55 protein-coding genes (1 of these 55 only partly in view) are annotated in these 57671 nt (G+C 45.9%); 15 read left to right on the top strand and 40 right to left on the bottom strand.

Annotation, left to right across the window (positions count from 1 at the left end):
* Positions 1-215, top strand: partial view of a beta-galactosidase gene (locus D829_RS0101510; protein ID WP_017687068.1) — the final stretch only. The gene continues 1771 nt to the left of window position 1, outside the view; 215 of the gene's 1986 nt are visible here — the last part of the coding sequence; its start codon lies beyond the left edge, outside the window; its stop codon occupies positions 213-215.
* A gap of 127 nt (positions 216-342) precedes the next feature.
* Here the strand turns inward: D829_RS0101510 and D829_RS32745 are convergent, their stop codons facing one another.
* From D829_RS32745 to D829_RS34220, 4 genes are all read right to left on the bottom strand, one after another.
* Positions 343-1587, bottom strand: a complete 1245-nt coding sequence (locus D829_RS32745; RefSeq protein WP_017687067.1) for a sigma-70 family RNA polymerase sigma factor — start codon at positions 1585-1587, stop codon at positions 343-345.
* A 202-nt stretch (positions 1588-1789) separates the two neighbouring features.
* On the bottom strand, positions 1790-2437 hold the full coding sequence (locus D829_RS30210) for an SMI1/KNR4 family protein (protein ID WP_017687066.1): 648 nt from the start codon (positions 2435-2437) through the stop codon (positions 1790-1792).
* Between the two features lie 19 nt (positions 2438-2456).
* Positions 2457-3146 (bottom strand): hypothetical protein, encoded by a 690-nt coding sequence (locus D829_RS0101495; protein WP_017687065.1) that lies wholly within the window; start codon positions 3144-3146, stop codon positions 2457-2459.
* Positions 3147-3174: 28 nt separating this feature from the next.
* Positions 3175-3300: a hypothetical protein gene (locus D829_RS34220; RefSeq protein ID WP_017687064.1), complete on the bottom strand. Its 126-nt coding sequence runs from the start codon at positions 3298-3300 to the stop codon at positions 3175-3177.
* Positions 3301-3488: 188 nt separating this feature from the next.
* On the opposite strand from D829_RS34220, the gene D829_RS0101485 reads away from it, so the two are divergent.
* Positions 3489-3866, top strand: a complete 378-nt coding sequence (locus D829_RS0101485; protein ID WP_017687063.1) for a PilZ domain-containing protein — start codon at positions 3489-3491, stop codon at positions 3864-3866.
* 140 nt (positions 3867-4006) lie between these two features.
* Here D829_RS0101485 and D829_RS30205 read toward each other — a convergent pair whose 3' ends face one another.
* Both D829_RS30205 and D829_RS0101475 read right to left on the bottom strand, forming a co-directional pair.
* Positions 4007-4939, bottom strand: a complete 933-nt coding sequence (locus D829_RS30205; RefSeq protein WP_017687062.1) for a purine/pyrimidine permease — start codon at positions 4937-4939, stop codon at positions 4007-4009.
* 50 nt (positions 4940-4989) lie between these two features.
* On the bottom strand, positions 4990-5577 hold the full coding sequence (locus tag D829_RS0101475; RefSeq protein WP_017687061.1) for an ankyrin repeat domain-containing protein: 588 nt from the start codon (positions 5575-5577) through the stop codon (positions 4990-4992).
* A gap of 184 nt (positions 5578-5761) precedes the next feature.
* Between D829_RS0101475 and D829_RS0101470 the strand changes: the two genes are divergently transcribed.
* Positions 5762-6649, top strand: a complete 888-nt coding sequence (locus tag D829_RS0101470) for a LysR family transcriptional regulator (protein WP_017687060.1) — start codon at positions 5762-5764, stop codon at positions 6647-6649.
* Positions 6650-6720: 71 nt separating this feature from the next.
* Here the strand turns inward: D829_RS0101470 and D829_RS0101465 are convergent, their stop codons facing one another.
* The 5 genes from D829_RS0101465 to D829_RS0101445 all read right to left on the bottom strand — a co-directional run bounded on the left by D829_RS0101465 (position 6721) and on the right by D829_RS0101445 (position 13502).
* Positions 6721-8631 (bottom strand): beta-glucoside-specific PTS transporter subunit IIABC, encoded by a 1911-nt coding sequence (locus D829_RS0101465; RefSeq protein ID WP_017687059.1) that lies wholly within the window; start codon positions 8629-8631, stop codon positions 6721-6723.
* A 128-nt stretch (positions 8632-8759) separates the two neighbouring features.
* Positions 8760-9611 carry a PRD domain-containing protein gene (locus tag D829_RS0101460; RefSeq protein ID WP_017687058.1) on the bottom strand — a complete coding sequence of 284 codons (852 nt, stop codon included), beginning with the start codon at positions 9609-9611 and terminating at the stop codon, positions 8760-8762.
* A 223-nt stretch (positions 9612-9834) separates the two neighbouring features.
* On the bottom strand, positions 9835-11265 hold the full coding sequence (locus D829_RS0101455; RefSeq protein ID WP_206537057.1) for a glycoside hydrolase family 1 protein: 1431 nt from the start codon (positions 11263-11265) through the stop codon (positions 9835-9837).
* 188 nt (positions 11266-11453) lie between these two features.
* Positions 11454-12911 carry a glycoside hydrolase family 1 protein gene (locus tag D829_RS0101450; protein WP_017687056.1) on the bottom strand — a complete coding sequence of 486 codons (1458 nt, stop codon included), beginning with the start codon at positions 12909-12911 and terminating at the stop codon, positions 11454-11456.
* Positions 12912-13208: 297 nt separating this feature from the next.
* On the bottom strand, positions 13209-13502 hold the full coding sequence (locus D829_RS0101445; RefSeq protein WP_017687055.1) for an MbcA/ParS/Xre antitoxin family protein: 294 nt from the start codon (positions 13500-13502) through the stop codon (positions 13209-13211).
* Positions 13503-13695: 193 nt separating this feature from the next.
* Here D829_RS0101445 and D829_RS0101440 point away from each other — a divergent pair, with 193 nt between their 5' ends.
* Positions 13696-14454 (top strand): LuxR C-terminal-related transcriptional regulator, encoded by a 759-nt coding sequence (locus tag D829_RS0101440; RefSeq protein ID WP_017687054.1) that lies wholly within the window; start codon positions 13696-13698, stop codon positions 14452-14454.
* Between the two features lie 107 nt (positions 14455-14561).
* The gene (locus D829_RS0101435; RefSeq protein WP_017687053.1) at positions 14562-15359 is read left to right on the top strand and encodes a hypothetical protein; all 798 of its coding nucleotides are present in this window, start codon (positions 14562-14564) and stop codon (positions 15357-15359) included.
* A gap of 111 nt (positions 15360-15470) precedes the next feature.
* On the opposite strand, the gene D829_RS0101430 is transcribed toward D829_RS0101435, so the two are convergent.
* Complete coding sequence (locus tag D829_RS0101430; RefSeq protein ID WP_026080948.1) at positions 15471-17222, bottom strand: ABC transporter ATP-binding protein; 1752 nt, start codon at positions 17220-17222, stop codon at positions 15471-15473.
* A gap of 216 nt (positions 17223-17438) precedes the next feature.
* Between D829_RS0101430 and D829_RS0101425 the strand changes: the two genes are divergently transcribed.
* From D829_RS0101425 to D829_RS0101415, 3 genes are all read left to right on the top strand, one after another.
* Positions 17439-18815 (top strand): ABC transporter permease subunit, encoded by a 1377-nt coding sequence (locus tag D829_RS0101425; protein ID WP_193748442.1) that lies wholly within the window; start codon positions 17439-17441, stop codon positions 18813-18815.
* Between the two features lie 36 nt (positions 18816-18851).
* Positions 18852-20363 carry an ABC transporter permease gene (locus D829_RS0101420; protein ID WP_017687050.1) on the top strand — a complete coding sequence of 504 codons (1512 nt, stop codon included), beginning with the start codon at positions 18852-18854 and terminating at the stop codon, positions 20361-20363.
* 73 nt (positions 20364-20436) lie between these two features.
* The gene (locus D829_RS0101415) at positions 20437-22257 is read left to right on the top strand and encodes an ABC transporter substrate-binding protein (protein ID WP_017687049.1); all 1821 of its coding nucleotides are present in this window, start codon (positions 20437-20439) and stop codon (positions 22255-22257) included.
* Between the two features lie 62 nt (positions 22258-22319).
* On the opposite strand, the gene D829_RS0101410 is transcribed toward D829_RS0101415, so the two are convergent.
* From D829_RS0101410 to D829_RS0101395, 3 genes are all read right to left on the bottom strand, one after another.
* Complete coding sequence (locus tag D829_RS0101410; protein ID WP_026080947.1) at positions 22320-22964, bottom strand: sugar O-acetyltransferase; 645 nt, start codon at positions 22962-22964, stop codon at positions 22320-22322.
* 58 nt (positions 22965-23022) lie between these two features.
* Entirely contained in the window at positions 23023-24081 is a 1059-nt protein-coding gene (locus tag D829_RS0101405) for an ROK family protein (protein ID WP_017687047.1), read from the bottom strand.
* A gap of 348 nt (positions 24082-24429) precedes the next feature.
* On the bottom strand, positions 24430-24639 hold the full coding sequence (locus D829_RS0101395; protein WP_152416921.1) for a hypothetical protein: 210 nt from the start codon (positions 24637-24639) through the stop codon (positions 24430-24432).
* Positions 24640-24845: 206 nt separating this feature from the next.
* Here D829_RS0101395 and D829_RS0101390 point away from each other — a divergent pair, with 206 nt between their 5' ends.
* Complete coding sequence (locus D829_RS0101390; RefSeq protein WP_026080945.1) at positions 24846-25046, top strand: hypothetical protein; 201 nt, start codon at positions 24846-24848, stop codon at positions 25044-25046.
* A 106-nt stretch (positions 25047-25152) separates the two neighbouring features.
* Here the strand turns inward: D829_RS0101390 and D829_RS0101385 are convergent, their stop codons facing one another.
* Positions 25153-25890, bottom strand: coding sequence for a cyclase family protein (locus D829_RS0101385; protein ID WP_017687043.1), 738 nt, complete (start codon positions 25888-25890; stop codon positions 25153-25155).
* Positions 25891-26090: 200 nt separating this feature from the next.
* Here D829_RS0101385 and D829_RS0101380 point away from each other — a divergent pair, with 200 nt between their 5' ends.
* Positions 26091-26726: a type 1 glutamine amidotransferase family protein gene (locus D829_RS0101380; protein ID WP_017687042.1), complete on the top strand. Its 636-nt coding sequence runs from the start codon at positions 26091-26093 to the stop codon at positions 26724-26726.
* On the opposite strand, the gene D829_RS0101375 is transcribed toward D829_RS0101380, so the two are convergent.
* Complete coding sequence (locus D829_RS0101375; protein ID WP_026080944.1) at positions 26710-27636, bottom strand: NADP-dependent oxidoreductase; 927 nt, start codon at positions 27634-27636, stop codon at positions 26710-26712. The two genes, D829_RS0101380 and D829_RS0101375, sit on opposite strands and share 17 nt — an antisense overlap.
* Positions 27637-27830: 194 nt before the next feature.
* On the opposite strand from D829_RS0101375, the gene D829_RS0101370 reads away from it, so the two are divergent.
* Entirely contained in the window at positions 27831-28712 is an 882-nt protein-coding gene (locus tag D829_RS0101370) for a PhzF family phenazine biosynthesis protein (RefSeq protein ID WP_346773272.1), read from the top strand.
* 65 nt (positions 28713-28777) lie between these two features.
* On the opposite strand, the gene D829_RS0101365 is transcribed toward D829_RS0101370, so the two are convergent.
* From D829_RS0101365 to D829_RS32285, 5 genes are all read right to left on the bottom strand, one after another.
* Positions 28778-29725 carry an alpha/beta hydrolase gene (locus D829_RS0101365; protein WP_017687039.1) on the bottom strand — a complete coding sequence of 316 codons (948 nt, stop codon included), beginning with the start codon at positions 29723-29725 and terminating at the stop codon, positions 28778-28780.
* Positions 29726-29834: 109 nt separating this feature from the next.
* Positions 29835-30551, bottom strand: coding sequence for an expansin EXLX1 family cellulose-binding protein (locus D829_RS0101360; protein WP_017687038.1), 717 nt, complete (start codon positions 30549-30551; stop codon positions 29835-29837).
* A gap of 338 nt (positions 30552-30889) precedes the next feature.
* Positions 30890-32095: a cation:proton antiporter gene (locus D829_RS0101355; RefSeq protein WP_017687037.1), complete on the bottom strand. Its 1206-nt coding sequence runs from the start codon at positions 32093-32095 to the stop codon at positions 30890-30892.
* 3 nt (positions 32096-32098) lie between these two features.
* Positions 32099-32608, bottom strand: coding sequence for a cation:proton antiporter regulatory subunit (locus tag D829_RS0101350; protein ID WP_085981431.1), 510 nt, complete (start codon positions 32606-32608; stop codon positions 32099-32101).
* Positions 32595-33068, bottom strand: coding sequence for a GreA/GreB family elongation factor (locus D829_RS32285; RefSeq protein ID WP_017687035.1), 474 nt, complete (start codon positions 33066-33068; stop codon positions 32595-32597). The genes D829_RS0101350 and D829_RS32285 overlap by 14 nt, the downstream gene beginning before the upstream one ends.
* A 397-nt stretch (positions 33069-33465) precedes the next feature.
* On the opposite strand from D829_RS32285, the gene gdhA reads away from it, so the two are divergent.
* Together gdhA and D829_RS0101335 are read left to right on the top strand one after the other, a co-directional pair.
* Positions 33466-34842, top strand: coding sequence for an NADP-specific glutamate dehydrogenase (gene gdhA, locus D829_RS0101340; protein WP_026080942.1), 1377 nt, complete (start codon positions 33466-33468; stop codon positions 34840-34842).
* Between the two features lie 155 nt (positions 34843-34997).
* A complete protein-coding gene (locus tag D829_RS0101335) occupies positions 34998-35852 on the top strand; it encodes a pentapeptide repeat-containing protein (RefSeq protein WP_017687033.1) in 855 nt (284 codons plus the stop codon).
* A gap of 158 nt (positions 35853-36010) precedes the next feature.
* On the opposite strand, the gene D829_RS0101330 is transcribed toward D829_RS0101335, so the two are convergent.
* The 5 genes from D829_RS0101330 to D829_RS0101310 form a co-directional block, all read right to left on the bottom strand.
* Entirely contained in the window at positions 36011-36994 is a 984-nt protein-coding gene (locus D829_RS0101330) for a diaminopimelate dehydrogenase (RefSeq protein WP_026080941.1), read from the bottom strand.
* Positions 36995-37196: 202 nt separating this feature from the next.
* A complete protein-coding gene (locus D829_RS0101325) occupies positions 37197-37679 on the bottom strand; it encodes a hypothetical protein (RefSeq protein WP_017687031.1) in 483 nt (160 codons plus the stop codon).
* 32 nt (positions 37680-37711) lie between these two features.
* Positions 37712-37858 (bottom strand): hypothetical protein, encoded by a 147-nt coding sequence (locus D829_RS33605; protein ID WP_017687030.1) that lies wholly within the window; start codon positions 37856-37858, stop codon positions 37712-37714.
* 50 nt (positions 37859-37908) lie between these two features.
* A complete protein-coding gene (locus D829_RS0101315; protein WP_017687029.1) occupies positions 37909-38892 on the bottom strand; it encodes an alpha/beta hydrolase in 984 nt (327 codons plus the stop codon).
* Positions 38893-39126: 234 nt separating this feature from the next.
* Entirely contained in the window at positions 39127-39882 is a 756-nt protein-coding gene (locus D829_RS0101310) for an exodeoxyribonuclease III (protein ID WP_017687028.1), read from the bottom strand.
* A 150-nt stretch (positions 39883-40032) separates the two neighbouring features.
* Between D829_RS0101310 and solA the strand changes: the two genes are divergently transcribed.
* Positions 40033-41166, top strand: a complete 1134-nt coding sequence (gene solA / locus D829_RS0101305) for an N-methyl-L-tryptophan oxidase (RefSeq protein WP_277422752.1) — start codon at positions 40033-40035, stop codon at positions 41164-41166.
* Between the two features lie 130 nt (positions 41167-41296).
* Here the strand turns inward: solA and D829_RS30195 are convergent, their stop codons facing one another.
* The 8 genes from D829_RS30195 to D829_RS0101265 all read right to left on the bottom strand — a co-directional run bounded on the left by D829_RS30195 (position 41297) and on the right by D829_RS0101265 (position 54229).
* Positions 41297-43141 (bottom strand): RICIN domain-containing protein, encoded by a 1845-nt coding sequence (locus tag D829_RS30195; protein WP_017687026.1) that lies wholly within the window; start codon positions 43139-43141, stop codon positions 41297-41299.
* Between the two features lie 41 nt (positions 43142-43182).
* Complete coding sequence (locus D829_RS0101295; RefSeq protein WP_017687025.1) at positions 43183-44532, bottom strand: glycoside hydrolase family 43 protein; 1350 nt, start codon at positions 44530-44532, stop codon at positions 43183-43185.
* A 442-nt stretch (positions 44533-44974) separates the two neighbouring features.
* Positions 44975-48010: a beta-galactosidase gene (locus tag D829_RS0101290; protein WP_017687024.1), complete on the bottom strand. Its 3036-nt coding sequence runs from the start codon at positions 48008-48010 to the stop codon at positions 44975-44977.
* 324 nt (positions 48011-48334) lie between these two features.
* A complete protein-coding gene (locus D829_RS0101285; RefSeq protein WP_017687023.1) occupies positions 48335-49831 on the bottom strand; it encodes a glycoside hydrolase in 1497 nt (498 codons plus the stop codon).
* A 90-nt stretch (positions 49832-49921) separates the two neighbouring features.
* Positions 49922-50767, bottom strand: a complete 846-nt coding sequence (locus D829_RS0101280) for a carbohydrate ABC transporter permease (protein WP_017687022.1) — start codon at positions 50765-50767, stop codon at positions 49922-49924.
* Positions 50760-51647: a sugar ABC transporter permease gene (locus D829_RS0101275; protein WP_017687021.1), complete on the bottom strand. Its 888-nt coding sequence runs from the start codon at positions 51645-51647 to the stop codon at positions 50760-50762. The genes D829_RS0101280 and D829_RS0101275 overlap by 8 nt, the downstream gene beginning before the upstream one ends.
* 101 nt (positions 51648-51748) lie before the next feature.
* Positions 51749-53020, bottom strand: coding sequence for a sugar ABC transporter substrate-binding protein (locus D829_RS0101270; RefSeq protein WP_017687020.1), 1272 nt, complete (start codon positions 53018-53020; stop codon positions 51749-51751).
* 180 nt (positions 53021-53200) lie between these two features.
* Positions 53201-54229: a LacI family DNA-binding transcriptional regulator gene (locus D829_RS0101265; RefSeq protein WP_017687019.1), complete on the bottom strand. Its 1029-nt coding sequence runs from the start codon at positions 54227-54229 to the stop codon at positions 53201-53203.
* Between the two features lie 289 nt (positions 54230-54518).
* Between D829_RS0101265 and D829_RS0101260 the strand changes: the two genes are divergently transcribed.
* Positions 54519-54881, top strand: coding sequence for an iron-sulfur cluster biosynthesis family protein (locus D829_RS0101260; protein ID WP_017687018.1), 363 nt, complete (start codon positions 54519-54521; stop codon positions 54879-54881).
* Positions 54882-55033: 152 nt separating this feature from the next.
* On the opposite strand, the gene D829_RS0101255 is transcribed toward D829_RS0101260, so the two are convergent.
* From D829_RS0101255 to D829_RS33600, 5 genes are all read right to left on the bottom strand, one after another.
* Positions 55034-55459, bottom strand: coding sequence for a hypothetical protein (locus tag D829_RS0101255; RefSeq protein WP_152416920.1), 426 nt, complete (start codon positions 55457-55459; stop codon positions 55034-55036).
* Positions 55460-55562: 103 nt separating this feature from the next.
* Positions 55563-56075: a hypothetical protein gene (locus tag D829_RS32280; RefSeq protein WP_017687016.1), complete on the bottom strand. Its 513-nt coding sequence runs from the start codon at positions 56073-56075 to the stop codon at positions 55563-55565.
* Between the two features lie 243 nt (positions 56076-56318).
* Positions 56319-56963 (bottom strand): hypothetical protein, encoded by a 645-nt coding sequence (locus tag D829_RS0101245; RefSeq protein ID WP_017687015.1) that lies wholly within the window; start codon positions 56961-56963, stop codon positions 56319-56321.
* A gap of 155 nt (positions 56964-57118) precedes the next feature.
* Positions 57119-57436 (bottom strand): hypothetical protein, encoded by a 318-nt coding sequence (locus D829_RS0101240; RefSeq protein WP_017687014.1) that lies wholly within the window; start codon positions 57434-57436, stop codon positions 57119-57121.
* Positions 57437-57457: 21 nt separating this feature from the next.
* A complete protein-coding gene (locus D829_RS33600) occupies positions 57458-57595 on the bottom strand; it encodes a hypothetical protein (protein WP_017687013.1) in 138 nt (45 codons plus the stop codon).
* Positions 57596-57671: the final 76 nt, after the last annotated feature.

The raw sequence follows: 57671 nt of genomic DNA, 5'->3' as shown, positions 1-57671 counted from the left end.
AGGAAAAGGAATTAGCGCCCAAAATCCAGCTGCCGGAAGGTGTCGAGCTGTCGATTCGAACGAAGGGGGAGCAAAACTTCCTGTTTCTGATCAATTTGACGAATGAGCAACGAGAGATTACGCTGGACGTTCCTTATCGCAGCTTGTTGACCAGCGAGAGATTGGATCAAAAGTTGACTCTTCCAGCTCTGGGAGTAGATATTTTAACTGTATAAGATCAGCGGTTTTTCATACCTAAGAAGGGATGTCTTCTCTCAAGGCTTACGACCTTGAGGGACATCCCTTCTCTGCTTTCACTAACATCCACCTAATCTGAATACGAGTATTGCCAGTTAGTTCATCTTATTTGATTTTGATCCCCAGTTCATCATTCTTGGCTTCCTGCAAATCATCATAGACCTTATCTGGTTTACCACTAAGTTTTAACACCATGGACTCCGGATGGTCCAACAGATTGCTACTGAAAGAATACATCATTCCATCTTCCGTTCCACTCCCAAATATCGTGGATAAGTTGGTCTGCTTCCCGTCTTTAGAGGTAGTTACAATCTCGATAGGCCGAACGACCTCACTGATCAACAACTTCGTTTTGTAATCGATCTCATGATCCGGCTCATAAACAAGCCTGACCCGAGTTACAAGAGGAGATACCTCAACTTCGGACAACATGACCTCATAACCTCCAACGGTAAAGGTCCGATTAACGTTGATGATTTCCGTTTTGGGGATAGAGAATTTGGGATCCAGCGCAAAAGAAATATTCATTTTTTTGGAATATTTATATTTCCGTTCCTTTTCCCCTTTTTCTAAATTTTCCACCACATCTGGAACAAAGGAAGAAAGCTGGAACTGAAGATTCACTTGCTCAGGCAGCGGTTTATTTCGATTTAGCTCAATTGTTTTCCGGCCATAAATGGTATGCTTATCCTTTGAAAAATGCATACCTCCTGCATTACCATTGTCAAGCAAGTACCCTGTGGAAGCATCCGTCATCTTCATATTAACAGTCGAATAGATCTCTTGCGAAGCATCCGTTCTGGCGGTATACAATACGGTTATCCTGTTCTCATCAGCCATAACCGCGTTCACGGTAAACTGATATATTCCTGATGTAACCGTCCCTTCCGGTTTGCCGAGGATGGAGGCAATATCCGTCAGTGTCATGTCGTTATAATATTTCAGCAATAATACATGGCGATATTTCGGTTTCACCTTTTGCAAAAGAGATTCCATAGCGATTCGATTATCGTCAACGCTAATCATCCAAGATGCCGGAATGCTGTCCTCCAGATCCTCCTTCGCCAGAGGTGTTGCCCGCTTGCGGCGCCTCTGTTCATCGATGCAGACATAGATCAGAATCCGAATGATCCACGACTTGAACGCCTTCTCATTATTCAGCGTACGACGTTTGATCCAAGCACGGCACGTCATCTCCTGCACAGCTTCCAGCGCATCTTGCCGGTTACGCAGGTAACTGTAGGCAATGGAAATGAGCGTATCTTGATGTTCCATAATGGATTGCACAAATTCCGTCTCGTCTTCGGTCTGTACATAGATCCTCTGGTTCATCTCTGCTTTTGTTTCCACCCCGCATCCCTCCTTCTCTCTCTTTCTGTGGTATAAGACGGGTGAGTGAAGCAAACGGTTTTTAATATTTGTTCATCAAAAAAAGCTCCGCCATCATCATGAGGGAGCTTGATTACCTAGGACTTCCGCCTTCAATCTCTTCCAATCCGGGAGCCTCTTCTATCCACACTTCAAGTGCGCTAGATCTTCACGATAACCTCCTTCAGACTTCGTTTGCTCCTGATTGTTGCTTTTGTTCATGTATTTGATGGATTGAACGATCCAACCACAACTCATACCAGTCCAGAAAATGTAATCGATTCGTATTGCCCCAATACTGATCAGGATAAATTCCATTGCGGTTAGCCCGGTCATCAACCCAGATCTCTCCGTGGGAGGCTCCCTTAACAATCAGATTCATGGAGATGCCACAACCAAAATCACTGATGCGCAGCATGCCTGCCGACCATTTCGGATCAAAATATTCATGTTCCAGCGCTTCCCATTCCTCTTCTTCCTTGCTGTCATCGAACCAGTCATAGTTCCAGTTCCATGCTTCCGTGAATTGGAAAGGGTCCGAGACCGCGTTCAGCTCATCGTCATAATCCAGAACAGCGTATACGCCGTCATCCGGGTTTTCCAGACCATAATAAGGCCCTGCACCACCCGCTCCCATATGAAGAAGCCATACCTTATAGTCCTCCGGCAACTCAATTCGCCATTTCTGTTCAAATTGCGCAATATCCTTCTGCGTCCACACAGACGCCATTTCATATTCATGGTTTTCTGCGCCAAACAGGTCCAGATCCGGGTCCAGACTTCGGAGAGTAATCAACTTTTCACGCATCCGTTCCAGTTGCACATTGTACATGGCCTACTTTCCTCCTTTGTTACTCCATTACGTTCTGTTCCACGGCGTACCCGCGTTGCTGCAACTCACCCAGTGTGGCTGCCACATCTCGCTCAGGACACAACTGCTTGATCAGACTGGCAGTCACCGGTTTTTCTTCATATACTTCAGCTACGGCTTCCAATGGCAGATTCTGCAGGTCGTAGTACCCTTTGGCCCAATCAGCGTAATCTTCCGGGTTCTTTTCCAAATATCCCAGTAAAAATTCTGCGCCACCTCTGGCGTCCGCTTCGTCTTCCTCGGTCATCGCCAGCTGAATCCAGTTACCAACCTTCCATGGCAAGTCGTTCCCTTCCTTCCATAGGCAAAAGGTCACATCCTCCAGATCCAGTGTTTCCTCCTGATCTCGCAGAACAGCCATTAACGTCTCCGGCACTTCATCGTACATGCACGGGTAGATCTCACCATCCTCACGAGCATGCGGACTTAAAGGTGACTCATGATCAAATCCTTTGATCAACATGCCTGAGTTCGTAAACAAGACATGCAGATGATCACCTGCGCCATTATTAATGCTTCCCCATGCCACACCTGGTTGAAGTTCAGCTGCATAATGATGAACGCGTAACCATTCTTCCTCCGAAAAGATAATATCCAAAGCAGCGAGGATTCTCATCCGTTTACGTAGGGCATCTACATTCAGCATCGTTATCTCGTTCCAATCCTGCATATGAATCCCTCCTGTTTGTATATGCACACTAAATCCGGATTAAATCATCCAGCATGTTATTTCCCTGAATACTTGGTGTCATGACAATGGTGATCCGACTGGCTTCTCTGGAGACGATACACGTATCTGTAACCATTTGAAATGTTCCTCTCATATTCACCGGTCCCTTCTGTCTGATTCAGGTCTGACCTCAGAAATATGTTCCATCATTATATCAAGCCTGATACACGTGTAAAAGGAACCCACGGACCATCTCTGCTTTCGCAACTCTTCATTTCTCGCTCCAAATGGTCGATATAAGCATAACTGAATTTTTTTGAACCTGATGGAGGAAGCCAAGCCATGTCAATTAACAATAGAAAAGAACCCTTTCGCTACACATTGAAAGAACCAATCCACTTTGAGATCTATATTCTCAGCATCAACGGGGTCAATGCACCACCGAAACCCATTCAGGCCGAGTTATGCGATATCAGTCGATCCGGCTGTCAGCTGTCATTTCCGCTATCCCTTCCTGTAGAGAATAACGATATTCGGATTGGAATGAATATGCTGCTCTTTGAAGACCCTCTATATATGGAAGGCACTCTCCGCTGGGGTCAAGAAAAAAATACCTCATGGCACTATGGTGTTCAACTCGAAATGCAGGATGGGAACCAGGACCGTCTCTCTAGAGAGATGCGAATGCTTGCAGGACAAGGCAAAATCATCGTGAAATAGCTAAATAGCCTGATAACAAAAAACGAATACAAAAAAACAGCCCAATCAAATTGGACTGTCGCAAGATGACACTCATTATGCCACTTTACTAACTGTCGCTGGTTGTTCCATGTTGGACCAGTTCACGGTTTTTTCAAGAACTAGTGAGATGCAAATAAACCAAAGGGCAGCACACCTACACAGGCTGACAACATCGTGAACAGACCCGTTAGCGCATAGGAATGCCTATACTGACGGCTTGTTGTCTCTGTCTGATATAGTTTCTCAACTGTGCTTAACGTGGTGATCGAATTCGTCATATTCACCAACCCAACGAAAAATGCAGTAATAACAATGCATGGTTCCCACCTAGGTGCTCCCCACGGAAACAGGGTGAGACCTGCTGGAGTCTGATTCGGCTGTCCACCATGTTGTCCAGGAAACAATAAACTATAGGCGATCCAGCCTGCCACAATTCCAATCAAGATCGCGTAGTTCCCCAGTTTCCCCCTACCTTTTAATTGAATCCATGCCACCAAAAATGCAATGACAACGGACAATGCGGCAACAGGCAGATTGAAACGACCAAACTCCGTATATCCAATCATACCTTTGAAAAAGTTCATCGTTAATTGAATCGTCATTAGAAATAACATGGCACTCTTCACCATAGGTGTGAACAGCTTTTGCAGCACTTGCGCTGCTCCCAGCCAACCCAGAATCACCATCGTTAGTCCCGCTAACAGAAAACCTGCAGCTAGTCCACCGCCAATACGCTCCAGACTCATACCGGCCGATGAAGCAGATACCGTCAAACTTAGCGTCAATCCCCACCATAACCCTGACGGACCATCCATAATCGCATATCGATGACCAAATACGGCTTGAAGAATACACACTGCTCCGGTAAGTATGAATGCGTGCTGCATCGACGCAGCTATAGCATCAGGAGACAGATGAAAATGTTGTCCAATGGATAGCGGAACAACAACGGTATTGGTAAACAGGAAGAAAAACCACTGTATACCTGCCAAAATCAGTGAAGATACGTCCTTCATATTCTTTTGTAAAAAATGCTCTTGATGTCTGTTCATTCGTTCGGAATATCCTTTCACTGTTCTGTATTATAAATGTATAACTCTCTTCAGGCTTGGCTTAATAGTCGTTTCATCTCGGCATACCGATGCCGGCTCGCATGTGCAAGCGGTGTAATCCCGTCCCGATCCGCGATCTTTGGATCTGCACCATATTGCAAAAGCAAGGCAACAATCTGCTGGTGACGCGGCCCACCATCTCCCAAAATGACCGCTTCCAGCAAGGCTGTCCACCCCAGGTTGTTGATATGGTTCACATCCACATCACTGCGTGTCAGCAGAAGCTCCACAATGTCCACATGGCCCCGATCCGCTGCTGGGATAAGGGCTGTGCCGCCAAAACGATTCGTTAACCTTGTATCTGCACCTGCTGTAATCGCCAATTCGACCATGTCATACATCCCCTCAGCACTCGCGTATAACAGCAGGTTGTCCAATCGTGCATCCCGAAGATTAATGTCGGCTCCGGCGTCCACTAACATCCTTGCCGTGTCTATCTTGTTACCGTGCACCGCTGCCAGCAGAGGTGTCCGCCCCAATGCATCCCGTTCGTTCAACCGATTACCCTGTTGTGTGATAAATCGAATGACCTCATCGGTATGGCCCGCTTGAGCAGCATCATGTATTGTTCTAACCACGTTGTTTTTTCCTCCAATTCAAGGTCTTTCTCATGCAGTAATATTCATATAGAAACCAAACCCTGTTAGTCAGGTATGCAAATCTAATGTATGGTAACATAAGATCGTAGTATATTAAAAATACATGTTTTGTTGGCTTTCCATACGAATTACATATACATCGCAGGCGAAGGAGAACAACCACTTGGATATCAAACAATGTCGCTATTTCATTGCCATTGCTGAGGAGAAACAGATTACAGCAGCAGCCCGGAGACTTCACATGGCTCAGCCGCCCTTAAGCCAGCAGCTTAAGTTAATGGAAGAAGAGCTTGGTGTGATTCTATTTGAACGCAAAGGGCGCATGATGGAGCTAACGCAGGCGGGTCGCAGCTTCTATGATTATGCGGTCACCTTGACCAAATATATGGAGGAAGCTCTAATGGAGATGCAAAGTTTCCGTCAAGGCATACGGGGCAAACTCGCCATCGGCATCAATACCATATCGGATCGTCTGATCCCGCAAGCACTACAGCAGTTCCGTACCACCCATCCACAGGTTACCTATAAAATCCAACAAAATGAATCTGCGCAATTATGCCGATTGCTGGAAGATGGCAAAGTTGAACTCGCCTGTGTACGCATGCCTGTCCAGACCGAACGTTATGAGGTGTTACACCTGCCACAGGAGCCCCTCTTCTATATTTCTTCAACACCGCTGGATAACCCAACGGAGACGGGAACTTATTTCAAGCAGCTTACAGGTATCCCTCTACTGCTTCCAAGTACAGAAGGACTCGGTATGTTCGAGCTAATTTTGGATAAATTCCGTGAGCATCAGGTCACACCCTCCATCATGGGCGAGTGCTCAGACATTAATATGTTGCTGGAGCTGGTCCGACTCGGCTTCGCCAGTTCCATCGTGCCACATACGGTACTTCAGTTATATCAAGAGCACCCATTCCACGTATATCGCATCCAGGATCAGCATTCCACGGTTGGCTCGGCGCTGGTCTGGCTGCAGAACCGTTACCTGTCCAAGCCTGCACAACACTTTGTGCAATTGGTTCAGGGGATGCTGCCCGTGGTGTAAAAGGCTATAAGCAAAAAAACAGCAGCTTTACCGGATTACATTCCGGTGAAGCTGCTGTTTCATTTTTATGGTTAAGCTTTCGCTGTGAACAACAAGTCTTTTTCTTTGATTGTAGTGCGACCAGCAGACTCAATGGACTCATACTGATGCATATTCGTAATAATGACTGGTGTAATCGTTGTATAACCGGCTTTTTCAATCTCTTCCCGGTCAAACTCCATCAGTACATCACCTACGGCAACCTTCGCACCTGCTTGAACTTTAGGAGAGAAGAATTGACCTTTCAGCTTCACGGTATCAATCCCGATATGAATCAACATCTCTGCGCCTGTATCACTTACCAAACCAATGGCATGTCCACTCTTCGATAATGAGAACACGGTTCCGTTGATCGGAGATACGACGCGACCTTCAGATGGTTGAATTGCGAATCCTTTACCCATAATCTCTTCAGAGAACGCAGGGTCTGGCACTTCACTCAGCGGTTTAACTTCACCTGTGATCGGGCTGAATACTTGCTCATCTTGTGCTTTTGCTTCTTCAGTTACAGTAGCTGCAGAAGTCGTTGCTGCTGATTTTGCAGGCTCAGCTGCTGGTGCAACTGGCTCCGATGCATTTTCTTCTTGGAATCCAAGAATGTACGTAAGTACTGCGGCAGCTACGATGGCAATCAAGCCACCAGCCAAAGCATAGAGCAGTGTGCTAATTGCTGGGCTGATAAATGCTGCTATACTTGGCAGACCCACTAGGCCTGTAAGTACATAGGCTTTAACATTGACGATCCCCATGAATCCACCTGCGACAGCTCCACCGATAAGAGCTGCAATAAATGGTTTTTTGAACTTCATGTTAATACCGTACATCGCTGGTTCCGTAATCCCCATAATAGCCGTAAGACCTGTGGAATAGGCAAGCGATTTGGTTTTGCTATTTCTCGATCTGAGACCTACACCAAATGCTGCACCACCTTGTGCCAAGTTAGCTGCAAACATCAGTGGAATAATAAAATCGTAACCGAGTGTTGTCATTGAACCAACAATGATTGGCAACAGTGCATAGTGCATACCTGTGATGATCAGCAGTGACATCGTACCACCAATCAGGATACTTGCGAAGATGGACATGTTGTCGAACAACCATGAAATACCACCGGACAAACCATTACCAAGAACCGTACCCAATGGACCAACGGTCATCAACGTCAGCGGAACCATAATTAACAGGGTAACCGTTGGAACAATCAGAAGCTTCAGTGAAGCATGTGTAACACGATCAACGGCTTTCTCTACATAAGAAGCAATCCAAATGGCGAGAATGATCGGAATAACCGTAGAAGAATACGTTGCAGCTATGACTGTAATCCCCATGAATGATGAATTGTGACCATCAGCCAGCAATGCTGTAATGGTCGGATGCATAATCCCTGCTGCGAGCGCTGCGGCAATATACATATTACTACCCAGTTTACGTGCAGCACTGATTGCCAGAATGATTGGCAGGAAGTAGAAGGCACCGTCACCGATTGCAGACAAAATGATATAGGTCGAGCTGGTGTCAGACAACCAGCCCAGGGCTACCAGGATGGCCACGATCCCTTTGATCATACCTGCACCCGTAATCGCTGGCAGGATCGGCGTAAATACTCCTGAAATAAAGTCGAACAGCGCACTTATTGGATTTCTCTTTTTCTTTTCTCCAGTTGAAGCACTGGATGATGCACTATCTGCGTTTGGTGATTTGGACATGTTGCCTACAAGTGCGTTGTACACGACAGGTACATCGTTACCGATAATGACCTGGAACTGTCCACCGTTCTCCATGACACCCATAACCCCTGGTGTATTTTTCAGCGTCGCTTTGTCCGCTTTTTGGTTGTCATTCAGGTTAAATCTGAGTCTTGTCATACAGTGTGTGACTTGATCGATATTCTCTTCGCCACCAACAAGCTTCAAAATATCCTTGGACAATTGTTGTTTATCCATTGTGTTTTGCTCCTTTTATGTGTAATGAAGGTTAAAAAAAAACCTAAACACTGAATAATGACAAAGCAGAAAAGCTTATCATTATTCAACGTTTAGGTTTTGCCTTTTTAGCAGTAACAATCCCAACTTTATTCAATTGTTTGTTCATTTCTGACAATTCGTTCAATATGAATGGTCAGATACAGTATTTCTTCCTTGGACAACACCCGATTATAGATCTTACGCGTATAGTCACTGATCCTTACTGCACATGCATGTGCTTGCGGATACTGCTTGCTCACCAAGTCATGAAGCGGATTATCTTCTTCTTTATCTTCAATCGCCGTTCCTTGCAACACACGTTGGGCAAAGAACTTCAGATGAGTTAAAAATCGATAATAACTCAATGAATCTTCATCAAGTTCAATCACAAAGCTACGTCTTACGATGTTAAGTATGTCCTTAACGATGTTCGTAATGCTGATCGTTTCCCTCATCTCACCGTTCATCTGGGCATTAACCAGATGCATTGCAATGAATGCGCATTCGTCTTCGGGTAGCAGGACACCTAATGTTTCCTCAATAATCTGTAGCGCCTTGAGTCCAATGGCATATTCCTTCCGGTACATGCGCTTGATCTCCCAGAACAATGCGTTACGGATCTGCAATCCTTGACGATGTCGATCAATGGCAAAATGAATATGATCCGTCAGTGAAATGTAGATGCTTTCATGCAGCTTCTCACCTAACACCGTCTCGGCATAACGGATAATCTCATCCGAGCACTCGACATATTCAACCGGGATATCAGACAGAAGTGTTTTAAGTTTCTGTGATACTTCCTTACTTTCAAGCGAGAATATTTTTTCGACGAGACTCTCGTCAATCGATTCACCAGTATGCTTTTTGAAGGCAATTCCACGTCCCATAACGACCAGTTCGTTTCCTCCCGGATCAATTACAGTAACTACGTTGTTGTTCAGCACCTTCTCAATTTTCATTTCTTCACATCACCTTGCACCGTCAAAGTAGTAAAAGGCAAAACCAAAGCAGGTCAGAAAATATGCCCCGCCTCTGGTTTTGCCTGATTGAACAGTAACAATCCAGTATTCATTAGCCTTAGGCCCATCTTACCATATAATTATCCATATGACAATGTTTTTGTGAAAGCGGTTAATGTGACATAAGAAGGTGCTTGTACAACCATGCTTGTAGAACTAGTATTTACTCGTTGTTGTTCTTAAGACTTGCGCCATTTGTACTAATAACTTCCTTATACCAATGGAATGATTTTTTCTTGTAACGATCCAATGTTCCTGAACCGTCATTGTTGCGATCTACATAGATGAAACCATAACGTTTCTTCATCTCTGCTGTTGAAGCACTTACTAGGTCAATACAGCCCCATGACGTATAACCCATCACTTCTACGCCATCCTCAAGAGCTTCGCCCACCTGTACCAGATGGTCATTCAAGTATTGAATACGGTAATCATCGTTCACCGTTTTATTGCCATTTTCGTCGGTAATCAGCTCATCGACTGCACCCAGACCATTTTCGACAATAAACAATGGTTTTTGATAACGGTCCCAGTATTTGTTCAAGGTTACGCGCAGTCCTTGCGGATCGATCTGCCAGCCCCACTCACTCGCTTTCAGATAAGGGTTTTGCACACCTGCGAACAGGTTTCCTTTTCCTTCGATACGTTTCTCGGGATCACCTGTCTCACAGATACTTACATAATAACTGAACGAGATAAAGTCTACCGTATGCTTCAGAATTTCAGCATCGCCATCTTCAAACTTGATATTGATATTATTCGCTTTGAAATAACGATTAATGTATTTCGGATAGTAACCACGTGCATGGATATCAGCAAAGATATCATTGCGCTGTTCCGCATGCATCGCTGCAACCACATCATCCGGATTAGGAGTCAACGGGTACGTAGGCATGCTCAGTACCATACAGCCGATTTTGGCTTCAGGCATAATTTCATGACCCAGTTTAACAGCCAGGGCACTGGCCACCAATTCATGATGGATTGCTTGGTACAGATCCTGCTTGGACAGTTCTGCTTTTGGCGTATAAATCCCGCCGCTCATGAATGGCTCCTCCAGAATGGAGTTGATTTCGTTGAACGTCAGCCAGTATTTTACTTTGCCTTTGAAACGGTTGAACAGCACTGTTACATAACGCTCGTAGAACTCGATCATTTTGCGGTTAACCCAGCCATCATACGTTTTGGACAGATGCAGCGGTGTCTCATAGTGAGAGATCGTTACGAGTGGTTCAATACCGTATTTGTGACACTCATCGAACAGGTCATCATAGAATTGCAGACCTTTCTCGTTTGGCTCCAATTCATCGCCTTTAGGGAAGATACGGGACCACGCGATGGATGTACGGAACACTTTGAAGCCCATTTCAGCAAACAGTTTAACATCCTCTTTATAACGGTTATAAAAGTCAATTCCGATCAGTTTCAAGTTATCTTCTGTAGGTGCTTCCGTTCTAGGCGTTGTAATCCCGTGTGGCATTACATCTTGAACAGATAGGCCTTTACCATCTGTATTATAAGCTCCTTCAAGTTGGTTGGCTGCTACTGCGCCGCCCCATAGGAAGTCCTTCGGAAATAGTGTTGTCATGTCAATCATTCCTCTCTAATTAACGTATTTTCATTCTTTGTCTAAATGTATTACTCTATCCTTTGCAGACAGGAAAAAGCGGACAATCTCCAACTAAAAGGGCGGTCAGGAGGAACATCAGATTCCTTCCATGCCAACTTTCGTGTTAGGTTTTGCCCGCTTTTTATGCGGTAACAATCCTGAAAACGAGAGAACTACAGTTGCTCACCATTGCTGGAGATTACGTTTTTGTACCAGTCGAATGAATCTTTCTTGGAACGTTTGAGTGTTCCGTTACCTTCGTCATCCAGATCCACGTAGATGAAACCATAACGTTTGGACATTTCGGAAGTGGACATGCTCACAAGGTCAATCGGGCCCCAGGCTGTGAATCCGATCAGGTCCACGCCGTCTTTGATGGCTTCTTTCATTTGTTCGATGTGTTTTTTCAGGTAATCCACACGATAGGAGTCATGAATAGAACCGTCTTCTTCAACACGGTCATATGCACCCAGACCATTTTCTACGATGAACAATGGTTTCTGATAACGATCCCAGAAGTTGTTCAGCGTTACGCGCAGACCGATCGGATCGATCTCCCAGCCCCAGTCGGACGCTTCCAGATAAGGGTTTTTCACGCCGCCAGTCAGGTTACCTGTTGTTTCTTCCTTGTCTGCGGATGCAGATTTAGTTACGGACATGTAGTAACTGAAGGAGATGAAATCAACGGTATTGTTCAGCAATATCTCATCATCGCCTGCTTCTTTTTGGATCACGATGTCGTTTTCTTCAAAATAACGAGCCATGTAGTTCGGGTATTTACCACGAGCATGCATGTCCGTGAAGAAGAGATTGATCTGATTCTCGTGTTGAGCCAGACGAACATCTACCGGATTACATGTTGCTGCATACGTTTCCATACGAGCAAGCATACAACCCACTTGGGAGCCAGGAATGATCTCATGTGCAAGCTTCGTCACCAATGCACTTGCTACAAATTGATGATGCAGCGCTTGATAAGTTGTTTGCAGCTTGTTGTCCACTTTATCGATCAGAATGCCGCCGCCAGTGTACGGGCTGAACAGCATAACGTTAATTTCATTAAACGTCAGCCAGTATTTTACTTTATTTTTATAACGGTTGAACACCGTTTCTGCATATCGAACATAGTGCTGGATTACTTCACGGCCAGCCCAGCCGTTATATTTTTGCGTCAAGCCAAGCGGTGTCTCATAGTGAGACACTGTAACGAGCGGCTCGATGCCATATTTCAACAATTCGTCGAATACTTCATCGTAGAATTTCAAGCCTGCTTCATTTGGCTCTTGATCATAACCGTTCGGGAAAATACGTGCCCAGTGAATGGACAAACGGAATACTTTGAAGCCCATTTCGGCGAACAATGCAATATCTTCTCTAAAGTGATGGTAGAAATCGATACCAAAACGTTTCGGGAAACGTTCTTCGATTTTGCCGGAGAGGATCTCTTCGATTCGGGAAGAGGAAATTTCCATGGCATGTCCGCCTGTACGCTTCTCTTTAGGAACATGAGCGATCATGTCCGCTGTAGAGAGGCCTTTGCCGTCCTTATCGAATGCACCCTCTAATTGATTGGCAGCTGTAGCGCCACCCCATAGGAAGTTTTCGGGGAATCCTTTTTTTGCCGTGGTCATGAACAACAACCTCTTTTCGAAATTTATTTTGGTTTTTCCAGGTGAAAAACTGTAATTCAGAGCAGAAAACAAGAAAAACCTAAACTCAAGGTAAAATAGCACCAAAAAAAGGGGCCTTCATTTCACCATCAGTTTAGGTTTTGCCTGTCTTCACAGTTACAATCCATCAAAAGATGTTATTGCATATTCTGTTGTGTTTGCTCTTGTAATGTAAGCGTAACATATCTATTTTGCAAAATCAACTTCACTAGATCATATGATCGTTTGATCGTTTGTACACTCTCACCATCGAAAAAATTAACGCGGCATACGCATAATGGCTGCCCTTAATGCCTGCGCTCCTTCCTCCGTTTCGAGGTAAACAGCGGGACTTTGGTCCCCTAAAGCCGGGATATCTTTCGTCATCCATTCAAAAGCGTACTCCCCCATTTCACACAAAAGCACCCGACTTATATCCGCCGGAATCCCTTGTAATCGCGCATGTTCTACCCACGCGGGGTCCATCTTTTGTCCAAGTTCTTCAAACTGTTCGGAAAATGAGTCCCAGCTTGCCTGATTAAACTCCTTTAAATAGATTCCTTTCATACTCATGTAATTTCACTCCCCATAACGCCATTTGTAACCCTGTGGTCCTATTTCACACAATTCATCCTTAAGCCGCTTGAAACCACTTCTGTAACAGGTAGACTTAATTTTATTAGCGTTTATGCGGTGAACACACCTATGCCTCACTGGCATTTTGTCACATATGGTTTCTCTGAATTATATGAAAAAGAGATGCAGGATGCATACAACACTTGCCTCACGGCACAAGGAGTCTGCAACATGCTCGTATGCAGCAGGTACGGCTCCGTTCGAATATTTACCGAAATCCAGTCTGGACAGGCTTCGTAAAATCAATCATTTCCTCATTCATGCATTCCAGAACAGTATCTCGGTTATCCAAGAGAATTTAACGGGCACTTATCTTTTTCTACTCGCAGATACCAACGGTGTGCTCCTCTCCATGAATTACAGTTCAGATCTTAAAGCTGTAGTAGAAGATTCCCCCATTCGTCCGGGCATGTTCTTCACTGCACAGAGCTGTGGAGTTAACGCCATATCTGTAACGATGGACAGCAACGAGCCTGTAGTGCTGCTGCCCGAGCAGCATGAAAGTCCTTATTTTCAAAGCTGGCATTGTTACGCCGCACCTCTGTTCATGGGATCGCAACATGTCGGTTATCGGGATGTGTCCACCATTAATGCAGATATGCAAGGTGAACTGATTGCCATTGCCAAGCTAATTCCAGCGTACATGCAGAACTGTTATCAGAGTCAACAGACTGCTGAACTGTGCGACAAACCGGCGGTGGAGTTCACCGAGCGTCAGTTAACCATTCTGGAGATGATAGCCGGAGGCCTCATGGGAAAAGCCATTGCTTTGAAATTAAAGATCAAGGAATGCACCGTGAATCATCACAAAAAAGTGATTTTTAACAAATTAGGTGTGCAATCCAGCACAGAAGCTGTTTCAATTGCCAGCCGAATGTCTTATGTATAGAAGACCCCTATAGATTCCTATAGGTAGTATATGAGAACGTTCGTGCTACAATTTAGAAACCAAGCAAGATGTAGAGAGAGAAAACACACACATTTCAGGAGGGTAATATGACAATTCCAAAGAAAGCATCTTTATTCGCCATGCTCATCATGATTATGCTGGTTGCAGCCGCTTGTGGTGACAAGGCAGATAACACAACTACAACAGAAGAGTCGGCCGCGACAGAAACAACAACTGGAACTGATTCTGATACAGCGAATACAGAAGAAACAGAGAACACAGAGAACACAGAGAACACAGAACCAGCAAGCGAAGAGTCCAAGGAAACTGATAATTCCCAAGACGTTGAGCTGGGAACTACGGAAAAAGGTTCTTACACCAATGACTATTTCGGCGTATCTCTGAAGTTCCCGGAAGCTTGGGAGTTCCAGGATGCTGCAGGCATGAATGAGCTGACAAGTGCTTCATCCGAAGCGATTGCTGGTGATGATGAAACGAAGAAAAAACAAATTGAACTGTCTCAGACGAAAACATTGAATCTGCTTATGGCTTCAAAGTATCCATTGGATGGAGGTCAAGTTGGCCCTTCCGCTATGGCCATTGCTGAGAAAGTGAGCTTGTTGCAAGGCATCCGTACAGGTAAAGACTACCTGGAAGCAACCAAAAAATTCATGGTGGATAGCCAGTTCCCTTACGATTATAAGGAAATCACAACGGAAACCATCGGTGGTAAAGAGATGGATCTCATGCAAATCACGATGGATGCAGGTGACGGTTCAACCATTACTCAAGATTACTATAGTACAATTATTGAAGGATATGCTTTCAACTTCATCTTCACTTACATGGATGATAAGACCAAAGCCGAGATTGATACCATCAAAAAATCGGTTCAATTCAAATAATTGAATTCTAATTACTGCCATTATACGAAGAACATATAACTCAACCCCGATAACGATCTGTGGAGATCATCTTCGGGGTTCTTTTGTCGTTGAAAAAGACTATATATTGCACTAGCTAGATATGGCTACCCAGTGCCCTTCCTTGACTTCTACCCACTCGGAATGTTCCAGATTATAACGGTCCTCTACTTCAACATTTTCTCTAGCTGTTTCTTTGACAACATGTCGCTTTTTCTTCGCTTCTACCGCTGGATCAGGCACAGGAATAGCAGACAGCAATGCCTTGGTGTAGGCATGTTGCGGGTTGGAATAGAGTTCTTCACTCTCGGCCAGCTCAACAATCTTCCCGTTATACATCACCGCCACTCGGTCACTGATATGTTTCACCATGGACAAGTCATGTGCGATGAAGAGATACGTCAATCCGAGTCGCTGCTGTAACTCTTCAAGCAATTGTACGATCTGAGCCTGTATCGACACATCCAGTGCAGACAACGGCTCATCACATACGATGAATTCAGGTTCCACAGCCAGAGCTCGTGCAATACCGATCCGCTGTCTCTGTCCACCCGAGAATTCATGTGGATAACGCTGCGCATGGGTAGGATCAAGACCTACCATCTCCAGTAATTCCTCTACCCGCTTCTCCCGCTGAGCGGCATTACCTGCAATTTGATGAATATCAAGCGCTTCTCCAATGATATCCATAATCCTCATTTTGGGATTCAGCGATGCATAAGGGTCCTGGAAAATAATCTGCATATGTCTGCGCATCGTTTTCATTTCTGAAGCTGACAAGCGATTGAGCGGGACTCCTTTAAACAGTACATCTCCACCTGTTGGCTCATGCAATCGCAGAATCGCACGCCCCGTGGTTGATTTTCCGCTGCCGGATTCCCCTACAACGCCAAGTGTCTCTCCTTGACGAATATGGAAGCTAATATCATTCACGGCCTTTAAGGTATTGCCTTTCCCCAGATTAAAATGTTGTTTGAGCGATTTCACCTCAAGCAACGGCTGATCATCTTCCAGATCTCTCGGGACCAACGATACCGGTTTTGGCTTTTTCTTCTGATCCAGACGCGGTAATGCATTCAGAAGTCTAATCGTATACGGGTGTTTGGGATTAGCAAAAATCTCTGTTGTTGTCCCGGTTTCCACAATCTGTCCTTCTTTCATAACAACAACCCGATCACACATGCCTGCTACTACGCCCAAATCATGCGTAATCAGGATAATCGATGTGCCCAGTTGGTCCTGCATATCTTTCATCAAATTAAGAATCTGTGCCTGAATGGTAACGTCCAGTGCGGTTGTCGGCTCATCGGCAATGAGCAATTCAGGACGACAAGCAAGTGCAATACCAATCATGACCCGCTGGCGCATGCCTCCGGAGAATTCGTGTGGATACTGGTTGTAGCGTATTTCGCTGCGAGTTATCCCCACCCGCTCCATCATGGCAATCGCCTGTTTCTTGGCTTCCCTTTTGGATACCTTCTGGTGTTTGATCAGACTCTCGGATATCTGTTTCCCTACTTTAATGGTCGGATTAAGAGAACTCATCGGGTCCTGAAAGATCATGCCAATATCACGCCCACGAATGCTCTCCATCTCTTTCTGCGTTTTATTCGCCAGATCGACCCCTTTGAACAGAATCTCTCCATTTTTCATCTGTGAAGGCGGCGATGCAAGCAGCCTCATAATGGAACGTGCGGTTACACTCTTGCCACTGCCCGATTCGCCTACAATGCCCAGTGTCTCGCCTTTTCGCACTTCAAAACTTACTTCTCGTACTGCCTGAAACTCACTCTCTCCAGAATGAAAAGAGACCGATAGATCATTAACTTTCAATAAAGGTTCCATGTTATCACCAGCTCTCATCCGTTTTTCACATTCACTCATCTCATATGTATACCATTTAATTCCTTGACAATTGTTTAGACCCTAAATAATATATACTATATCAATCGGAATAATGCAATTTAAACCTGAATGAAAGGAGGCACGCTTGGTTTGAATCTTGCAGAAAGCAGCAGACTCTCGCGGTTGGTGCACAATTTAAGTTTTATTTATGGCAAAATGCTGCTTCATCCTTCCTACCGATATGTTCTGTTCATTCTTGGATTACCGATCAATCTGGTCGTGTTTCTAATATGGCGTTCGAATCGAAAAAATGACGGCTGGGTAGCTGCGAGGCAGACGGCCGAGCAAGAACTGCTCGCTTCTTCCTATCGGAACAAGCTTAAGTTGGAAGTCGAAGAACAGCTGCGTCGCAAACATCGTTTTTTCCAGCAACAGGTCAGTGAGGAAGAATTCAGACGTCAGACAGAGGAATGGTTGGAAGAAACGGTTCAGAAAGAGTTGAAGGAGCGGACTTCTCGCCTACTTCAGGAACAGGGAAGTCAACGTCTTACGATGGCCGATACATTCCACACCCTTATCGACAAACCGTGGTTTTTCGCGATATCCATTATTCCCGGCTGTCTGATGTATGGCATCCTCTTTTTGTATGGAAATCCTTATCTAAAGTACATATTTGAAAGAATACTGATGACGGTATTTGTCATTCTGGGCGTAGCCACACTCGTATTTACGATTTTGTATCTGTCTCCGTTCAACCCGGCAGCTAACATTCTCGGAGAGACAGCAACGGAGGAACAGATTGCAGCATTCAATCAGGTGTATGGCTTGGATCAGCCTTATCTTACACAGCTCTGGAACAATATTAAGGGAGTTGCTCTCTTCGACCTTGGCAAGTCTTTTGCAGGAAATGAAGACGTAACAGCAACAATTGCAAGAAAGTTTCCAATTACATTGACGCTGGCCGTCATCTCCTTGCTATTAGCACTTGTCATTGCATTACCCATCGGTATCATATCAGCGATTAAGCCTAATTCATGGTTCGATTATACGTTTATGTTTATCGCTCTGATTGGATTATCGATCCCGAATTTCTGGCAAGGACTTATTTTCATTCTGAACTTTTCGATCAAATTGCAGTGGCTTCCCGCCACCTTCAACCCGCAGAACTGGCTGTCGATCATTATGCCAACCATTGTGCTGGGCACGGGACTCACGGCTGCGGTGGCACGGATGACCCGGTCTTCTACACTGGAAGTCATTCATGAGGATTATGTGATGACCGCCCGCGCCAAGGGGTTAAGCGAACGTCAGGTCATGCTGAAACACGCTGTACGTAATGCATTGATTCCAATCGTAACTGTGGTTGGACTTCAATTCGGAGCCATGCTTGGCGGGGCAGCAGTGACGGAGAAAGTGTTTAATATCAGCGGTCTCGGTAGCTATATTGTGGATAAACAATTCATCCCCGATATTCCGAGTATCATGGGCGGAGTAATCTACACAGCAATTACGATCTCCATTATCAATGTAGCGGTTGATCTGCTGTACGCTTTTATTGATCCAAGAGTGCGCTCCAAGATGAAACAATATTAAAGTGTGTGTTGAACTACCTCTTAAAGCAGGTGTATTATGACAAACTCGTCCTTAACACAAGAAATGCGTTTCTGGCTTAAGTCTTCTCGAGAATACAGTCAGGCAAGCTTCGCCTGGATCACGTCCCTTCTCTTGACTGCCTTGCTCCTGTTCAACAGTTATGACTGGAGTGAGCAGGCGTTCAAACCATTTCTGCTAACGATACTTGGGATCTATGTATTCTTCACACTGGTCCAAAGTGTCATCACCCTTCGGATTCGAAAAGACTTGATCCGTACGGGTACGATCTCTACTTTGACCCGCAGGTTAGCCTGGGTTCAGCTACTTGCCATCATTTCTGGCAATATATTTATAGTAACGGCAGCCTTTCATCTGATTCGAAAAGCCAGGAATGTGGAGTATACCTTTGCGGTGTATATGCTTTTAACCCAGCTGTTCGTCATCGGTGTATCCGCATTAAATGTTTTCAAACCCTATGTGGCTGATAACTTTCTGCCAGCCATGGCGGTGCTGATATTTATTCTGCTCATCGACCTGGTCGTACTGATTATCGTATCCCGATATAACGCGACCTCTATCCTCCCTCGCTGGATGATCGGTGTCAGTGTAGTACTGATTCTGACCTCGATCACAGGTAATGTATTTGCCCTATTGCTCGGCATTTCCATTATTGGACGAATTCGCAGACAGGGGAAACAAAAATCAAACTTCTGGAATGATCTGTGGGAGCGACTTGCTCCAAATATGACTGCCATGTCCGGTTTGTTTTTTATCATTTTTCTGTTCTCGATATCGATCTGCAGCTTCTTTACTTTTGATTACAGCATGGCTGTGGAAAATAACTACTCGGCTCTGCTTCAACCCCCGTCCCTTGCGTATCCCTTGGGAACGGACGACTTCGGACGATGTTTATTTTCCCGGATTGTATTTGGTGCCCGGATCTCCTTGATCGTAGGTTGCATGTCGACCATCATTCCTGTGTTGATCGGTGGAGTCCTCGGAGCCTTCTCCGGTTTCTACGGAAGGCATACGGATAACATCATCATGCGGCTGCTGGATATTCTCTATGCCATTCCTGGAATTCTGCTCGCCATTGCCATTATTGCGGCGTTTGGAGCCAATACAGTCAATCTCATTCTGGCGCTGAGTCTGGGTTCGATTCCAACTTACGCCCGTACCATGAGAGCCAGTGTGCTCTATGTATCTACTTTTGAATTTGTGGAAGCTGCACGTGCACTGGGGTACAACAATCGTACGATTATTTTCAAACACATTATTCCCAACTCCCTTGCGCCCATGATTATTAAGTCCACACTCACAATTGGTGGAGCGGTTATCGCTACCAGCAGTTTGAGTTATCTGGGACTCGGCGTGGAGCCGCATATTCCGGAATGGGGTAACATTCTGAAGCTCGGCAGTACATACCTGGAGACCCACTCTTATCTGGCGATTTATCCAGGTTTGGCTATTATTCTGCTGGTTCTTTCGTTTAACTTTCTCGGTGACGGTCTGCGTGATGCGCTTGATCCCAAGCTGGAGAAGGCCTAAATGATTTGTTGAAATAAATGATATAGAAAAAAGAAATCACACATCACACATTCAAGATATGGAGGGTAATCCCATGAAAAAACGTACACTGATCTCATTGCTATTAATTCTCGTCATTGTGATTTCCGGTTGCAGTGTAAAAACGAAAACCGAATCCCAGGCGGAGACCGCACCAGCGGACACAACTGAAACTGCACAAAAACCGGTAGATATTGAATTACTCGCTCAGAGCGCTTCCGAAAATGACGTAAACATTGTCCGCGACCAGCTGACCAAAAACGGCTTCAATGTAAAGCTGAACCTGCAGCCGGATTACGGCAGCTACAAATCCCAGCAGGATGCAGGGAATTATGACATTGCCTTGTCCAGCTGGACAACGGTAACGGGAAATCCCGATTATGCAGTGCGTTCCCTTTTCAAAACAGGTGGAGATTACAGTATCCTTGCCGATGGGGAACTTGATAAACTCATCGATCAGGCAGCTACTCAAACTCCAGATGAATACAAAGTCACGTACAAACAATTGGAAAATCGCTTGGTAACGGATCAGGCGTATATTGCTCCTTTGTACATTTCCCTGAAAAGTCAGGCTGTGAACCAAGACATTCTGAATGTCGACACCGTTCGTCTCTCCAAATCCCGCGCTATGGCTTGGGAACCGATTGAATTCAACGACAACTCCAAAAATGCCACAGACCCGTTGATTCTGACGCAAAGTGCATCCGTACTGACTTCCCTTGATCCCATCAAAGGTAATGACGGTTCTATTAACCAGTTTAATACCAATATGTACGTACGTCTCGTTAACTTGACGGATGACGATCAGCTGACAGCAGCTGGATCACTGTCCCATAATTTCAGTATTGCTGAAGGTAATTCGGACTACTACTTCATTCTCAGAGACGATATCAACTTTGCAAAGATTGATAACAAAAAAGCTGTAGATACAGGAGAACGTGTCGGTGCAGATGATGTGATCTTCTCCCTGGATCGTGCTAAAAATAAAGATTCCGTTCCGGATCACCGGACGTACAGTCTGCATGAACACATCAAAGAAGCTGAGGTTGTAACGGATCTGAGTGCATTGCAATCCATTAAACAATCCAGCGGTAGCGGCACAATCCTCGAAGCATTGGAACAAGGATTGGGCAGCAAAATTACAGAACTCGTGACTGACAAAACCAAAGCAGATAATAGCGCAGGTAAATATCAGGTCGTTAAACTGACAACAACTGAACCTTTCCCACAAGTACTGAACTACCTGGCTCACCAATCTGCGGGTATCGTGTCCAAAAAACAGGTGGAGAGCATCAACACATATGATGTAGCTTCCTTTGACGTCAACAAAGATATTCCTTACGGTGATCAGAACACGGTGACTGAAGGCGCAGCATACAATAACACCCTTTATACTAGCGGACCTTATATTTTGTCTTATAAAAATGACTATGAAGGTGTATTCTTAAAAAATCCAGCCTACCGTAAAGGCACGGAAGATGAGCCAAAAATTGCTCAGGTTAACGTCCGATTCATCGCGGATGCAGACAGCGCCCTCTCTGCTCTTCGCAGCAGTGAAATTCACTTATACTACGGTGTACCTGAAACCAAGTATGACATCATCGAAAATGACAGCAAACTGAAACTGCAAAGTCTGCCAAGTAACGCTGTCTCCTATCTGTTGTTTAATACGGCCAATCGTGAAGTTGCCAAGAGCAGTGACCTGAGAAAAGCCGTGCTGTACTCCATTAATCAAGATGAGATTTTAAGTTTTTACAAGAACAACAAACTCAAAGCATACTCCACAGTAAGCCCGCTCGTTCAGACCGGGAATGAATTGAAAGCTGATCCTGCAAAAGTAAAAGAATTCTTGAGTAACTACAACGCCTCCAAGTAAACGTATACCAACAAAAAGGCTGCTATCAGGATCATGTGTTTGATCCTGATAGCAGCCTTTTGTTATTCTTCCAGCACACGGCAATCTGCCAGAACATCGGGATAGTTTCGCATGCTGTCCGCATCAGTAATTTTGCGAATAACTTTGCACGGTACGCCTGCTGCAAAAGAATGCGGTGGAATATCACGAGTCACCACGCTACCTGCTCCGATCACACAGCCGTCTCCAATCGTTACGCCCCCGCACACTGTGACGTTTGCCGAGATCCATACATCGTTACCAATCGTGACCGGTTTGGCATAACATAGCGACTTCACATCACCGTTCTGGTCCACCATCTGTCTCCGCTCGCTGGCAATCATGGGGTGAATTGGAGTAACAATCGTAACGTTGGGTCCAAAACTGGTATAGTCCCCGATCGTCACTTGCGCGTCATCTTGTATCGTCAGATTGTAATTACCGAAGAAATGATCGCCTATCCGGGTATGTATACCATAATGAAAGAAGATGGGGCCTTGCATGAATCCACCTTCACCGATCTGCCCCAATAGCTGTTGCAATATCTGATTCCTTTCCTCAGTCTGTTCTTCAAAGGTCTGACTGTAACGCTGACTGAGATTATGGGCTCGCCTTTTGATGATCTTTAATTCGGGATCACTTGGACTGAACAACACGCCCTTCATGATTCTCTCTTCTTCACGCATCATGAATCCTCCTCTACAAGGGTTAGCTTATAAAATAAAAGCCACAGACATGGCCTGTGGGTTATAAGGCTTCTGATAGAATGCCTGACTTCAACGCCTGAAGCACCATTCCTCGTAACCCAGCATCGAAATCATGTTGGAACGAGTCCTGATGTACAATCTCGGGCAACGACGGCATGGGGTGATCCTTCCCGTACTGTTTCCACGCCAAATCAAGTTCTTCTCTCTCCACACGTTCCTGATAAATGACAATCTGGTGCGGGGCAACGACGGCATTAATCGTTTGCAAGATATGACATACGTGCACTACAAAATCATCTTTGCTCATGTCACGTTTCCAATCAGGTGAATAGGGAAGATACTTGATCTCACCAAACATCCCGTTTTTCCCACGGATCATCTGTCCATTCAACATCATGCCCATACCTGGCGGGTATCGGTTCGGAAAATAAATTCCCGCTACACTCTGTTCCTTCATATCCGCATGCTGTGTACAGTATCCGCTTATGGCTGCATTAACATCATTCTCCACGAGAACGTTCAGTTGGAACTCGCTCTCGATCTCCCGTATCAGATGTGAATGGATAAGCTCTTCATGACTGCTCACCGTGATGTCCCCATCCACGGCTTGCCCCGGAATACCGATGCCGATCATATCAATGGAGGGATACTCCGTAATGAAACGCGCGATAAGTTGCAGCATATGCTGTTTATCAAAAGCAGGCAAGATGCCCTCTTCCTTCAACACAACCTTATTCTCCAGATTCATGACTGTTGCCGAAATCAACTCCTGGCCTTTCATCTCTTTGATGTACAGAACCAAAGCAAGTTTGAAGTTGTAATTATATCGATATGCCTGAGCAGGACGACCGCCGTTAGAGGGAACCACTTTATCCTGGAACAACTCTCCGCCATCACATAATTCCTGGATCAGGGCATTAATGGTCACAACACTAAGATTGGTGAGTGAAGCTAATTGCGGTTTGGTCGCCGTCTCAATCTGCTGCATGACTTCACGCACATTATTCAGATTGATGTATTTCATCATTGTAGCATTGGCTTTTTTCATAACCCTCTCGTTTCTACTCTGGTTCAATTGAGCCAAAGCAATGGTATGCATGTAATTTTACTCCATATCATAACATAATCCCTTACTCGAACACATGAGTACCATCGTGCTGGCAATGGATCGAAATCGGCAGAGCTGCTTTGTTCACTCAAACAAATCATCCATTGACTTCACAGGTTTTACTTCAATTGGTTGCTTTGACAAGGCCATACTGGCATAGGTACCTGCCCATATTATAACTGCCATAATAACGTATACCATCCATACTTACCTCCCTGTTTCATGCGGATTATGATTTTGCGATACTTATCACATGTGATTATTCCTTTACTTAATAAATACACTTTATAAAGTATATTACGTAAGTATGCGAGGATAATAGTTCTTTGTCAATATGGTTTATCCAATTCCCCATGCAAAATAGACCAAGTGAATTATAGAGACATCCTGAATCCAGTACACCTGCGCCATAATCCAGATGATGAGAGCAAACCCCGTATACAAGGAAAAAGTCCAAGCCCAGCGGTCAGGATAGAGAATCGCCCCAATCCCCAGCATTCCATGCATCAACATGAGTAACCACGATCTGCCTATACGCTGCTTCATCATGAATTGCTCCTTCCGTTCTCGCGTTTCTCAACCTCATATATGGAGGATTATGCTAAACCCTCTAGCACCATTCTCACACATGCCGCGTATTGTTCCTGTGCTTCTTTTCACTATATGGATCTCCAAAATCATTCGTAATGGAAAAACTTGATAAAAGAACGTACGTTCGGTATAATGAGATTATCCTGAATAAGCGAGAGGCAGATATGGACGACAAATTTATTAAGGAATTACGCGAGATTAGTCGGGATGACAGACGAAGATCGGAATTTATGATTCAAGGTTTGAAGGAAACACTGCAAGAACGCAAAGAAGAAGGCATACTCAAGCGCTGGATACGGCGTAAGAAAACAGAGAAAAAAATCTCTCAAAGATTTAATCAAGATCCACACTCGGATCAAAAGTAACAACATAAAAAGGAGGCGGAATACGCCTCCCTTGCTATTTACATAATGGATCATTTAGATTAGTTAGTGCCTTATTTAACTATTTCAGCTTTTGATAAATCTAGTTTTAAGGCAAAATGGCAAAGGATCGAACTGGAAAACCAGAAGCTTTCTCCGCTTTGGGTACAATGTTGAAGATTACCGCGCCCTTAGCCGGCACCTGATCCAGGTTTGTTAACAGCTCGACCTGGTATGTATCCTGAGCAAGTACATAATATTCTGCCAGAAGTGCTCCATTCTTCTGATAATCCACGGCCGAATCCGTGTCAAAGGTTTCATGCCCAATGGCTTGTACCTTTCTTTCCTCAAATAAAAACATGAGCGCACTAACCGACCATCCAGGCGCATGACTGTTACCCTCCGCATCCTTGTTATCAAATGCTTCGTGGTTAGGCCAGCGTTTGCTCCAATCGGTACGTAAGGCTACAAAGCTTCCAGCTTCAATCACGCCATGCTGTCTTTCAAATTCAAGAATATGCTCCACATCCAGTGTGAAATCCGGATTGTTCTCTACTTCGGCGGACTGGTCAATGACCACAAGTGGCAATACAAGCTCCTTCAAGCCCAACTCTTCCAGATACCGGGTATCCCGAACGAAGTGGATCGGCGCATCAAGATGTGTCCCGTATTGACCCGGGAACTTGAAGCTCTGGGCAAAGAAACCTTGATCGTGATCAAACAGGGTATCGAATTGTGCTGCCTCAAAAGCTGAAAAATGTGGAGAGCCTGGACCAAACGTATGGGTCAGATCCACCCATTTCTTTTCTTTTAACAATTGAATGGCTTGAATGAGTTCGTTGGACATCCTAATCACCTCATGCACAAAATGGAATAAATTTCTCCTATTATATCTTATTCCACTACAATTGGGGAGCAATCCCTATATTGGTTCTTAGGGCTGTTAATTTTCAAATTTAAAAACTTCACTGACCGTAGATGTCAGTGAAGTTAATTTATAATACAAGAGTAATCCATTCAATCATGAAAACAAAAGGAGCATGTATGATGCAAACGAAGAACGTATATCTATATGTATTTGATACGATGGCAGACTGGGAGGTAGGATATCTAACTGCTGAATTGAACTCGGGAAGGTATTTTAGGAAAGAGATCAAGCCTTTACAGGTCGTAACCGTAGGCGTGGATAAACATCCGGTAACTACCATGGGCGGATTGAACATCCTTCCTCATATTTCTATTGATGAATGTACATTGAAAGGTGACGACGTCATCATTCTTCCAGGAGGAAACACCTGGATGGACACCATCCATGATCCCCTATTGAAAAAAGTTGCTGCCTCTATAGAAGAGGGTACGGTTATTGCGGCGATTTGCGGTGCGACAGTTGCACTTGCAAACATAGGGATACTGGATTCCAGACATCATACAAGCAATGATTTAGAATACCTGAAGATGATATGCCCAGATTATACTGGAGAAACATATTATGTAACGGAGCCTGCAGTAACCGATGGAAATGTAGTTACTGCATCTGGAATAGCTCCGTTAGAATTTACGATGCATGTGTTGAAGCTGTTGAATGTCTTTGCACCAGAAACATTACAGGCCTGGTTCAATCTGTATCAGACTCATGAGTCCAAATACTTCTACCAGTTAATGAATTCTATTGCACCTGAATAACCAGTTTCCCGCGGGTATGATGGGTCTCACTCTTCTCATGTGCTTCCCGTACTCCCTGTTGAGTTAGCGGGTACGTTCCATCAATAACCGATTTGAGTTTGCCTTCCGCAGCCAGTTCAGCCAGCTGATCCAGTTGATCCCCTTTGGGCTCCATCATGAAGACGTTGGCCGTTACTCCGGCTTCTATGGCAAGCTTCTCATCCGGTTGTTCCACCAAGGATACCAGATGCCCGCCAGACTTTAACACCTTGAAGCTATCGCGCTGAATATCACCGCCCATGGTGTCCAGCACAACATCATAATCGGAGAGAATCTCCGAGAAATCTTCTTTTTTATAGTTGATAAAATGATCCACACCCAACGAGCGAAGCAACGCTTCGTTTGATTCACTTGCCGTGGAAGCCACTTCAGCGCCGAGGGACTTGGCAATCTGAATGGCATACGTTCCCACACCACCTGCACCAGCATGAATGAGTACCTTCTGCCCTTTGCCTAAACGTCCGTGATCCACAAGTGCCTGCCAGGCCGTCATTGCCGCCAGCGGGATCGCTGCTGCTTCCTCGAAACTCAGTTGCTCCGGTATACGGGCAATAATATCCGCATCGACAGCAACATATTCTGCATAGGTTCCGAATTGACGCGGACGCGCAAATACCCGATCACCTTCCCTGAACCGCGTGACATTCGAGCCTGCTTCAGCCACAATACCGGCAACATCGCCGCCCAGAATCAATGGAAAATTCTCCGCTGCCTCTTTCATATCGCCTTGTCTGATTTTGAAGTCCACCGGGTTCACCGACGTGGCATGCGTTCGAATCAGCACCTGATTCACTCCACATACTGGCTTGGCTACTTCCTGTTCCTTCAATTGTTCCGCTCCACCAAATTCCTCAATCACAATTGCTTTCATTAGAGATCCCAGCCTTTCCATTGAATTATCGTTATGTTCTCTCTCCCTTCATTACCCTTTCCCAGCGATCACTTGACCTATTCATTCAAAAATTCACAGCAATCTGGGATTCACAAGCCCGTTCAACAATCGTGATATAATGTCGATTATCGATTACGTTAAATCTTAACCAATAACTAAACAAGCGAGGTAACATGATGGAAGTGGAAGTAAGTACATTACATGCATTTTCGGACAAGGCTCATGGCGGAAACCCCGCAGGTGTTGTTTTACAAGCAGCTCATTTGTCTGAATCCCAGATGCAGGAGATTGCCAGACAAGTCGGTTTTTCAGAGACTGCGTTTGTTATGCCGTCGGATCAGGCTGATTTCAAAGTGCGTTATTTCACCCCAAGTGATGAAGTCGATCTATGTGGACATGCCACAATTGCTTTGTTTTATCTAATGAAGACACAGCTGCTCGTTAATGTTGGTACATATACACTGGAGACACTGGCCGGAATTCTTAAAGTCGATATCGAATTCAATGGAGAAGTCTATCTGTCACAGACGTTGCCGGAGTTTGGGGAGATCGTGGATCGACAGCAGATTGCCGATTCGTTACGTATTTCTATGGAGGATTTACATTCCGAGCTACCTGTACAGATTGTGTCTACCGGGCTACCCGATATCATGATAGCTGTTAAAGATGTTGATGTTCTAACCCAAATCGACCCTGACTTCCAGCGTATCACTGAAATAAGCAAGGCTCATCATGCCATAGGTTATCACGTGTTTACACTCGAATCAGATGTTATGGACGTTCTGGCAGAATGCCGTAATTTTGCACCGCTTTATGATATACCGGAAGAGAGTGCAACGGGCACATCCAATGGTGCAATGCTCTGTTATTTATCCCAGTACAACCAACTCACAGATCCTCTTCATCACACGTACACGATCAGACAAGGGTATACCATGAACCGCCCCTCCGAGATCCGAGCCAGATTAACGCTGGGCAGCTCTAATGAAATCACACAGATTCAGGTTGGCGGTAGCGCAGTTCATATCGAAAACATTCAAATACATCTCCCTTAATGGGAGGTGTTTTACGTACTCAGGATATGAGAACGATGTATTTGAAGCTATATCATGACCTTAAATCAATGAATTTGTTGTAAAAATCGTAGTACTGCTACCTCTAACTGGTTCAGTCCTGGCTGCTCTATAGGAAAATGGCCTGCACCCTCCAAGATCACACATTCCTTGTCCACAACCAGACGATCAAAAAAAGATTGGCTGAACCTGATCGGTGTCATGGGGTCCAGTTCAGGGTGAACCAACAGGACCGGACACTGGTTGAACTGTTCCGGGCTTACCTCCGGTTTTTTATTAAGGAATGTTCTTAATAATTCCAACGGAATACGTGTAGCTGCCGCTTGTGGATCATCCATAATAAGCCGGGTTAAGTCCTTGTTATTAGTAATCAGTTGCATTCGGGATACCTGTTTGACCGAAATACGTACATGATCCAGTAGACTAGGAAACAGATCCATCATACGTTTTCCCGCCCGGCTCACCAGACGATTCGGCGCAAGCTGGTCACGCATTTCCGGATTACTCGTATCTACAAATGTAGTTGCGATCAGACCCTTAACACGCTTGCTGCGTGCACTGGTGTGATAGGCAAGCATACCTCCGATGCTACTTCCCAATACAACGATTGGCTTGCCGTCTTTTTTGTATTCCCGTTCGATGAGTGACACAAGCAGCTCTATCCATAGTTCGTAGTTGATACGTGTACCAGACATTGCGTAACTTAACCCATACGGCGGAAGATCTGGCGATACCACCTCGTATCCATGTCGCTGCAACATGCGGGCATACGGAGCGAGCAACCTGCCATTGCCTCCCGCACCATGAATGAACAGAATTTTGATTGAAGACTCCGGCGCAGGTAAGCGATCGATATGCAGATGAACCCCATTGGACTCCCACCATTCTTCCTCAGGAACTGTATGCTCCCCTAGCCTCACTTCTTCCGGGAAAAAGGCCTGATACTGTTTCCAATAGGGATGTGTTGTCTGATATGAAGGCAAACTTTTTTTCATACGGTACATTCTCCTCTTTTCGTATACAAAAAAAGCCGTACAGTGTACGACTTTTCGTTAAGAATACGTCTATGACCATACTTCTTTTTATAACACCTTCGTATATCTGTCAATCGGGAAACTGTACATTGCCCGGTACGATATATGCACCACCTGACCCATCATTAGGCAGAGCCGGGATCGTGTCATTCAATACCTGACCGCGAATATCGGTAATACGAACGTTTAGTTTTTCTTTGCCCAGTCCAGTTCCCAGGAAATGATTATAGTCTTGCTTTTCAAGATTGAGCCACGTACCATCCTTCTGTTTCACTTCGAACTTCAGCACCGGATATTTGTGATTACGAACCTGAATGGCTGCCCACCACTGACTGCTGCCTTCCTTGATCCGATAGGAGACGTTGCCTTGAATTGGAGCTTTAACCACTTTCCAGCTGATATTGATTTTACCTGCCTTTGGGTCACCGATCAGGTTAAAGGCATTCGGTGAGAGATCCAGCGCTCCACTGGCGCCTTCTGGATAGAGGTCTGTTACATAGACGGTTGTTTTGCCTTTAGGACCCTGCACCTCGAGATAGGCTCCCGCTAAAGCGGCTTTGACACCGTTATAATTGAGTTGGAACGGATTAAGTGCAGTAATCTTCATGTCCGCCGGGATGGGATCAAGCAACACTGCACCTCCTGAGTAACCTGAGCCCGTATACGTTGCGTAACCCTGATATGTATCGTTCCATGCAGCAGATGCAGGCAGAGCAAATAATACGAGACTGAGCAACATCCCTGTACCGGCCCATTTTAACCGTTGAAATCTACTTTTCTTGTTCATGAGCTATTCCTCCTCGTCCATTCTCGTGTACATAGTGCGCTCAACTGCTAGATTCGAATATAACATTATTTTACATAATAACTTCTTATTTTCAATCCCTCTCTACCAAATCACAACTATAGTCCTGCCTCTGGACTTAAACATTCACGACCACGCACAAGATATGGATACATACCATAATTTGGTGAAATAGGTATAATAACAAGGCTGTATTGAATGGGTTCCCAGTAATAAAAAAACGCCACACCCCGGAGTAATTTCTCTCTCCGAATGGTGTGACGCCTATTAAACACTACGGTCAGAATACCCGGACTGTCCAAGGACAGCCAGCGTTTGACTCAACCCGTTTCCCTTCGTTTCATCCGCTTCCTTAGCCGCGCATACTGAGCATAGATCCGCGGAGATTCTTTCGTCAGGATAGGCCCCAGCACAGCCAGAATTAACACATACAACACGGCAAACGATTGGATGGATGCCATCAGCCCTCCGGCCTTGCCGATGTTCGCCATGATAATGGAGAATTCGCCCCGGGAGACCAGGGTAAAGCCCACATTCAACGAGGCCTTAGGGCTCATTCCAGCCAATCTGCCAGCGATCATACCTGCACCATAGTTACTGGCAATCGTCAGAATAACGGCAATAATCGTCATCCCAACAGCTCCGCCAAGTGATGCCGGCTCGATGGTCAGGCCAAAACTGAAGAAGAAAATTGCACCAAAAAAATCTTTGAAAGGCATGATCTGATGTTCAATCCGACTCACATGTCTTGATTCGCCCAATACAAGCCCCATCATCAACGCTCCAATAGCTTCCGCTACATGCAGTGTCTCCGAGAAACCAGCCACCAGGAAGAGCAGCGTCATGACGGTAAGCAGGAACAACTCTGATGACTTGATATTCAGTGCCTTATCAATATATTTGATGCTTTTCCTGCCAATAATCAGGAACAGCACAATAAACAGCAGGGCAGACAGCGATACTAACAGAACACTTAAGAATGAAGTTGCCCCGCTGAGCACAAGCCCGGTCAGGATAGAGATATGAATCGCGATGAACAAGTCATCGAACATGATCATGCCCATAATAATCTCTGTTTCAGGGTTTGCCGTGCGTTTCAGATCAACGAGCACTTTAGCTACAATGGCTGTAGAAGAGCTGGTCATGATCCCGCAGACAACAAGTGTCTCCTGAAGGGGCAGATCCATGAACCACCCCAACAGCAATCCAGAGACAAAATTCAGGCCCACATAGAACATGCCCCCGGTCAGAATGGCTTTGCCAGACTTTAATAACCGGGAGACCGAGAACTCCAAACCCAGATAAAATAGCAGAAACAAAATGCCAAGCCTGCCCATAAATTCAATAAAGGTCGAACTTTCGATAAAACGTAAATCCACTATGCCGATCTGTGGTGCATGTGGTCCAACAGCCATACCAATCAGGATATAAAAAGGAATGACCGAAAATCGTAATCGTGAAGATATCAGCCCCGTAAGTGTAATCAGCGCAACGGCAATTCCCACTTCGAATATGAGCATATCCATAGGCTAAGTCCGTCCATTAGTCAACAATAGTTTGAGCTGCTTGATCTGATTCCGTTCACCGGCAACTACAATTGTAGCTCCAGCGGTAAAAGCATAATCCGGACCTGGATTAAAATGCTTCTCCTTATCCTTGGTCACAACAGCGAGAATAACGGCGCCCGTGGCCTGACGGATATCTAGATCACCAATCGTCATGCCTACGCTTGCGGCGTGAGGCTCAATTCGTAGCCATTCGATTAACAGACCTTCGAGCATCACTTCACGCTCATCCTGAAACTTCGGTTTATAGGTCATACCACCAACGATAGCAGCTACCGCCCGGGCTTCATCATCGTCCAGGGTGACAAGAGATACCATATCACCCACCTCTTCTGGCGTATCCCCTGACTCCATATGGAATAGGTCACGTCGCTCGTCGTTATGGATCACAATGACCAAATGCTCACCACTACGGGTATGCAGCCAGTATTTACGTCCAATGCCTGGTAAGTCTGTCTCTTTAAAGTGCATGATCTGCACCCCCTAGCGCTGGCTCGTTCAAGGTTTCGCTCCTCAGCTCAATCCCCGTAATGCGGATTCTCATGGAACCTGATGGTGTATGAACAGACCTAACTTCCCCTTTACTGCCAAGCAGTAATTGACTCCCTACTGGAGAGAGGAAGGAAATACGACCCTCATCAGGATTGGTATCCTCTGGCATGACAATCATGAACGAATCTGACGTATGAAAATCGAGATATTCAAAATCAATATGACTGCCGATCAATACAGCTGAGTCCAGATCTTCATCAGGACCCAGGAGCAGTTTTTCCACATACTCTGTATATGCGGACAGTTGTTTTTCCAATTGTATCCGCTCTGGATCACGCGCGTCGAAATAGGCGTCGAGAAATGTTCTTTTCTCTTCACCGAATGTAAATAGCTGGCTCACCAGCTTCTCTCTGCAATTATGGCGAGAAGTCCTATGGTTCATAGTAGATTTCCCCCCCTATACAAGCCTTGTTCTCCATGTTGATTGGCATGTTTCTCTTCATCATCTTGTTTTCCTCCTTTATATTTTAAAAAGACCCCGGGATACGAGACCTTCTTACCATCTTACCAAAACTAATATTTTAATCCAGTATATTCGCCTAACTTGCTTTTTTATTATCGTTTGTGGTCATATCTTCCATTCAATAACTTAATTCTTCACATCATGTGGTAGATCCATAGAACATTTTAATTACTGTATAAAAAAATATTTATGAATTTTTATCTCGTATTTTTATTTACTTTCCTGTATATTTAACTACAAACTTTTATTCAATTTATGCAAATAGGTATTTACAGACTTTAACACGATAAAGGAGTGCATCGAAAAAGTGTCCACGATAACAAAAGAAACTACAGAGTCCGTTCAAGTTACTGCTGCAGAATATGTTCATTCCGTTTATGAGTCAGTTGTCTCCAGAAATCCGCATGAAGACGAGTTCCATCAGGCGGTCAAAGAAATTCTGGATTCCCTTATTCCTGTTATTGAAGCACACCCCAAATATAGGAACCATAGTCTGCTGGAACAGCTTGTCGAACCCGAACGTGTCATCACATTCCGTGTCCCGTGGGTAGATGATCAGGGCAAAGTTCAGGTTAACCGTGGATTCCGGGTGCAATTTAACAGTGCTATCGGTCCTTACAAAGGCGGACTTCGCTTCCACCCTTCCGTATACTCGGGTATCATCAAGTTCCTTGGCTTCGAACAGATCTTCAAAAATGCTTTGACCGGTCTGCCCATTGGCGGTGGTAAAGGTGGTTCTGACTTCGATCCCAAAGGAAAATCGGATCTGGAAGTCATGCGTTTCACGCAAAGCTTCATGACAGAGCTGTACAAATATATCGGTTCCGATACCGATGTACCGGCAGGTGACATTGGTGTTGGCGCACGGGAAATCGGTTACATGTTCGGCCAATACAAACGTATCCATGGTGGGCATGTGGCAGGCGTATTGACAGGAAAAGGTCTGCTGTACGGAGGAAGCTTGGCACGTAAGGAAGCGACTGGCTTCGGCTGTGTGTACTTCGTGAAGGAGATGCTGCAATCCAAGGGGCTCAGCTTCCAAGACAGCACAGTCGTTGTCTCTGGCTCTGGTAATGTGTCCATCTATGCCATTCAGAAGGCACAGGAGCTTGGAGCTACAGTCGTGGCGTGTAGTGACTCAGGTGGCTATATATACGATCCACAAGGCATCAACCTGGATACCGTGAAACGTCTGAAAGAGGTTGATCGTCTGCGCATCAGCGAATATATCAAAGAACATCCGCATGCTACTTATACCGAAGGCTGTGAAGGAATCTGGTCTATTCCTTGTGATATTGCTCTTCCGTGTGCAACGCAAAATGAGATCGATGAAGAAGCTGCGGCCCTTCTGGTCAAAGGTGGCGTGAAAGCCATTGGCGAAGGAGCGAATATGCCTTCCACCCTGGCTGCCATTGACGTCTTCCACGGCGCAGGCGTACTGTTTGGTCCAGCCAAAGCGGCTAATGCTGGCGGTGTAGCCGTGTCTGCTCTTGAAATGTCACAGAACAGCATGCGGTTGTCCTGGTCATTTGAAGAAGTAGACGCCAAGCTGCATGACATCATGAAGAACATCTACACCAGTTGTGTAGAAGCTGCTGAAGAGTATGGTTGTGAAGGCAACCTCGTAGCCGGAGCGAATATCGCCGGTTTCCTCAAGGTAGCGGATTCCATGATCGCTCAAGGTGTAGTTTAATTTAAATACGTGATTCTCCATGATCAAAGGGCGTTCCCATCTATTTGGGTAACTGCCCTTTTTTCCTTGTCTTCAATTGCTCTAATCGCAAGGCAATGGTAAAGTGGTACTGACGTAATTCCATCTATGTGTACTATTATAAGGAAGTGTTTACATTGTCTAACCAACCATTTGCCAGCACTGCGAGTCCTCATCTTAGCGCAGACTGTGAGCAATGTTTTGGCCTGTGCTGTGTTGCCTTGCCCTATGGCAAGTCATCTGACTTTGCTTTTGATAAAGCCAGCGGCACACCCTGTCCCAATCTGCGCACGGACAATCGCTGCGGTATCCATACCCAGCTTCGGCAGAAAGGGTTCAAAGGTTGCACGGTATACGACTGTTTCGGAGCTGGACAGAAGCTGTCCCAAGTGACCTACGCGGGCAAAGATTGGCGTGATCATCCAGAGTCTGCAAACGAGATGTTCGATTGTCTGCCTGCCTTGCGACAACTTCACGAGTTGCTCAGTTATATGAAGGAAATGATGATGAGACCGGAGACATCATCCCTTCACTCGGCATTTGGTGAGTTATATGAGGAGATTGAACACTTGAGCAATCTGGAGCCTGCGGCCCTCCTCCGTCTGGACATCGCCAATTATCGGTCCAGTGTGAATCAACTCTTGGTCCAGGCAAGTGAGATGGTACGTGCGAATGTGCCACCCACCGCTCATGGACAAGGGAAGTCGAAGAAGAGTAAAAAGCGTACCGGAAGTGACTTTTTTGGTGCCAATTTAAAAGGGGCTGACCTGCGGGGCGCAAGCTTCCGAGGGGCTTTAATGATCGCAGCCGATCTCCGAAATGCAGATACACGAAATGCGGATTGGATTGGCGCGGACTTGCGGGATACGGATCTGGGCGATGCAGACCTGAGAGGTGGCATCTTCCTGACGCAATCCCAGATTAATGCAGCCAAAGGTAATGTGAATACCAAGTTGCCGGATCATCTTAACATTCCCTCACACTGGGTGTAGGGCGCCATTTCCGCAAGAACATGAGCAGGGATACAGGCAATATAGTACCTGCCAATTCATATGAAAGTATGAATCGTATACAGCAACAGCAAAAAAACAGCTCGCCCTATACATCCAAGGACGAGCTGTTTCTATAAAATCACTGGAACGAATCAGAATTACAACAAGTCGCGGCGAAGATCTTCAGCCGATTTCGGAGACAAGTGACCGAGCGGAATATCAAATACCGTTTTCGCTCCCTTATGTCCTTCCACGCTCAAGCGTTGTGCGGCTCTTGCATACGCCACAAGTACGCTCGCTGTAAATTCAGGATTGCTGTCGAGTTTCAGACCAAATTCAATAATTTGCTTTTGACCTGCACCTGTAACCCCACTGCGAATTACAAATCCACCATGCGGCATACCTTCATGCTCGGATTTCAATTCTTCTTCGCTAATGAACGTTACCGTTGTATCGTAATCTGCAAAATAGTTAGGCATCGACACAATCGTCTCACGGATCTCATCCTGATTAGCACCATCTTCTGCTACCACATAACATTGACGCAGATGTTTCTCACGTGTAGACAGCTCTGGTGTCTCCCCTGCACGAATGCGGTTGATCACCTCTTCAACAGGTACAGTATACTGTACACCCGCTTTAACACCTGGAACACGACGAATAGCGTCCGAGTGGCCTTGGCTCACACCTTTGCCCCAGAACGTGTACTCTTTTCCTTCTGGCAGGATGGACTGTGCAAGCAGACGGTTCATGGAGAACAAGCCTGGGTCCCAACCTGTGGAAATGACACTTACGTGACCGCCTTGCTCTGCCGCAGCATTAACTTCTTTGTAGAATTCAGGAATCTTCGCATGTGTATCGAAGCTATCTACCGTATTGAACAACTTGGCAATGGCTGGTGTCTGCTCTGGAAGGTCGGTTGCAGAGCCACCACAGAGGATCATAACATCAACCTTGCCTATGTATTGCTCCGCTGCAGAGATATGCTCAAAACGTACTTCTGTGCTTTCAGCGACCATCTGCTCCGGATTACGACGTGTAAACACAGCAATCAGTTCCATATCCTCGTTCTGGGAAATGGCTTTCTCTACACCTTTACCCAAGTTACCGTAACCAACAATACCCACTCTAATCATGTTCAATCCTCTCCTGTCTTCTTCTATAGTTGTCTATTACTCTGTTTATAATGATATAACATACCATGTAACCTGTCAGGTTTCCAGTTCGAAATAAAAATACCTTGCAGCGGTGCAGCAATAATGCGGCTCCGTATGCAAGGTATTATGGCGTTCATTCGTTATTTTAGGAAGAAAGCAAGAAAGAAAAATAGCCCTTATCTTCTGCTTATGATTCTGTCCAGGTCAACGTCAGTTCAATGACGCCTTCTTGTCCCGCCAATGTTCCTCCAATCAACGACCAGGCATCCTGCGTCTCCGGATCGGTTCCCTGAATGATAATATTTTTGTCATCGATCGTCTGACCCGCATCCGTCAACTTTTTGGCGTTGAAGTAATCTTTATACAGCTGGGATACGGTTTTCATATCTTGTTCAGTGGAGAAAATCACCATGGCTGATTGCTTGCCTTCATTCTCACCGGAATTGGCTAAACGAATCGTTGCATCTTCCGGCAACGGGAAATCACTTGGCAAGTTCTCCGGCAACTCATTGGTTCCAGCAGTCGCTTGTTCACCAGTTCCGGAGGAAACTTCGGTGTCTACCTTCTCAGTTTCACCTGTCGGTTCATCTGCTGAGCTGTTGCAAGCACTCAAGGCCACCATCATCGCCAGTGCCGCACAGGCCAATACATATTTCCTTTTCTTCACCATCTGTTACCACTCCTTCTTCTTAGTTTCATGTGCTAATCACGTTCAAACGGCTGGATCACAGGCACCGCATGAACGTTATTCTTAACCCATATCACAGATACAGATAATACACTTAGAGACAATAGACAACTGGCTACAAGAATAGACAGGAAGCGGGTGATCACTTTAAACTTTTTCATCCATCCCTCCTCCTCATCCTGTTCATCATGTGTTTGTGGGACCATGTTACTCATAGGTCACTGGACGGTGTCACTAATTTCATGATCTCGGCGGCAACAATATCCGGTTGACTGTTGTGGATACTGTGTGTCGCTTGTGGAACCGTCAGCTGTGTTCCGTGTCTTGACCATGAAGCAAAATTCGCTTGGTCGTCCTGCCATGCATGACTGTCCTCATCCGACTCCTCCGAACCGGCTGTGAGGATCGTCAGGGGGAAGCCAAACTTCGTTTTGTTCTCAAGCACACACGCTGCATTTGTTCTGGAATTCCGAACCTCTTCCATGACATTGTCATTGTACGCATGTCTCAGCGTGGATATCGTGACGGCTTTTTTCATCGGTTCCGTTACCAGATTTGGGTCAATGACCAGAGATGCCATCATGCGATCCGATTGCAGCAATGTTCGTGCGATGCCTGTTTTCACCAGAAAACGGGACCAATCCATCATCCATTCCGGTGTATTCAGGTCCGTACGACTGTAATACTCCGGGCTTCCGCCATCGATCATGACCATGCCAGCCACCTCATCAGGATACCTTTGCGCAAACCGCAGTGTCTCCAGCGAACCCAGGGAGTGACCGACCATGATGTAAGGTGGACGTTGACCGGATGTTCGCAGCAATTGATGGATCTCTTCCGAGATGGTATCAACATCACGAGGGTCATCCGTATAGTCGCTGTATCCGTACCCGAACCGATCATATACCGCAATTTTTACCTGTGATTTCAACTTGTCATATAGCGGACTGAAATCCACATACGGATTGGGTGTACCCCAGCCTGAGGCAAACACCACGGTTACCTCTCCTTTGCCAGCAGTGTAGAGGTGCATGTTGCGACCACTCACTTCATAATACTTGCCTGGCGGGGGATAGGACTTCATATCCTGCGTGGATTGATACGCTTCATACGCTGTACCTGCCAGCAGCAAAAGTCCTGTGGCAAGCATGATGCCTCCCAGCACTTTTAACCCTCTCCGTAACCCCTTCTTCATCTTCTCTACCCCTTATCCCAAAGGTTCATCTATATATGTATGCTTCAATCGTACCCAAGAAATAGCGGGATTGAAACAATCCCGAGTCCAGTTCTTTCCCCAACCAAAGTCCAGTGTCCCTCCCCTACCTGTGACGCAAAAAAACTGCAAATCTCCCATTCAGGAAACTTGCAGTTCATCTATGCCTATATTTTAAAATTCATGCCACTGTCCATCTCACTCTGATCCTTTTACCTACAGTTGTAAAGTAAGACCCACCGGACAATGATCACTGCCCATCACATGGCAGTCGATATGCGCATCTGCCACCTTAGGTGCCAATTGATTGGATACTAGAAAATAATCAATGCGCCAGCCGACGTTCCGTTCTCTAACCTTCGGCATATAAGACCACCAGCTGTATACATCCGTACGATCCGGATAGAGATGGCGGAAGCTGTCCACATACCCGGAAGCAAGCAGATCGGTCATCTTGCCACGCTCTTCAAGGGTAAATCCGGAATTGCCCAGATTGGGCTTCGGATTCTTCAGGTCAATCTCCTGATGAGCCACATTCAGGTCACCACAGACGATAACCGGCTTAGTCTGCTCCAGGTGCAGAATGTAGCCCCGGAATCGATCCTCCCATTCCAGACGGTAAGGCAGCCGGGTCAGATCCCGCTTCGCGTTAGGGGTATAGACGTTCACCAGATAAAACTCATCATACTCCAGTGTAATCATCCGGCCTTCCGGCTCGCTGTCCTCCTCTATCCCGTAACGAACGGATAAAGGTTTAATTCGGCTAAATACAGCTGTGCCGGAATATCCTTTTTTGATCGCATAATTCCAATATTGATAAACATCTTCCCCCAGGTCCATCTCAATCTGTCCGGCTTGCAATTTGGTCTCCTGAAGGCAGAAAATATCCGCCTGACTCTCCTGATAATAATCCATGAATCCTTTGTTAACACATGCCCTTAAGCCATTCACATTCCAGGACACCAGCTTCATATCCTCATCTCCTCACATCTCTCCAATATAGCATGGGCTCATTCCGGGGGACAAGGTTTATCAACTGTTCTATTGACTACCATGATCTGGGAGACTACATTATGCTGTAGAAGATTAGAATTAGGATTCATAAGGAGAGGACGTGCTATCATTACACAATCATATGACGTTATTATCGTTGGAGCCGGCTCCATGGGTATGAGTGCTGGATATTATCTATCGCGCAGTGGATGCAAAACTTTATTAATTGATGCCTTTGATCCTCCGCATACGGAAGGAAGTCATCACGGGGATAGCAGACTGATGCGCCATGTGTACAGTGGTGGGCCTGACTATATTGCCATGGCATTACTTGCACAGAAGTTATGGCACGAGCTGGAGGAAACGACCGGAGACCAACTTTTTGTTCCTTCCGGTGTAATAAATGTGGTTGATCCGGAGATTCATTCCTTCCACAACCGATTGAGCCATGCAGATGATGCAGGCATTCGGTATGAAACGTTGCACGCAGCCGAGGTGATGAAGCGCTGGCCAGGTATTACAATACCTGAACATTACGAGGGCATGTATGAGCCTGATGCGGGTTATTTGTATAGTGAACCCTGTATTCGTGCCTTCCGCAAAGCAGCCGAGGCTCATGGTGCCACCTTGTTAACTCACACTCGTGTGGAGCATATCGAATATGGACCACATTCCGTCGCAGTTCAGACTTCAGGTGGCGAGACATACCACGCGAATCAAATCATCCTGAGCGCTGGTGCCTGGTTTCAGACATTAAAACCTTTCGTGGATCTCCCGATCCAGGCAGTGCGTAAAACGGTTGGATGGTTTGATGCACCAGAAGCCTTGTACGGCGAGGCACAGTTCCCCGGTTTTACACTGGCAGGAAAAGAAGGTACATATTATGGATTCCCAAGCATGGGCGGATCAGGTCTGAAGATGGGTCGTCATGATACAGGTCAGGTGTGGACACCAGGAAGTACAATGGCTCCTTTTGGTACGGAAGAAACGGACGAGGGGGATCTGCGCAGGCTGCTCGAACTTCATATGCCGCAGGCTGCTGGAGAATTGAAGCGTGGTAGTGTATGCAAGTATGAATTCACTTCGGATGAAGATTTTATTATCGACCGACACCCTGCCCATGAACGTGTGTGGCTCGCAGGCGGTTTCTCCGGTCATGGCTTCAAGTTCGCAAGTGCCATTGGGCAAATGTTATCCGACTTGGTGCAAACGGGGCACACGGATCAGGATATTAGCAGGTTCGCCCTATCCCGTTTTCGTTAAGTACCAGCCGGGTGGATGAACATATGTATGTCTAAAATAGCTACTTTTCTTGAGGGTGCAGTGTTGCTTAGAGCACTGCACCGCCAAGAAAGAAGGACACGTAATAACGTGTAATTCAAGCGTACTCACACTAATTAACTTTGACTAGGCTCCATTGCTGATTGGCACCGCCATTGTCGGCCCATTGAATGGTGGAGGCACCCGCGGTCAGAGACCCTTGATTGATGTCAACCGTCAGGCCACTGTTTCGATTCGCAAGTACCACATATCCTCCCACATCAATTGGCAGCCATTGCTGATTGTTGCCCCCGTTATCCTGCCACTGAATCAGATCGGCTCCGCCTTGTGTGGAACCCGAATTCACATCCAGCAAAAGCCCACTGCCTACATTGCGAATGTTGTAATATCCGTTACCTGCCGACTCCAGCTTCCATTGCTGGTTAGCTGCTCCATTATCATTCCACTGAATGATTGTTGCCCCACCCGTAGAAGAAGCACCGTTAACATCGAGTGCAAGTCCACTGTTGCGGTTGATTAATTTGTAGATGGCCCCGGCTTCATATCCTGCACCGCCATTGTAAGTTGCACCGGAAATGACGTAGGTTGTGACCGAATTGGCCTTGGCCGTAGCAATAAAGGTTTTGTTTTGCACCGAAATATTGGTCAGTTGCTGCAACTTCTCTTTTGAAGAGGTCCGATATACTTGAGCAGACGTGCCTGTGTTAGTAAAACGACTGAGATCATAGGTTACCGTTGTATCCGTCGACTCCGAATTGGTTGTTACCAGCACAACTTTGCCGGAAGCTGCATCATAGGCTGCAAGGGTATTGGCATCACTCATGCCGATAATCTTGTATCCAGGACGAATAAATTTGCTGTAGTTGCCCATGACATAATATTTTTGGTTCACGGTGTAACTGGTCGTTTGCGTATTGTTCAACACGTTCTTGAAGAATCCCCATCCTTCTGCACTATCCACGGCTTGCCAATACACCCATCCACTTGCGCCCATATTGCGAATATCCTTGAGGATGGTCCGTGACATCGTAAGTCCACTTGCATCCCCGTCTCCATATTCCGAGGTCCACAGATGTTTGCCCGCAGACGTCGCTGTGTTGCGCAAAGCAGCACGATTGCTTCCGCCATACGTATGGGTGTTGATCTGAGTGAGCGCTGATTTAACCGCATTGCTGTAGCTGTTGAACGACACATTGGTATCATCGATACTGTATTCTTCCGGTGCGCTCAGCTTTGTGGACAGGCCCTTTGCATTCAACGAAGCTTGTACCTGACTCAGAATTGTGTTCTGATCTACCCGGTCAAAGTGCATGCCCTCCTGGTCATTGCCCTGCTTCCACCATGTCGAGATCGGTTCATTCAGCGGAGTTACACTATCAAATGTGATCCCCCAGTTATCCCGAAAATGCTTCACAACCTCAGTTAAGTAATCGGCAAAATCATCGTAGTAATCGGGCTTGAGGTTGTTACCACCATTGGCCGAACCGGACACATTACCACTGATCGTCATCCAGTAAGGTGCGGAATTCGCAAAAGCTTCGATAACATTCACGCCTTGAGCTTTGGCAGCTTGCAGCATATATCGTTGGTTTGCATCTGCATTCCAGTCATACACGCCGGGAGAAGGCTGGTAACCAGGAACCGCTTTACGATATTCGAGGATATTGGATGATGGATTATCCCCGCCTCCAATGTTGTACCGCAGGATATTCAGCCCCAGTCCGGTATTCGCGTTGAACATTTTCTCTACATACTCATCCCGATTGGAATATTCTCCAACCACTTTGCCCCACCACGCGAGTGATGTTCCCCATCCTTCCATCGTCTGATATTGCTTCGATGGATCGGCAACAGCCGTGTAGGCTCCCGCGGCAGATACCTCTGTCCCCAGACCCAAACTGCCTGTTAGCAGACTTCCTGCCAGCAGCAGCGAGCTCATTCGTTTTAACCACTTCATCTGCTTCACTCCTTATGAATTTTTCGAAACACGAACACCCATTATTGTGCAACCTCTCGGAAGGTCGCGTCTGACTTATCGATTGCGGTAATGACAGCTTCCAATTTCAGCACGTTATTATAATGTCTCAGGTACAGGTTCGGGTTACTAAACGAGGCATACGATGTCCAACTAGCGTTAGCAAGTCCATTTACACGTTTGAACGTGGCGTCATTTCGGAACATAGCGCTGCCGTCATTTTTCACGAGTGTGATGTTGCCATTATTATTGCGCAGGAAATAACCCGGATAATTCATGGACTCAAACGATATGCCTGTTGCATTCGACAGCCCGGGAACGATACGGAATTGTGCATCCTCCGCCGGACTGACATTCGCATCAATTCGTGCCTGATAGTTGTAATGACGAATGAAGCTGCCCGGCACATTGAATGACTCCAGCTTGCGGATATCACCCAGTTGTCCGGACTCTTTCAATACGGTCATATGCCGGACGAGTCCGGTAAGACCCGCAATCTCTTGTTTGGCACCCCAAGTCTGAAAGTTGTCAGCAGAGTCGCTGTAATAATATTTTTGTGTCGCATAGCCGTCAAAGTAGATTCGCCATGAACCATTATCCAGCTGAACAAGCGCCGGGCCTTCCACCCAAGAACCCCAACCTGCCCAATCCCCTGTGCCTTTAAAGGTATAAGGACCCGTTAGCGAGGTGGCTGTCGCATATTCAATGTATTTGGTGGTCTCGTTCTTGGTAAAAGCATGATAGGTTGAGCCTGTCTTCACGATAAAAGTGTCGATATAATTGGGAGCAATGCCTGCCAGTTCAGTAGGTGCAGACCATGAGGTAGATGTTAGATTGCTACCTGAAGCTGTGAGTACATAAGGTTTGAAATTCTGATAGTTGCCTGGTGAGAGGGACACGATAATGTTCAGACTGCCGTTGCTGTTTTTGAACCATTCTGGTGCCCAGGTGTGTGCGATTGTGGTAGGTGTGGATAATGTAATGTTACGGACAAATGTCCAGTTTACCTTATCCGGGCTGGAGGCGATGCCGATGGTGTTACCCGACCAGTTCGTGGTGTAGACGACGTAATATAGACCGTCTGTGTGCTTCATGATGCTGGGATCGCGAATCAGATTGGCCGGAGGTGTATAGGCTGGCCCTTTTAGCAAACCATAGTGGGTTGCATTATACGATTCATAGATATACATATTGGACTCACTTGTGTTCGTAAAGGCGGATATCGTATAGACACTTGTTGCTGCTCTGGCTGTATTGGGGAATAACATCGTTAATAGAAGCAATGTTCCAAGCAGCAGGATCATTCCGGCCTTGAAACCATTGGACTTTCCTACTCCTATTCCTCCTATTCCCTCTTCCTGCTTCGTCAACATTGGGTCATCTCCTTATCCATGAGTGATGAACAGAGGAATACCTTACTGTATTACCAAAGACAAAACGTACCTGGGACTGTCCCTGATGAGCAACATCTCACGACTACCTGTTCAAATTCCAATTACATGAAGCATCACTCCCTTCACAGATCATGGATGAACACTCTTTATGTATCTAAACGGTTACAATTAATTAAGCTACAAGTGTTACCTTAGTTCATTGTACAGACCTGGTCACCACAGTTTCCCCATTCCCTTAGCCTAATTCACTCCGCAAGACTGAATCCGAAAGATTCACAAGCTCGGGTTATTTGACTAAGAAAATGAGGTAGTGTGACTGTGGTAAAAGATGAAATGTTGCGTGCGACTCGAACTATCTCGATCCAGTTATTGTTCCCAACCATAGTTGGATCGGTAAGACAGCTAACGATCCATACACGAACTATTCCACCACAACCCACGGATAACGGGATAATGCGTCCAACAGGAATCGTACCCGTTCTGGTGTTCTGCCTTCTTCATCGAACAAAAGTAATTCATTCTCTTCCTGTAGCCATGCTAGTGGAATCTTGTAATCCTCTTGCGGACCAATCTGCCAGTAACGGCCCAGATGATGTCCGTTCAGGTGAATGGTTCCTTTGCTCATCCCGGTCAGGCGAAGCATCAGGTTCACTTTATGATGCTCCGAAACCGCAGGCTTCGCGAAACGCCAGCGGTACCAGACCGGCTGACCATACGACCCTCTGACTGGAGTATGATTGGATACAGGATGAGACTCCTCGTTCAATGTAGCACTATTAACCGATTCATCCGAGGTATGGGTCACCAGATTGGCAGTACAATTGCCACCTGCGGCGATACCAGGCTGTCCTGCACGCTGGATTGATCCCTGTCCAGGATGGAGCGATTCCTGTTCTACCTCGTATCTCTCCCATTGTTGCGGAAGCAATGCATCCGTCCCCGCCATACGCCAATCCTTCAGTTCTCCCTGACTCGGATATGTGATCAGTTCCAGTCGATGCAGCGAAGAGCGGCTATACGGCATTTCCAGTGTATTCGTCTCTCCGGGCTTGATATACAAGGATATGTCTAACGTCTGGAAGGCAAACCAATCCTGATATCCTTCCATCGGAACTTCGATGCCATTGATACGAAGACCTTTGCTCAAGGCTCCCACAAGAATCGCCCGATCCATGCCATCCAGCTTAAAACTTCTGCTCAGCAGTGGAGATTCTTGGAGAGAGTTCACCTCATCGAGATGCACAAACCCACTCTCCATACGCCAATCCCGACGAATATCCTGAACTTTGCCACCCAGATACACAGCACCAGCCAGACCTTTGCTCTCACCCAAATACGGAGAGAAGTTCAATCTGCCCATATGTTGTACCAGAATCTGAAGTGTATTTTTCCCTTTGGCCACCTGCAACTGCACTCCTGCTGCCCCTACCTGACGAACCAGTACCTGCTGTACTCCATTGACAATAATTCTGGCGGTATCCTGAATGTCCGGCAAAATGAGACTGGTAATTCCTTCGGTTGCACTCTCGAAATCACATTCGTACAATAGATAACCAAAATCTTGTCCGTACCGGGAAAAGTCTTCCGGTTGTGCACTCACCGAGCGTTGCTTCGCAGTTAACCTAATACGTGACAGCTCAGGAGAATCAGACAACGTCGGCGCACTCGGTGATGTCCTTGGAAGCTGCCGCTGTATACCTGCAATAGATTCCTCGCTGGCATAGAACTCGCGACCTGTTAACGTCCGTTCTCCATCGGTCCAGTCACCAAGTAGCTTAATTGTGCGATCCGGATCAGTGATCATACCCTTGACCTGACCCGATGGTAATACGTCTACGTCATCGAAGCCGATCGCATAACGAAGTCCCTTCTGGTCTGTTGCTTCCAATCGCCATGTTCGATTCATCGTTTCTTGATCAAGAATGATGAATCGGATCGGTGTGCCGTTGGCTTCCAGTTGGATCATTCCCGGCTCTTGGAAATGGAACAGATCGAAGCGGTATACGTTCCTTGCTGAATCATGCTCAACCAGCACTTGCACCGTACTGCTCGTGACGTTTAGTGCCCCGGCTTCCAGTTCAACAACAGAACGCTGCCCGGCAGCGGCCACGATGAACAGGTTCAATTCTCCGTTTATCATTTCATTGCCCGTAATCATCGTACCCGCAGTCAGGTATACGTGTTCAGCAATCTGTACTCGATCCAGCAACGGAACAATCTGTCCTGGATTCAGCGATACGGGAAGAGTACGGCCTTCCTCCAGCGTAATGTGCATCGTCTCCCGTTCATCCTTGTGACTCTCCAGGAACCAAATCTTCTGGTTGTCAGCCTCTCTGCCTCGTACAGATATGCCTTCAGGATGACGTACAACGATCTGTTCTTCTGGAATTTCCTCTGTTTCCATCAGAAGGGCCCCAAAAGCATGGACGAAATAGGATAAATTCTTGGTTACTGCATATTTCGGTGTCACCCGTCCATATTCGTTCAGCGGTGCATCATAGTCATAGGACGTAATCATGAAGATGTCACTGCTACCCATCGTTCTGCCGCCATATCCACCAAAGTTCGTGCCACCATAGAACATGTAATGACTGATTCCGGTATACCCGGCACGCAGAATCTCCATGATACGTCTCTCCAGCAAAGGCGCCGTCTTCTGAATCGCCGAAGGCCCTCCCCAATTCTCGAACCATCCGGTCCAGAATTCCGTGACCATCTTCGGGGTGTCCGGCTGTTTGGCTCGAAGTTTCTCATAATGCCCGTCAGCACCTGACCAGAAATTAGCCCCTTCAATTGTGCCTTCCGCCCCGCCAACGCAAGTGATCAGCGTAGCGTCAATGCCACGTTGCAACAATGCATCTCTCAGTGTATTCATATGCTCACTTGCCGCTGCGTCATCCATCAGATACCCGTATTCATTCTCCACCTGAACCAGAATGACCGTGCCCCCAGCTGATAACTGCCGCTCCCGAATAATCGGCACAAGCCGGTCAAAATACAAATTCACATAGTGCAGATACGTCTCATTATTTTCCCGGAATTTCACGCCGTCCTTCGTACCCAGCCAGTATGGAAAACCGCCAAAATCCCATTCTGCACAGATAAACGGACCCGGACGCGCGATAACCCACATGCCGAGTTCTGCGCACAAATCCAGAAACGCGCCGCAATCGTTGTCCCCTTCAAAGGACCACTGTCCTTCTTCCGGTTCATGCACATTCCATGCAAAGTAAGTGTCGATGCAATTCATGCCTGCCAGCTTCGCCTTCAGCAGAACCTCACGCCATTCCTCCTTTGGCATACGGAAATAATGGATCGTGGCACTGTTCAGAAATACACGCTCTCCGTTTAGGAAAAAGCTGCGTGCATCGTATTTTAATTCAGATTGAACACCATTCTCAGCCCTGGCGATGTTCTTCTCCTGTTCCTGCAGCAAAAGGGATGCTTTCTCTGTCAAAGTTATCCCCTCCTTCTCTTTATTGATATATATTGAACTAAAGATTATTTACACTGCACACTTCGATGACAGAACAACCTTCCGATCGCTGTTATCCCCAGATTTTTTGATTCCCTTTTCTCAAAGGGGAAAATCCGGGGATAAAGGCGACCGCTCCGCTTCTTCAGGTCCTTTCTGTCCTCTCCGTTCGGTGTAAATGTTTAGTTCAATTTATATAGGTTCATATGTCCTGTAACTCTTTTAAAATATAAGGCGAAAAATCCGTTGAACTAAAAGACAATCTACACCAGCACTACGATGACAAAATCCTTCCGAGTGCTGCTATCAGTTTCCCTGCAACGTCACGCCTTCCAGTACAACCGTTGTGATGGAATTGTCTGCCGTAGGCACTTCAAGTCCGTTGGCATACACCGGAATGTCTTCAAGCTGTTCCATGTTCCGTTCCGGTGAAGTCTGATACACCTGCGCGGTGGCTGATTTTCCATACGTATACCCTTCCAGTTCAAACGCCGTTGTTCCCGCTGACAATTCGTTACGAATCACCAGCACCATTCTCTGACGTTCCGCGTCATAGGCAGCCAGCGTGCGTCCACCATCTGTTGGAATAATCGTCGCGCCTGGACGAATGAACTTTGTGAACTGGGCCATGCCATAATACTGTTTGGTCATCTCGTACTGCTCTTCTCCGTTAAAGTTGGCGTGAATGAAGCCCCAATTGTTATTGGCGCCTTCATCTTCAACGGCCTGCCAGTATACCCAGGCGGATGGCTGCATGATTTTCAGATCAAACATGATTCGCTCCGCCAACTCTTGCACCGAGGTCATATCCTCATGACTGTGCGGCTCGCTGCCGCCGGTTCCGTACTCGGACATCCACAGCTTCTTGCCATGGCGTTCTGCCAGCGTGCGCAGCTCTTCCATTTTGCTACCATTATAGGAGTGGGTATTGATCTGCTGGATCACGTCCAGCGTGTCCTGATCATAGAGGTTGAAATTAAACACCGTCTCATCAATGCTGTTATCGTCTGCGGCACTAATGACGGTTCCATCCAGTCCCTTACTCTTCAACGATGCAGCTACTTTCTTGATGATCTCGGCTTGTTTCTCATTGGTAAAATGACTGCCTTCCTGCATATTGCCCTTCTTCCACCAGTCGGAGGAGGGTTCATTGAGCGGATTCAGTGTGCGGAAAGTAACCCCCCACTCGTCCCGATAATGCTTCACGACTTCGGTCAGATAATCGGCAAATGCATCATACTGGTCGTCACGCAGATTATTGCTGCCATCCACGGCTCCGGTAACGGATCCACTGATCGTCATCCAGTAAGGTGGTGAATTGGAGAATGCTTCGGCAATGTTCACGCCACGCTCCATCGAGCCTTGTAATACAGCCCGCTGGCCTGCATCAGCATCCCAGTCCCACTCTCCAGGTTCAGGTTGGAAGCCAGGTACATCCCCGCCGGGACGAAGAGCTTTCATCTCTGGATTTTCCTCACCCCCAATATTGTAACGAACGATGTTCAGACCTAATCCTTTCTCCGGGTCAAAGACCAGATCCATCACTTCACTAACCTTCGCCTGATCCTTCCAACCGCCAAGATCGTTGGCCCACCAGGCAAGTGACGTGCCCCAGCCTTCAAAATGATCATAGGACTGATCCAGCTTCAGACGTACCGGTTCCCCTTGGAACTCAAGTGTTTTGGATGATTCATTGGCAAAATGATTGATAACAATTCCTCCTCCTGCCAGCAGAGCAATCAGAGCGACACCCATGAGGATGTAACTCCGTTTGCCTCTGCTGCGTTGTTCTTTATGCGCCATGGGCTATACAATCCTTTCTCCATGTACGTTGATTATTCCGTTGATCTTGAACGTCAGGTTCAGTACATACAATCACTACAGACACTTCGGTTACTTGATTCCGCTGCTTCCGCCGCTAATGTTGGCTTCATAGACATAACGTTGTCCGAACAGATATACCAGCACCATCGGAATAGTGAGGAACAGGGAAGCGATCATCACAAGGTTCCATGGTGGCATCTGTCCGCCACCTACTGTAGTCAAGAGCTGCACACCGAGTGCCAGCGGCATTTTCTCCGGATCATTGATATAGATGAGCGGCCCCATGAAGTTACCCCAGTTATAGGAGAACGAGAAGATCGCAATAGCGGCCAAAATTGGATAAGTCAGTGGCATGATGATCTTCCAGTAGATTCCCGGGTGACCCATACCATCGATCATGGCGGCTTCATCCAGTGATTTTGGAATACTCATGACGAACTGCCGAATCAGGAATACGTTGAACGCCCCGGCGAAGAAGCTCGGTACGATCAGTGGATAGAATGTATTAATCCAGTCCAGGTGACGGAAGATGATGAACTGTGGTACCATCGTCACCTCACCCGGAATCATCATCGTACTGAGCAACACAATAAACAGGAAACGGCTGCCTTTTGCCTTGATTCGGGCAAAGCCGTAGGATACGATCGAAGCTGATAATACCGATCCGACAATCGTAAAGACGGTAATGATGACCGAGTTTTTGAGATACGTGCCAAGATTGTTATTCGTGAAGATGGTATAAAAGTTCGACCATTGAAACTCCATTGGAACGAAGGTAAAGGCTGATTTGACAGTTGTTGCGTCACTTGCCAGTGCAATGGAGATCATGTACAGGAAAGGCGAAGCAAGCAGCACCCCGACCAGAATCAGAAAAATATAGGATATCGTCTTCTCCACAGTGGATGGATTACTCATTGGCTTTTCCCTCCTCGTAGTGCACCCATAGCGCCGATGAACGGAATACAACGAGTGTCAACACCATGATGATGATGAATAATACCCAGGCAATCGCCGATGCATATCCCATTTTGTAGAATTGGAACGCATTCTGGAACAAATAGGGAACAACCATCTGACTTGAATTGTCAGGTCCCCCGGCAGTTACGATGAATACCTGCGCGAAGGTCTGGAGCGCTCCGATCATGCCAGTTACGAGATTGAAGAAAATGACGGGAGTCAACATCGGGAATGTAATATGGAAGAACGATTGTGTACTTTTCGCCCCATCGATGGCAGCGGCCTCGTACAGCTCCTGTGGAATACCTTTCATCCCTGCAAGCAGCAATACCACGCCACCACCCACACCCCATAAGGACATGAGAATCAATGCTGGTTTAACCCAGTTCGGATCAAGAAGCCAGGCAGGACCTTGAATACCGAAGATCGCAAGTGCCTGGTTGATCAATCCTTCAGTCGGCGCAAGCAAGTGGATGAAGAGCAATGAACTCGCAACCACCGGAACAACGGAAGGCAGATAGAACAGAATACGGAAGAAGGTGATTCCTTTGATTTTTTTGTTCAGGTAATATGCAATCCAGAGCGAGATCGACATGCCCAGCGGAATGGATATCAGCGCATAGAAGAATGTATTGCCGACGGATTTCCAGAAGATCGGATCATCGGTCAGTAACGTTTTGTAATTGTCGATACCGATGAATTCAGGGGACTGGAACAGATCCCAATTCGTGAAGCTCATATAGATGGAAAACAGGATCGGACCTAGGGTCAGCCCCAGAAACCCGATCAGCCAAGGCGAGATGAAGATGTAGAACCATTTCCCGTCCTTTTTTCTCACGTTAAGCCCTCCCATGACGCAGAGAGCAGATGGAACCCGCATTCACGCCGATTCCACCTGTTCTGCTGTCGCTGCTATTTGTGCATGTTCAGAAAAAACCTCTATTTGTAGAGTCTTTCCAGTCCACTCTGAATTTCGGTTACGGTATCATCAAGCGAGGCTTTGTTGTTGAAGTATACACCCAGCTTATCGTTAATGAGCTTCATCATTTCGTTCCATTGTGGATTGAACGGTTCTGCATAGATCGTCGATTCACTGAACGCAGCCATGTTAATTTTTTTGCCGCCATATTCAGCATTGAGGAATTCATCACTGGACAGACCCGCTTTGGTTGCAGGAGCATCCTGACCGGCTTTGACCATTGGCATCTGTGCTTCTGGTGTAGTCAGTGCTTCGATTACTTTGAATGCTTCTTCCTTGTGTTTGGAAGCGTTGGTAATGGTTAACCCGTTAAAGAAGGCGTTCGTTTCGCCCCATACCGGAGAGATATCCCAATTAATGCCTTCCACCTTGGCAAGTGAACCAATGTTCCAGAACCCTGTCGTTTCCATGGCGATCTTGCCTTGAGCGAACAGCGGATCAGCTCCGATATTCCCCATGTCGGCAATCTCGGTTGGTGTTGGGCTCGCACCGTGTGTGAAGGTCAAGTCATTCATGAATTGTAATGCTTTACGCACAGGCTCTGTATTGAAGGTTGGTTTGCCACTCTCATCGAACAATGAGCCACCGTTCTGGTAGATGAGCTGCATCCATTGCGGCCACCAGCTGCCTGGGTAGTAACCCCATTGAGTCGTCTTGCCGTTCTCCTTCACCGTCAGCTTCTGAGCTGCCGCCATCAGATCGTCCTGCGTCCAATCTTTGGTTGGATATTCCACCCCAGCCTTGTCGAACAGATCTTTGTTATAAAAGAGGACCATTGCGCCTGCCCGATCCGGCAAACCAAATTGTTTGCCGTCATACTTCATCAGGTTTGCAATATCATCGGAATAACGCTCGGACATGTTCACATTGTTCGCCTGAATCATGTCATCCAGTGGTATAATCTGATTCTTGGAGGCGTAAGCCTGATAGTTCTCGGCAATCATCATGATGTCCGGCGCCGTTCCCCCGGCGATCATGGTCTGTACCTTCTGGTCATAATCTCCTGCTACCACGTTCAGCTTCACATTAATATCGGGATACGTCTGTTTCACAATGTCGAGTCGTTCCTGATAAATCTTCTTCTCATCCTCCGAGCCCCAGATTGTCATGCTCAAATCAACCTTGCCACCGGACTCGCCGGAAGAACCGTTTTTACTCCCGCTGCTACAGGCTGTCAGACCCATTACCATGACCAGCATCAATAACGAAATGACCTTTAAACTTCTTCTCATACGTTACGCCCCCTTGATATAATGAATGGATGACTACACTGAAACCCGTTTCATGAAATGGGTTTCATTAAGCTGAAACATAAAACCCGTTCCATTTTATGAAAGGGGTTTCATTCACGCACTCATTATATTTCACCCTTCTAGGAAATGTCAACGCTTTCTTTTCCAATTACAGGCCCTTTATCTTGCAGCAGGTCCTGTACTTTGACGCACAATCAGCTCCGGTTGCAGAATGATCTGCTTCTTCGGTTTGCCTTGGTTAATCAACTCATGCAGCACATCCACAGCCTGTTTGCCAAGCTGATACGTGTTCTGAGATACGGTTGTCAGTTCCGGTATAACGGCACTGGCGAGCGGCGTATCATCAAAACCTACAATGGATATATCCTTCGGAATTGAGAGTCCATGCTCAATCGTTGATTTAATGGCACCAATCGCTGTGTTGTCATTGACGCAGAGGACTGCGGTGGGTGGATTGTCACGATCCAGCAGTTTGGACATCTCGCGTTTGCCGTCGTCGATGGAGAAGCTGCCGAGCAGTTGGCGTTCTTTCGGTATTTCGAGTCCATGCTCGCGAAGTTTCTTCTGCACAGCTCTGACCTTGACCATGGTGGTGGACAACTCTTTCAGGCCGCCGACAAAGGCGATATCGCGATGCCCCAGTTCAAGCAGATGCTCAGCTGCAAGGGCTGCACCTGCCCCTTCATCCGTGTACACCCGGTGGAACCCGCCTTTGGCAATATTGCCATTGACCAGCACGATTGGCATACGTTTGCCCATATCAATCAATTCCTGAGCCATGTCATCCGGACAGACCTGCATGTTGATTCGCCCGCCGAGAAAAATAATCCCGTCTACCCGCTTCTCTCGCAGGATGGACAAATATTCAGATTCCCTGTTGTAGTCGCCTGCGGTATTGCACAGAAAGAAGGTATACCCCAATCCGCGAGCCTCATTCTCCGCACCCCAGAACACTTCCGGGAAGAAAGGATTCGTAATGTCCGGCAGGATGATGGCGATGGTGCCCGTCTCTTTCTTAATCAGACTGCGCGCCTGCGCGTTGGGCTGAAACTGGTGTTTTTCAATGATGGACATAATCTTCTCTCGGGTGCTTGCACGCACAGGTGCCGTATCATTCAGTACCCGGGAGACCGTCGCTACAGATACATTTGCTTCCTTGGCGATGTCGTATATGGTGATCGGTGTCATAGCGGAACCTTCCTTTTTCTCTAATTTTCCCTATTTTCCCTGCTTATCATACCAGATAAGGAATGGCGTTGAAATGGGTTTCATTGGCGGGCGAATGATTTCACACTGGACTAGTAGAAGTTCCGGGTATGACATTCATACGTGAATTGTTCGTTGCATTACGCATTAGCGTCAATATTTTCACAGGACATGTTTGCTTTTCTTTATTTCACCTTCTAATCTGCGTTTATGGTCCATATATTAAATTGTAAGCGAATTTATTGGAGATTAGAGGAGTGTGAAAGACGTCATGATCATTCAAGTCAGTCCGCTGGCAGAAGCAAGACTTACTGAAAAGCTGGGAGATCGACCAGGCTATTTCAAATTGTTTTATGATACCGATGGATGCGGTTGTGACGGAATTGCGGTACTTCTGATCTTGAACGAACCAGATAGCGATGATGTTACCGTAGAAGCGGGGTCGCTTCCCTTTGTAATCAACAAACAGCAGCAGATTTACTTTGAACCCTCTCTGCGTCTGCAATCCGAGCACAGTTTCCCTTCGTTCCGACTGAGTAGTGATTCCATGATCTATGGCAGTAATGTCAAAGTCCATGATTTACGAGATACCGCAGACGTAGCCCCTCAGCCCACTGGATGGTTTGTACGATAAACGTTGAATTAGCACTATAATCAAAACCTCCCAAGCCCAGATGTTATGCGGGACGGGAGGTTTTTTATCAATTTCGAACGAGTTATTTAGGCGCTATTCTTGTAAACATTTCATTTGAGTTAACGTTTGCTGTCAGTTCAATTTTACTAAAATTACTTCACAACAATTTCAATTGGATTCATGGTTAAAGAGATATCCGCGGTCATATCCACAAAGAGATTTTGTTTTCCTTTTTTGGTTACCTTAAATTCATCTTCAACCTCAACCACTTGACCCGACTTAAACTCAGTATAATATCCCACATCCGCATAATTACGCTCCTCGTTACTACCGGAGAAGGAAAAACGAATGATTGGTTTTCCATGAGATACTTCAACTGGTTTAATACCTGTATATTTTAAAGTTCCTTTTACTTTCATTGTCTCACCCGTACCTAAAACAGTTGGTGTTGTTACTTCGAGAACGAAATCAGATGTTACTACACGTTCAGTAACATTATCCTCATTTTTATCGGTTGATGAACACCCAGCTATTGTCATGGATACCACTAATACCAACATTAAGATGTTATTACTCATTTTAATAATTTGATCTCACCTCTCTCATACTCTAACGAATGATGTATAGAAAGGGTTGCTCAATTTGTTCCTTAATTCCCCTGGACTATCGTTTACTGTTAGTTCAATAAGTTAGATCAACAGTATCGTCCGGGTCTGAACCAGCTGATCCCCATAGTTCCCCCTCAACCCGATAACCGCCACCACTCCATTGAAGCAAGTAGTCTCCAGTACTCATCCCCTGTGTGAAACCTTCTTTACTATTTATCCAATCTAAAGATTCCCCGGGAGCAATCGTTCTAGCGAAGTACACTTCACTAGTATCTAAGTGCGTTAAACTAACATTAACTTCATGGCTACTATTGTTTTTCATAAGCAGTTTTATATGTACATATTCCGGATTTACGGAAAAGGGTTGCTTTACCGTTGCGCCTCCAGAAGCAATAAAGTGGGACGGTTTGCTCTCTTGTTCGCTTAAAGACTTAGAAAGTGTTGTACTTTCGGACTTTCTTGATAATACACCAGTTTTTGGATTAGACATATTCTCTTGACTTGGACTCGTTGAATCACAGGCAGTTACGGTCGCTGTTGTTAAAGCTAATGATACAACAGTAAAAAATAGTCTCTTTTTCTTCATTACTTCATTCCTCGTATTGTTTTATTAGTTATTCTAAAAACCTATAAGAAGTTCCTCGTTGTTAACAACGCTATCAATCAATAAAAGTTACACCTGTAATTCGCAAGATGGCATTGAGTTAACCTGCCCATTAGCTGAACAAAAGCAGCCGATCAGGTTGATCGACTACTTTCTGGGGGTTATTGAGCTACCGTATACTTTTAGTGTAACAAATGACGACTGATATCATTTGCTACTCCAGTATCATCGAAAACCGAAATGCTTTTCAACTTCCAATAACATCTGATCTTTATTGGACTGAGATGTTCTCATAAACCATTTTAATTGGTACTGCTCTGCTTGTTGCTGGTAATGATTCGATGCTTTAACCACCGTGTTTAATGTTTCGTCCCGTGCACGTTGTGGATCTGATAAACTAGGGAACAAATCCTCCATGCCCCCCAGATGATCGCGATCCAGATACTCCGCTCGAATTAGATCATCTTCTGCAAACATATAAACAACTCGGTTGGGATTAACAATCGCCCTTAGATAAGCAGGTTCCATAAAAGTATCTACTACGATTGGCTTCTCTTTCCCCATCTGTAACAAATCCAAAATAATAAACTCAACACTTTCATCAAACACTGAATTTAACCAGTGACTCCTATCGTTCCCACGCCCTAAAAAGAACCATTCCCAATCAATGAAGTGTCGCAAAATTGCTGGATGATCCTGCGGATTAGCCTTTTTTTGATAATCGAAAGTGTGGTCATCTGAGGAATAATAATTCATATCCCATTTTGAAGAAAGTAAATTAGTCATCGTGCTCTTTCCGCCGCAAGGGCCGCCACATATCCAATAAACGTGATCTAAATATTGTCTTAATAGTCGGTCTGAAATTTTCATTATACAAATATCCCCCTTGTCTAAGATTATTTCTCAAAAGGGAGCACGTCTATTCTTGTTTGCACTAAATGTCCAGGTCGCTGGCATTGCTACACCGCCTTTCCAAGCTTAATTTCTAATAAATTTATTCTAGGAATCGCTTTTCAAAATCACAACTAATGATCTGTATACTGCAAAGCGTGAATCGGTGTACCTTTAGTGACTTCACCTGTCACCGTATTGATTTCTAGTGGCTCTACTAAAACCTTCCATCCATTTTCGCTTTTGAAAATTTTATACGGGAGTGGTGGTGACTGTTCGTAGTCTTGTCCTGCATACTTTTGAACCACATAAAGTTGAACTTCATCCGTGTTGATTTGTCTGGTTTCCACAATTTCATACCCTGTAGTTGGATTGGTTTTAAAATCCTTCACATATCCTTCTTCACGACTTTTCTCATCCAAATAATTTGTATCTTTAGAATAGAACATCATTCCTTCTACATCCCTAGCAATTTAAGCCTGAAAGTACTCCGTTGCTGCTTCCATCGGAGTTTGGGCTACGACTCTTTCCGCAGTTGTAGTCGATGCTAATAGAATAGAACCAGCAACAACACTGGCAAGTAAAAGCGATACTAATCCTTTTCGTTTCATGGATTGAGAACTCCTTTTTAGTGATAGAGTTGGTAATAGTGATCAAATTTTCTTTAGATCTATTTAGTATAACGCA

The organism is Paenibacillus sp. PAMC 26794 (assembly GCF_000316035.1).
Taxonomy (GTDB): domain Bacteria; phylum Bacillota; class Bacilli; order Paenibacillales; family Paenibacillaceae; genus Paenibacillus.
The sequence above is the reverse complement of the archived record's forward strand: the minus strand, read 5'-3'. Positions and strand labels throughout refer to the sequence as shown.

Excerpts from the sequence above, each read along its gene's own strand:
- D829_RS0101485 (WP_017687063.1), top strand. The coding sequence starts at position 3,489 with ATGTCAATTAACAATAGAAAAGAACCCTTTCGCTACACATTGAAAGAA.
- D829_RS0101420 (WP_017687050.1), top strand. The coding sequence starts at position 18,852 with ATGACAAACTCGTCCTTAACACAAGAAATGCGTTTCTGGCTTAAGTCT.
- D829_RS0101265 (WP_017687019.1), bottom strand. The coding sequence starts at position 54,229 with ATGACACCGATCACCATATACGACATCGCCAAGGAAGCAAATGTATCT.
- D829_RS33600 (WP_017687013.1), bottom strand. The coding sequence starts at position 57,595 with ATGAAACGAAAAGGATTAGTATCGCTTTTACTTGCCAGTGTTGTTGCT.
- D829_RS0101325 (WP_017687031.1), bottom strand. The coding sequence starts at position 37,679 with ATGGTGAAGAAAAGGAAATATGTATTGGCCTGTGCGGCACTGGCGATG.
- D829_RS30205 (WP_017687062.1), bottom strand. The coding sequence starts at position 4,939 with ATGAACAGACATCAAGAGCATTTTTTACAAAAGAATATGAAGGACGTA.
- D829_RS0101380 (WP_017687042.1), top strand. The coding sequence starts at position 26,091 with ATGCAAACGAAGAACGTATATCTATATGTATTTGATACGATGGCAGAC.
- D829_RS0101370 (WP_346773272.1), top strand. The coding sequence starts at position 27,831 with ATGATGGAAGTGGAAGTAAGTACATTACATGCATTTTCGGACAAGGCT.
- D829_RS0101365 (WP_017687039.1), bottom strand. The coding sequence starts at position 29,725 with ATGAAAAAAAGTTTGCCTTCATATCAGACAACACATCCCTATTGGAAA.
- D829_RS0101430 (WP_026080948.1), bottom strand. The coding sequence starts at position 17,222 with ATGGAACCTTTATTGAAAGTTAATGATCTATCGGTCTCTTTTCATTCT.
- D829_RS0101355 (WP_017687037.1), bottom strand. The coding sequence starts at position 32,095 with ATGGATATGCTCATATTCGAAGTGGGAATTGCCGTTGCGCTGATTACA.
- D829_RS0101270 (WP_017687020.1), bottom strand. The coding sequence starts at position 53,020 with ATGAGAAGAAGTTTAAAGGTCATTTCGTTATTGATGCTGGTCATGGTA.
- D829_RS0101415 (WP_017687049.1), top strand. The coding sequence starts at position 20,437 with ATGAAAAAACGTACACTGATCTCATTGCTATTAATTCTCGTCATTGTG.
- D829_RS0101495 (WP_017687065.1), bottom strand. The coding sequence starts at position 3,146 with ATGCAGGATTGGAACGAGATAACGATGCTGAATGTAGATGCCCTACGT.
- D829_RS33605 (WP_017687030.1), bottom strand. The coding sequence starts at position 37,858 with ATGAAAAAGTTTAAAGTGATCACCCGCTTCCTGTCTATTCTTGTAGCC.
- D829_RS0101465 (WP_017687059.1), bottom strand. The coding sequence starts at position 8,631 with ATGGATAAACAACAATTGTCCAAGGATATTTTGAAGCTTGTTGGTGGC.
- D829_RS0101435 (WP_017687053.1), top strand. The coding sequence starts at position 14,562 with ATGACAATTCCAAAGAAAGCATCTTTATTCGCCATGCTCATCATGATT.
- D829_RS0101285 (WP_017687023.1), bottom strand. The coding sequence starts at position 49,831 with ATGGCGCATAAAGAACAACGCAGCAGAGGCAAACGGAGTTACATCCTC.
- D829_RS0101240 (WP_017687014.1), bottom strand. The coding sequence starts at position 57,436 with ATGATGTTCTATTCTAAAGATACAAATTATTTGGATGAGAAAAGTCGT.
- D829_RS34220 (WP_017687064.1), bottom strand. The coding sequence starts at position 3,300 with ATGAGAGGAACATTTCAAATGGTTACAGATACGTGTATCGTCTCCAGA.
- D829_RS0101245 (WP_017687015.1), bottom strand. The coding sequence starts at position 56,963 with ATGAAAATTTCAGACCGACTATTAAGACAATATTTAGATCACGTTTAT.
- D829_RS0101395 (WP_152416921.1), bottom strand. The coding sequence starts at position 24,639 with ATGATGAAGCAGCGTATAGGCAGATCGTGGTTACTCATGTTGATGCAT.
- D829_RS30210 (WP_017687066.1), bottom strand. The coding sequence starts at position 2,437 with ATGTACAATGTGCAACTGGAACGGATGCGTGAAAAGTTGATTACTCTC.
- D829_RS0101280 (WP_017687022.1), bottom strand. The coding sequence starts at position 50,767 with ATGAGTAATCCATCCACTGTGGAGAAGACGATATCCTATATTTTTCTG.
- D829_RS32280 (WP_017687016.1), bottom strand. The coding sequence starts at position 56,075 with ATGAAGAAAAAGAGACTATTTTTTACTGTTGTATCATTAGCTTTAACA.
- D829_RS0101425 (WP_193748442.1), top strand. The coding sequence starts at position 17,439 with ATGCTGCTTCATCCTTCCTACCGATATGTTCTGTTCATTCTTGGATTA.
- D829_RS0101445 (WP_017687055.1), bottom strand. The coding sequence starts at position 13,502 with ATGAGTATGAAAGGAATCTATTTAAAGGAGTTTAATCAGGCAAGCTGG.
- D829_RS0101410 (WP_026080947.1), bottom strand. The coding sequence starts at position 22,964 with ATGATGCGTGAAGAAGAGAGAATCATGAAGGGCGTGTTGTTCAGTCCA.
- D829_RS0101260 (WP_017687018.1), top strand. The coding sequence starts at position 54,519 with ATGATCATTCAAGTCAGTCCGCTGGCAGAAGCAAGACTTACTGAAAAG.
- D829_RS0101315 (WP_017687029.1), bottom strand. The coding sequence starts at position 38,892 with ATGAAGAAGGGGTTACGGAGAGGGTTAAAAGTGCTGGGAGGCATCATG.
- D829_RS0101375 (WP_026080944.1), bottom strand. The coding sequence starts at position 27,636 with ATGAAAGCAATTGTGATTGAGGAATTTGGTGGAGCGGAACAATTGAAG.
- D829_RS0101295 (WP_017687025.1), bottom strand. The coding sequence starts at position 44,532 with ATGTTGACGAAGCAGGAAGAGGGAATAGGAGGAATAGGAGTAGGAAAG.
- D829_RS0101360 (WP_017687038.1), bottom strand. The coding sequence starts at position 30,551 with ATGAACAAGAAAAGTAGATTTCAACGGTTAAAATGGGCCGGTACAGGG.
- D829_RS0101385 (WP_017687043.1), bottom strand. The coding sequence starts at position 25,890 with ATGTCCAACGAACTCATTCAAGCCATTCAATTGTTAAAAGAAAAGAAA.
- D829_RS32285 (WP_017687035.1), bottom strand. The coding sequence starts at position 33,068 with ATGAACCATAGGACTTCTCGCCATAATTGCAGAGAGAAGCTGGTGAGC.
- D829_RS0101460 (WP_017687058.1), bottom strand. The coding sequence starts at position 9,611 with ATGAAAATTGAGAAGGTGCTGAACAACAACGTAGTTACTGTAATTGAT.
- D829_RS0101405 (WP_017687047.1), bottom strand. The coding sequence starts at position 24,081 with ATGCATACCATTGCTTTGGCTCAATTGAACCAGAGTAGAAACGAGAGG.
- D829_RS0101440 (WP_017687054.1), top strand. The coding sequence starts at position 13,696 with ATGCATACAACACTTGCCTCACGGCACAAGGAGTCTGCAACATGCTCG.
- D829_RS0101390 (WP_026080945.1), top strand. The coding sequence starts at position 24,846 with ATGGACGACAAATTTATTAAGGAATTACGCGAGATTAGTCGGGATGAC.
- D829_RS0101255 (WP_152416920.1), bottom strand. The coding sequence starts at position 55,459 with ATGAGTAATAACATCTTAATGTTGGTATTAGTGGTATCCATGACAATA.
- D829_RS0101310 (WP_017687028.1), bottom strand. The coding sequence starts at position 39,882 with ATGAAGCTGGTGTCCTGGAATGTGAATGGCTTAAGGGCATGTGTTAAC.
- D829_RS30195 (WP_017687026.1), bottom strand. The coding sequence starts at position 43,141 with ATGAAGTGGTTAAAACGAATGAGCTCGCTGCTGCTGGCAGGAAGTCTG.
- D829_RS0101450 (WP_017687056.1), bottom strand. The coding sequence starts at position 12,911 with ATGACCACGGCAAAAAAAGGATTCCCCGAAAACTTCCTATGGGGTGGC.